This window comes from Streptomyces sp. NPDC046876, assembly GCF_040645035.1.
In the GTDB taxonomy this organism is placed as follows: Bacteria; Actinomycetota; Actinomycetes; order Streptomycetales; family Streptomycetaceae; genus Streptomyces.
The window spans coordinates 1-56,288 of record NZ_JBEYXK010000039.1 but is presented as its reverse complement, the minus strand read 5'-3'; the positions used below and the strand labels follow the sequence as shown (position 1 = coordinate 56,288).

46 protein-coding genes are annotated in these 56,288 nt (G+C 74.9%); 18 read left to right on the top strand and 28 right to left on the bottom strand.

The genetic code is table 11. The features are described 5' to 3' along the window. Positions 1-207: 207 nt before the first annotated feature. Positions 208-756, bottom strand: coding sequence for a hypothetical protein (locus tag ABZ924_RS21275; RefSeq protein ID WP_361911853.1), 549 nt, complete (start codon positions 754-756; stop codon positions 208-210). Positions 757-812: 56 nt separating this feature from the next. Next, positions 813-1,316: an SRPBCC domain-containing protein gene (locus tag ABZ924_RS21270; protein ID WP_361911850.1), complete on the bottom strand. Its 504-nt coding sequence runs from the start codon at positions 1,314-1,316 to the stop codon at positions 813-815. A 476-nt stretch (positions 1,317-1,792) separates the two neighbouring features. Between ABZ924_RS21270 and ABZ924_RS21265 the strand changes: the two genes are divergently transcribed. From ABZ924_RS21265 to ABZ924_RS21250, 4 genes are all read left to right on the top strand, one after another. Further along, positions 1,793-2,239, top strand: coding sequence for a hypothetical protein (locus tag ABZ924_RS21265; RefSeq protein ID WP_361911848.1), 447 nt, complete (start codon positions 1,793-1,795; stop codon positions 2,237-2,239). A gap of 675 nt (positions 2,240-2,914) precedes the next feature. Continuing rightward, a complete protein-coding gene (locus tag ABZ924_RS21260; protein WP_361911845.1) occupies positions 2,915-3,157 on the top strand; it encodes a hypothetical protein in 243 nt (80 codons plus the stop codon). Between the two features lie 215 nt (positions 3,158-3,372). Next, positions 3,373-5,163: an RNA ligase family protein gene (locus ABZ924_RS21255; protein ID WP_361911842.1), complete on the top strand. Its 1,791-nt coding sequence runs from the start codon at positions 3,373-3,375 to the stop codon at positions 5,161-5,163. Further along, positions 5,163-8,096: a poly(A) polymerase gene (locus ABZ924_RS21250; protein ID WP_361911840.1), complete on the top strand. Its 2,934-nt coding sequence runs from the start codon at positions 5,163-5,165 to the stop codon at positions 8,094-8,096. Before ABZ924_RS21255 ends, ABZ924_RS21250 begins: the two co-directional genes overlap by 1 nt. A 113-nt stretch (positions 8,097-8,209) precedes the next feature. Here the strand turns inward: ABZ924_RS21250 and ABZ924_RS21245 are convergent, their stop codons facing one another. Together ABZ924_RS21245 and ABZ924_RS21240 are read right to left on the bottom strand one after the other, a co-directional pair. Next, positions 8,210-9,127 (bottom strand): NADP-dependent oxidoreductase, encoded by a 918-nt coding sequence (locus ABZ924_RS21245; protein ID WP_361911862.1) that lies wholly within the window; start codon positions 9,125-9,127, stop codon positions 8,210-8,212. Between the two features lie 139 nt (positions 9,128-9,266). After that, positions 9,267-10,187 carry a LysR family transcriptional regulator gene (locus ABZ924_RS21240; RefSeq protein WP_361911837.1) on the bottom strand — a complete coding sequence of 307 codons (921 nt, stop codon included), beginning with the start codon at positions 10,185-10,187 and terminating at the stop codon, positions 9,267-9,269. 133 nt (positions 10,188-10,320) lie between these two features. Between ABZ924_RS21240 and ABZ924_RS21235 the strand changes: the two genes are divergently transcribed. Next, complete coding sequence (locus ABZ924_RS21235) at positions 10,321-11,058, top strand: SDR family oxidoreductase (RefSeq protein WP_361911834.1); 738 nt, start codon at positions 10,321-10,323, stop codon at positions 11,056-11,058. A gap of 76 nt (positions 11,059-11,134) precedes the next feature. Here ABZ924_RS21235 and ABZ924_RS21230 read toward each other — a convergent pair whose 3' ends face one another. The 3 genes from ABZ924_RS21230 to ABZ924_RS21220 form a co-directional block, all read right to left on the bottom strand. Further along, complete coding sequence (locus ABZ924_RS21230; protein WP_361911832.1) at positions 11,135-12,211, bottom strand: RNA ligase (ATP); 1,077 nt, start codon at positions 12,209-12,211, stop codon at positions 11,135-11,137. A 138-nt stretch (positions 12,212-12,349) separates the two neighbouring features. After that, positions 12,350-13,102: a peptidoglycan-binding domain-containing protein gene (locus ABZ924_RS21225; RefSeq protein WP_361911829.1), complete on the bottom strand. Its 753-nt coding sequence runs from the start codon at positions 13,100-13,102 to the stop codon at positions 12,350-12,352. A gap of 356 nt (positions 13,103-13,458) precedes the next feature. Beyond that, entirely contained in the window at positions 13,459-14,790 is a 1,332-nt protein-coding gene (locus ABZ924_RS21220; RefSeq protein ID WP_361911826.1) for an MFS transporter, read from the bottom strand. Between the two features lie 220 nt (positions 14,791-15,010). Here ABZ924_RS21220 and ABZ924_RS21215 point away from each other — a divergent pair, with 220 nt between their 5' ends. Continuing rightward, complete coding sequence (locus ABZ924_RS21215) at positions 15,011-15,562, top strand: hypothetical protein (RefSeq protein ID WP_361911823.1); 552 nt, start codon at positions 15,011-15,013, stop codon at positions 15,560-15,562. Positions 15,563-15,568: 6 nt separating this feature from the next. Here ABZ924_RS21215 and ABZ924_RS21210 read toward each other — a convergent pair whose 3' ends face one another. Continuing rightward, positions 15,569-15,892: a hypothetical protein gene (locus ABZ924_RS21210; protein WP_361911820.1), complete on the bottom strand. Its 324-nt coding sequence runs from the start codon at positions 15,890-15,892 to the stop codon at positions 15,569-15,571. A 106-nt stretch (positions 15,893-15,998) separates the two neighbouring features. Here ABZ924_RS21210 and ABZ924_RS21205 point away from each other — a divergent pair, with 106 nt between their 5' ends. Then, positions 15,999-16,460: a hypothetical protein gene (locus tag ABZ924_RS21205; protein ID WP_361911818.1), complete on the top strand. Its 462-nt coding sequence runs from the start codon at positions 15,999-16,001 to the stop codon at positions 16,458-16,460. A 15-nt stretch (positions 16,461-16,475) separates the two neighbouring features. Here the strand turns inward: ABZ924_RS21205 and ABZ924_RS21200 are convergent, their stop codons facing one another. After that, positions 16,476-17,573: a M20 family metallopeptidase gene (locus tag ABZ924_RS21200; protein WP_361911815.1), complete on the bottom strand. Its 1,098-nt coding sequence runs from the start codon at positions 17,571-17,573 to the stop codon at positions 16,476-16,478. Between the two features lie 21 nt (positions 17,574-17,594). Further along, on the bottom strand, positions 17,595-18,650 hold the full coding sequence (locus ABZ924_RS21195) for a transcriptional regulator (RefSeq protein ID WP_361911813.1): 1,056 nt from the start codon (positions 18,648-18,650) through the stop codon (positions 17,595-17,597). A 125-nt stretch (positions 18,651-18,775) separates the two neighbouring features. Between ABZ924_RS21195 and ABZ924_RS21190 the strand changes: the two genes are divergently transcribed. Then, entirely contained in the window at positions 18,776-19,180 is a 405-nt protein-coding gene (locus ABZ924_RS21190; RefSeq protein WP_361911810.1) for a DUF3224 domain-containing protein, read from the top strand. A gap of 54 nt (positions 19,181-19,234) precedes the next feature. Here ABZ924_RS21190 and ABZ924_RS21185 read toward each other — a convergent pair whose 3' ends face one another. Both ABZ924_RS21185 and ABZ924_RS21180 read right to left on the bottom strand, forming a co-directional pair. Further along, on the bottom strand, positions 19,235-21,979 hold the full coding sequence (locus ABZ924_RS21185; RefSeq protein WP_361911807.1) for a LamG-like jellyroll fold domain-containing protein: 2,745 nt from the start codon (positions 21,977-21,979) through the stop codon (positions 19,235-19,237). Positions 21,980-22,132: 153 nt separating this feature from the next. After that, positions 22,133-24,091: a cellulase family glycosylhydrolase gene (locus ABZ924_RS21180; protein WP_361911804.1), complete on the bottom strand. Its 1,959-nt coding sequence runs from the start codon at positions 24,089-24,091 to the stop codon at positions 22,133-22,135. Positions 24,092-24,281: 190 nt separating this feature from the next. Between ABZ924_RS21180 and ABZ924_RS21175 the strand changes: the two genes are divergently transcribed. The 3 genes from ABZ924_RS21175 to ABZ924_RS21165 all read left to right on the top strand — a co-directional run bounded on the left by ABZ924_RS21175 (position 24,282) and on the right by ABZ924_RS21165 (position 25,835). Next, on the top strand, positions 24,282-24,584 hold the full coding sequence (locus ABZ924_RS21175) for a hypothetical protein (RefSeq protein ID WP_361911801.1): 303 nt from the start codon (positions 24,282-24,284) through the stop codon (positions 24,582-24,584). A gap of 106 nt (positions 24,585-24,690) precedes the next feature. Continuing rightward, positions 24,691-25,155: a cyclic nucleotide-binding domain-containing protein gene (locus tag ABZ924_RS21170; RefSeq protein ID WP_361911798.1), complete on the top strand. Its 465-nt coding sequence runs from the start codon at positions 24,691-24,693 to the stop codon at positions 25,153-25,155. Positions 25,156-25,391: 236 nt separating this feature from the next. Further along, positions 25,392-25,835, top strand: coding sequence for an SSI family serine proteinase inhibitor (locus tag ABZ924_RS21165; protein WP_361911795.1), 444 nt, complete (start codon positions 25,392-25,394; stop codon positions 25,833-25,835). An 84-nt stretch (positions 25,836-25,919) separates the two neighbouring features. Here ABZ924_RS21165 and ABZ924_RS21160 read toward each other — a convergent pair whose 3' ends face one another. Together ABZ924_RS21160 and ABZ924_RS21155 are read right to left on the bottom strand one after the other, a co-directional pair. Beyond that, entirely contained in the window at positions 25,920-26,771 is an 852-nt protein-coding gene (locus tag ABZ924_RS21160; protein WP_361911792.1) for a GNAT family N-acetyltransferase, read from the bottom strand. Between the two features lie 114 nt (positions 26,772-26,885). Further along, complete coding sequence (locus ABZ924_RS21155; protein WP_361911789.1) at positions 26,886-27,335, bottom strand: hypothetical protein; 450 nt, start codon at positions 27,333-27,335, stop codon at positions 26,886-26,888. A gap of 160 nt (positions 27,336-27,495) precedes the next feature. Between ABZ924_RS21155 and ABZ924_RS21150 the strand changes: the two genes are divergently transcribed. Further along, a complete protein-coding gene (locus ABZ924_RS21150) occupies positions 27,496-28,221 on the top strand; it encodes a Sir2 family NAD-dependent protein deacetylase (RefSeq protein WP_361911786.1) in 726 nt (241 codons plus the stop codon). 97 nt (positions 28,222-28,318) lie between these two features. Here the strand turns inward: ABZ924_RS21150 and ABZ924_RS21145 are convergent, their stop codons facing one another. The 6 genes from ABZ924_RS21145 to ABZ924_RS21120 form a co-directional block, all read right to left on the bottom strand. Next, positions 28,319-28,804, bottom strand: coding sequence for a VOC family protein (locus ABZ924_RS21145; RefSeq protein WP_361911783.1), 486 nt, complete (start codon positions 28,802-28,804; stop codon positions 28,319-28,321). A gap of 153 nt (positions 28,805-28,957) precedes the next feature. After that, the gene (locus ABZ924_RS21140; RefSeq protein WP_361911780.1) at positions 28,958-32,536 is read right to left on the bottom strand and encodes a bifunctional glycosyltransferase family 2 protein/CDP-glycerol:glycerophosphate glycerophosphotransferase; all 3,579 of its coding nucleotides are present in this window, start codon (positions 32,534-32,536) and stop codon (positions 28,958-28,960) included. A 177-nt stretch (positions 32,537-32,713) separates the two neighbouring features. Beyond that, a complete protein-coding gene (locus ABZ924_RS21135; protein WP_361911777.1) occupies positions 32,714-33,088 on the bottom strand; it encodes a hypothetical protein in 375 nt (124 codons plus the stop codon). Between the two features lie 104 nt (positions 33,089-33,192). Beyond that, on the bottom strand, positions 33,193-33,612 hold the full coding sequence (locus ABZ924_RS21130) for a roadblock/LC7 domain-containing protein (protein ID WP_361911859.1): 420 nt from the start codon (positions 33,610-33,612) through the stop codon (positions 33,193-33,195). 92 nt (positions 33,613-33,704) lie between these two features. After that, positions 33,705-34,484 (bottom strand): transcriptional regulator, encoded by a 780-nt coding sequence (locus tag ABZ924_RS21125; RefSeq protein ID WP_361911774.1) that lies wholly within the window; start codon positions 34,482-34,484, stop codon positions 33,705-33,707. After that, positions 34,481-34,885, bottom strand: a complete 405-nt coding sequence (locus tag ABZ924_RS21120) for a hypothetical protein (protein WP_361911772.1) — start codon at positions 34,883-34,885, stop codon at positions 34,481-34,483. The genes ABZ924_RS21125 and ABZ924_RS21120 overlap by 4 nt, the downstream gene beginning before the upstream one ends. A 256-nt stretch (positions 34,886-35,141) precedes the next feature. Between ABZ924_RS21120 and ABZ924_RS21115 the strand changes: the two genes are divergently transcribed. Then, positions 35,142-36,485, top strand: coding sequence for a M48 family metallopeptidase (locus tag ABZ924_RS21115; protein WP_361911769.1), 1,344 nt, complete (start codon positions 35,142-35,144; stop codon positions 36,483-36,485). 73 nt (positions 36,486-36,558) lie between these two features. Here ABZ924_RS21115 and ABZ924_RS21110 read toward each other — a convergent pair whose 3' ends face one another. Next, positions 36,559-37,122: a TetR family transcriptional regulator gene (locus ABZ924_RS21110; protein WP_361911767.1), complete on the bottom strand. Its 564-nt coding sequence runs from the start codon at positions 37,120-37,122 to the stop codon at positions 36,559-36,561. 147 nt (positions 37,123-37,269) lie between these two features. On the opposite strand from ABZ924_RS21110, the gene ABZ924_RS21105 reads away from it, so the two are divergent. Next, a complete protein-coding gene (locus ABZ924_RS21105) occupies positions 37,270-38,529 on the top strand; it encodes a helix-turn-helix domain-containing protein (RefSeq protein ID WP_361911765.1) in 1,260 nt (419 codons plus the stop codon). On the opposite strand, the gene ABZ924_RS21100 is transcribed toward ABZ924_RS21105, so the two are convergent. The 4 genes from ABZ924_RS21100 to ABZ924_RS21085 form a co-directional block, all read right to left on the bottom strand. Continuing rightward, the gene (locus tag ABZ924_RS21100; protein ID WP_361911762.1) at positions 38,490-40,418 is read right to left on the bottom strand and encodes an APC family permease; all 1,929 of its coding nucleotides are present in this window, start codon (positions 40,416-40,418) and stop codon (positions 38,490-38,492) included. The genes ABZ924_RS21105 and ABZ924_RS21100 overlap by 40 nt on opposite strands. A 14-nt stretch (positions 40,419-40,432) precedes the next feature. Next, on the bottom strand, positions 40,433-41,989 hold the full coding sequence (locus ABZ924_RS21095; RefSeq protein ID WP_361911759.1) for a helix-turn-helix domain-containing protein: 1,557 nt from the start codon (positions 41,987-41,989) through the stop codon (positions 40,433-40,435). A gap of 247 nt (positions 41,990-42,236) precedes the next feature. Beyond that, positions 42,237-42,692, bottom strand: a complete 456-nt coding sequence (locus tag ABZ924_RS21090; protein ID WP_361911756.1) for a (2Fe-2S)-binding protein — start codon at positions 42,690-42,692, stop codon at positions 42,237-42,239. A 34-nt stretch (positions 42,693-42,726) separates the two neighbouring features. Next, a complete protein-coding gene (locus tag ABZ924_RS21085) occupies positions 42,727-45,045 on the bottom strand; it encodes a molybdopterin cofactor-binding domain-containing protein (RefSeq protein WP_361911753.1) in 2,319 nt (772 codons plus the stop codon). Positions 45,046-45,368: 323 nt separating this feature from the next. Between ABZ924_RS21085 and ABZ924_RS21080 the strand changes: the two genes are divergently transcribed. Next, on the top strand, positions 45,369-45,617 hold the full coding sequence (locus ABZ924_RS21080) for an SCO4226 family nickel-binding protein (protein ID WP_361911750.1): 249 nt from the start codon (positions 45,369-45,371) through the stop codon (positions 45,615-45,617). 220 nt (positions 45,618-45,837) lie between these two features. Further along, positions 45,838-47,274, top strand: a complete 1,437-nt coding sequence (locus ABZ924_RS21075; protein ID WP_361911747.1) for a SpoIIE family protein phosphatase — start codon at positions 45,838-45,840, stop codon at positions 47,272-47,274. Between the two features lie 149 nt (positions 47,275-47,423). Here the strand turns inward: ABZ924_RS21075 and ABZ924_RS21070 are convergent, their stop codons facing one another. Beyond that, the gene (locus ABZ924_RS21070; RefSeq protein ID WP_361911744.1) at positions 47,424-48,905 is read right to left on the bottom strand and encodes a hypothetical protein; all 1,482 of its coding nucleotides are present in this window, start codon (positions 48,903-48,905) and stop codon (positions 47,424-47,426) included. A gap of 227 nt (positions 48,906-49,132) precedes the next feature. On the opposite strand from ABZ924_RS21070, the gene ABZ924_RS21065 reads away from it, so the two are divergent. Both ABZ924_RS21065 and kstD read left to right on the top strand, forming a co-directional pair. Next, entirely contained in the window at positions 49,133-50,260 is a 1,128-nt protein-coding gene (locus ABZ924_RS21065) for an aminoglycoside phosphotransferase family protein (RefSeq protein WP_361911741.1), read from the top strand. 211 nt (positions 50,261-50,471) lie between these two features. Beyond that, positions 50,472-52,319, top strand: coding sequence for a 3-oxosteroid 1-dehydrogenase (gene kstD, locus ABZ924_RS21060; RefSeq protein WP_361911738.1), 1,848 nt, complete (start codon positions 50,472-50,474; stop codon positions 52,317-52,319). 107 nt (positions 52,320-52,426) lie between these two features. Here kstD and ABZ924_RS21055 read toward each other — a convergent pair whose 3' ends face one another. Both ABZ924_RS21055 and ABZ924_RS21050 read right to left on the bottom strand, forming a co-directional pair. Next, entirely contained in the window at positions 52,427-52,927 is a 501-nt protein-coding gene (locus tag ABZ924_RS21055; protein ID WP_361911735.1) for a hypothetical protein, read from the bottom strand. Positions 52,928-53,272: 345 nt separating this feature from the next. After that, the gene (locus ABZ924_RS21050; protein ID WP_361911732.1) at positions 53,273-56,014 is read right to left on the bottom strand and encodes an AAA family ATPase; all 2,742 of its coding nucleotides are present in this window, start codon (positions 56,012-56,014) and stop codon (positions 53,273-53,275) included. Positions 56,015-56,288 lie beyond the last annotated feature (274 nt).

Genomic DNA, 56,288 nt, shown 5'->3' with positions numbered 1-56,288 from the left:
CGAGCCCGCCGAACGAGCGGCCGGACCACGCCTGCACCCGCGAGGGCTCCACAACTCGCCGCGGTCGACCGGCAGTCCGAGCGGGAGCGCCACAACACGGGGCCGGGAACCGGGCGATGACCCGGGGTGCATTCCGCATGTCGAGGGGATGAGCCGACGGCTGAACAGCGGTCGGTGCGCGCGGGCTTCGCAGCCCCGCGCGGCGGCTCAGGCCGTGAGGGTACGGCGGCGCAGACGCCCCGCGGCGGCGTTGCGGACGCGGCGGGTGCGGGCCGAGGCGGCGAGCAGGCTGAGGGCCTCGTACGAGGTGAGCAGCCCGACGGCAGTGCGCTGGCACCAGTCGGAGGCGCCGGTGAGGTCCTCGGCCGACCACGGCTCGCCGCGGCCGATCGTCTTGAGCAGGGTCCACTCGCGCAGCCGGCGGGCCGGGAAGGCGCGGCCGCCGAGGGCGGCGCCCAGGGCGCGGGCCCAGCCGGGGAAGCGGGGGTCGTCCAGCAGCTGGGCGGCGCGGCGGTCGAGGTGGGTGACCACCGCGCTCTCGGCCATCACCGGGTCGGGATCGCGCAGCACGGCGGCCACGGCGTCGGCCTCGGCCCGGTCCGCGGCCTCGGCGCCGGCGCCGGTCCCGTCGGCGGCCGCCACGGCGGCCAGTGCCTCGAGGTGCCGGGCGTAGCGCCAGTGCTCGGGCGGGGCCGTCCCCTCGGCGCCCTCCGCCGGGCCGGCCCCCTGGCGTATCAGGTTCTCTGCTGTCCCCATGCCGCCCATTCCACACGACCGCCGCGGGCGGCCGGCGGGCAGGGGGGCTCACCCCGTCACGTCGGGGCGGGGCCGGCGGCCGGCTCGGGCAGCGGCGCCCCCGTTTCGAGCAGGGTCTTCAGGCTGGAGGCGAGCATCGGCCAGGCCCGGCCGCACATGTCCATCAGGGTGCCGCCCGGCTCGAAGCCCTCGTGCAGGATCGTCAGCCGCGCCAGGGTGTCGCCGACCGGCTCGATCTCGTACGTCACCTTCGTGCGCGGCTGCCCCGCCAGCTCCGCCCGCAGCTCCTCGGCGACCCCGACCGAGGCCGCCCACTCCGGGGTGAACGTGTGCCAGGTGTACGACAGCTTGCGGTCCGGGATGCAGTCGAGCACGACCTGCTCGGGGTCGCGGGTCCGGGCTCCGCGCTCCACCCACTCCATCTGCGAGCCCACCGCCCAGTCGGTCTCGAAGGTCAGGCCCCAGTAGCGGCGGGTGTACGCCGGTTCGGTGAGGGCCTGCCAGACCCGGGCGGGATCGGCCTGGATGTAGAGGGTGTAGGTGATCGCGCTGTCGCTCATGCCCCCATGCTGAGGGACCGCGGGCCGCGGAGGCCGGATTTCCCCGGCCGCGGCGACCCGAGTCCCGACGATCCCTTTACCAAACCCACACCTCCCCATTACCTTTTGGCGCGCCGCCCTGGTACCGTCTCCGTGCGGACTGGCGGAATGAACCCCTCCGGTCCGACCACGTGAGGACCACCCCGACCGCGGCATCCGGGGCAGGTCCGGCCGCCCGGGCCACGACCGCCCGGGCAGGGCCCCGCGGGCGGGGCCGAGGGGGCCGGAAGCCGCAGCCGTACCCCCGCGGGCGCGGGGGCCCAGCAGGGCCGTCACCGCCCGCGAGCGGGGCCGCCCATCGGCGCCCCCTCCCTCCCCTTGCCCCTCCTCGTCTCCGGCAGGTCCGAACAGAGCCGACCGCGGCCCGGTCGGAAACGGACTCACTCGTACGCGTGACGGCTTGGGCGGCGGGGGCTCTCGTCGGGCAGGGTGGGCGGATGGAGTTACGTCGGGTCGTCCTGCCCCTGCCGTTCGTTCTTGCCGCCCTGGTGCTGACCGCCGGGTGCGTGACCGTACGGCCGTACGGGCCGGTGGCGCCCGAGGGCGCGGCCCGTGGCGAACGGGTGGTGAGGGCCCTGCCGTTGGGGCCGCTGCCGACGCCGACCTCCTCTCCCTCGCCGCCCCCCTCCGGCGACCCGGATCCGGAACCGGAGCCGGAGCCGCCGCGGCCGCCCGCCGTACGGCACGACGACCGCCGGCCGCCGCCTCGCCGGGCCGCCGACCGACCCGCGCCGCCGCCGGAGCGCCGCGCGAAACCGCCGGCCCCGCCGCGCAAACGGCCCGGGGCGCCGCTCCCGGACCCGGGGCACGGCTACGACATGGCCTCCCTCTGCGAGGCGGCCAAGGGCACGGTGTCCCCGGCCATCGTCGCCCTGTGCCACTGAGTCCCGCGGTGCGCCCGCCGCTGCTCGCACCCAGGTGCCGCCCAGGGGCTTGGACCCACCGGCGCCATGAACGCAAAGCCGAGCACTTCCCGGCCTTCACCAGCATTGCCTGCACCACTCATCTCCTACCGCAGACTCACCAAATGAGACCACGTCCAATTCAGTGGACTGGCCAGGACCCCGAACGGGGCTTTGACTTCGCGGCCTTGGGGACCGGTGGCCGGATTGGGGGCAGGTTGGCGCGGCGATGGATGTCCGTCCGCGGGAACGCCCCGCACCCGTACTACAGGGGTCCGGCAGCACTGCGACCAGGTCTTGACATGCGGCGGCTCATGGACATGGAGCACCTGCTTGACCAACCCGGCTACCGCGTCGTCGTCCGGCTCCACGGCCCGAAAGGCGCGACCCAGATGACGAGTCGCGCGACGTTGACTATCATGGGTGAAAGACGGCCGCAACTGCGGGATCCGCTCTCATACCCGCATCGATCACGAGGTGTGAGAATCTTGCGTTCCTGTGCATAAGGTTCGTGGCCCTAAGAAACCGGGTTGACGGCGTATAGGCGCTATTAATATTCACCCGGTGACCGGAAACCCTCCATCTGCGTTGTGTGAGAGGAGGCAGGTCGATTTCGTGTCGCAATGAGTTGCACAACTGCGAGAAGGGTTGTGAATCATGCGTGCAATCAGAGCGAACCGGCTCTTCGCCGTGTCCGCCATCGGTGTCCTGATGGCGGGTGGCGCCGCGCTCGGCGCCGCGGGTGCTGCCTCCGCAGCCGTGCCCACGCACCCCGTCACCTCCGTCACCTCCGTTGTCCACGGCGGCGGTTGGGACGACGACAACGGCTACGGACACCACGGCGGTGGGTACGACAACGACGATGACTGGGGCGGAGGGTACGACGACGACGACTGCTGACGCACCGAATCACACTGTGTGGTCCGCCGATCCGGCGGTCCGCACAGTCTTGCATTCCCCGGCGCTACCGCGAATTGGACGTGGCCTCATTTTGGTGAGTCTGCGGTAGCAGATGAGGACGCAGGCAAAATGAGGTGGCGTCTTAATGGGTGGAGCGGGGGGCTTGCGGATACCTACAGTGATCAGGTACCGCCTCGTCGAGCAGGAGCCACCCCATGCGCACCCACTACCCCCGCACCCCGCATCTGCCCTGGTCGCCCGGGGCCGCCGCGGACGACGTGCGGGCCGGATCCCTCGCGGGGTTCGCCGGGCGCGAGGTCGTGGTCACCGAGAAGCTCGACGGCGAGAACACCACCCTGTACGCGGACGGCCTGCACGCCCGCTCCCTCGACTCGGGCCACCACCCGTCGCGGGCCTGGGTCAAAGGTCTGCAAAGCCGCATCGGCGCCGGCATACCCGCCGGCCGGCGGATCTGCGGGGAGAACCTGTACGCGCGGCACTCCCTCCCGTACGAGGACCTGGACAGCTGGTTCTACGGGTTCTCGGTGTGGGACGGCGACCGGTGCCTGGACTGGGACGGGACGGTGCGCTACCTCCACGGTCTCGGGATTCCGGTGCCGCGCGTGCTGTGGCGGGGCGTCTTCGACGAGCGCGCGCTGCGCAGGCTGCGGCTCGACACCGCCCGGCAGGAGGGGTACGTCGTGCGCACGGCGGACGGCTTCGCCCGCGCCGACTTCGGCCGGTGCGTGGCCAAGTGGGTCCGGGGCGGCCACGTCCAGACCGGTACGCACTGGATGTACGCCGCGGTGGTGCCGAACGGGCTCGGCCCGCAGGCCGCCCTCTGGGCGGTGCGGTCGGGCTCCGAGCCGGACGCGGCCGCGCTGTCCGCCGCCGTCGGCATGGAGGCCGGCGCTCCGGGCGCGCCCGTTGAGGGTGTCGTTGCCGAAGTGACCGGCCGACTGGACGCGTTGGGGCGTACCGGCGACCCCCGCCTGGCCGGGGTCCTGGCCGCCCTCCTGCACCGCGCACCCCGGGCCCGGATCGCGGCGCGGCTGGCGGCGGGCCCGGCCGGGATGCCGCTGGCCCGGCGCGTCGCCGACCTGGTCGGGCTGTACCCGCGGCTGCGGCGGCCGTTCCCGGACGCCGGGCGCCGGGCGGGGCTGGTCCGGATGGCCGCCGCGGCCGACCTCGGGGTGCTGCACGCGCTCGCCGCGGTCGCGGACGGGCCGGCCGGGGACCCGGCGGATGCCGAGGCGCGGGAGTGCGTGGAGTGGTCGGCGCTGTACGCGCAGGAGGAGGGGCTGTTCGGCCCCGACCCCCTGGGCCCGCTGCGGGCCGGCCTGCGGACGGCCCTCGCCGGGCTGGACGCGGACGCGGCCGACCGGTGCTGGGCCGAGGCCCGCGAGGCCTTCGGCCGGGGCGGGATCTCCACCCCCGAGGAGGCGGTGGCCGCGACCTGGCGCTGGCGGGACGGCGGCTTCCCGCGGCTGGTGCAGCTGTGCGGCCCCTCGGGCAGCGGCAAGAGCACATACGCCCGCAGCCTGCCGGGCGTGGCCGCGTACATCAGCCTGGACGACCTGCGCACCGCCCGGGGCTCCCGCGCCGACCAGCGGGCCAACGCGGACGTGCTGCGCGAGGGGCTGGAGCGGCTGGACGCGGCCCTCGCCGCCGGCGGCACCGTGGTGTGGGACGCCACCTCCCTGACCGGGCAGCAGCGCGGGCTCGCCGGAGCGGTCGCGGCCCGCCGTGACGCGCTGGTCACCCAGGCCGTGGTGCTGGTCGAGGAGGCGGAGCTGGTCCGGCGGGGCGGCGTACGCCCGCACCCGGTGCCGGCGCAGGTGCTGACGTCCCAGCTGCACCGGTTCAGCCCGCCGTATCCGGGCGAGGCGCAGGCGCACCGCATCCACTACATCGGCGCGGGCGGCACCGTGGAGGACACCGCGGGCAGCCTCGGGACCACCGGGGTCCCCGGGGCCACGGACGGCGAGAACGGCGGGGCCCGCTGATGCGCACCAGTGAGCAGCTCTACCACCAGATCCAGTGGGACCCCCGCTTCGACCCGGCCCGGTTCGTGATCGGGCTGCACCAGCGCGGGGCGGCGCCGAAGCGGGTGCCGTTCCACTCGTTCGTGCCCGGCGGTGAGATCCCCTGGCACCGGGTGCTGTTCGTCGAGGCGGACGGCGAGCTCGTCTGGGACCGGGCCACCGGGACCGACCGGATCGACTCCACCACGGCCGGGCGGGTCCGCGACCCGCGCCTGCTGCGGGCCCCGTTCTTCACCCCCCGGACCCCGTACGCGTGGGACCCCGCGGGCGGCGGTGCCTGGCGCCCCGCCGAGGACCCCGGCGGGGCGCCCCGCGCCGGGCGGGCAGGCAGCACGGCCGCCGGCGGGCGGCCCGGCGGGGCCGCGGCGGACGCACCGTCGCGGGTCCGGCTGCTGACCTGGAACACCCTGTGGGACCGGTACGACGCCGCGCACATCGACACCGCCCGGCGCAGGCCCCTGCTGCCGGCCGCGCTGGAGGCCGCCGACGCCGACGTCATCGCGCTCCAGGAGGTCGAACCGGAGCTGCTCGTCCTGCTGCTGGCGCAGCCGTGGGTGCGGGCCCGGTACACGGCGGGCACCGACCCGGGCGGCAAGGACGTCGCCTCCAGCGGGCTGCTCGTGCTGAGCCGGCTGCCGGTGGCGGAGGCGGGCCTGCACGTGCTCGGACCGTACAAGGCCGTCTCCGCCGTGACGGTGCGCACGGCGGCCGGGCCGCTGGTCGTCGCCTCCGTCCACCTGACGAGCGATCACACCGAGAACGGGGCGGACCGGCGCAGCACCGAACTGGCCCGGATCGCCGAGGGGTTCAGCGGCATCGAGGCCGACGTGGTACTGCTCGGCGACTTCAACGACGGCCGCGGCGAGGCCGAGGGGCCGGCGGCGGCACTGGCCATGCGGGACGCCTGGAGCGAGGTGCACGGGGCGCAGGACGACACGCCGACCTTCGACCCGGTGGCCAATCCGCTGGCCGCCGTGGGCTCCCTGTCGGGCCGGCCCGGGCGGCTGGACCGCATCCTGCTGCGCTCGGCCGGCGCCCGGGTGGGGCGGGCCGCCCTGCGGGGCGACTCGCCCGCAGCGGAAGGCCTGTTCATCTCCGACCACTACGGGGTCGAGGCAACGGTGGAGTTCCCCGGTCCGGACGACGGCGCGGAGCCCGCCGCGGTGCTCGACGTGCCGGCGACCGCGCGGACGGCGGTGGCGTGGCTGCCGCCGCACGATCCGGTGGTGGAGGAGCTGCGGCAGGAGCACGACCCGGGGTACCTGCGGTGGCCCGCACACGTGAACCTCCTGTTCGGGTTCGTACCGGAGTCCTCCTTCGAGGAGGCGCTGCCGCTGCTGTCCGAAGTGGCGGCGGGCCGGACGCCGTTCCCGGTGCGGCTGGCCGGGGTGCACAGCTTCGGGCACCGGGAGGACGCCACGGTATGGCTGGACCCGGCGGCGGCCGGCGACGCGCCCTGGCAGGAGCTGCGGGAGGCGCTCGCCGCACGGTTCCCCGGGTGCCGGGGCCGCGGAGACGGGTTCACCCCGCACCTGGCGCTCGGCCGCAGCCGGGATCCGCAGCGGGCGGTGGCGGACTTCGCTGCCCGGCTGGGCGACGGCGGGAGCGCGGCCCGCGTCGGGGAGCTGGCGGTGCTCTCGCGCCGCGGGGACGAGCCGATGCGCGTACGGGCGACGGTGGAACTGGGGACCGGCACGGTCCGGTGGCTCCCGGAGCCGGGCCCCGGGGGCACCGCCGGGCAGGGCGCGGACGCGGACCGCTCGGGGGCTTCCCGGCCCGGGGAGGTCACCGCGCGCATCGCGCAGGCCTTGGGCGAGGGCGTGGTGCACCTCGTCGGATCCCGCCGGATGGGCTGCGCCCTGCCGGGGGCCGACCTGGACCTGGTGGCCGCGCTGCCCGGCTCGGCCGGGATCGCGGAGGTGCGCGAGCGGGTCGCGGCGGCGCTCCCGCACGCCGAGCGGCTGCGGAAGGTGACGGGCGCACGGGTGCCCGGGCTGCGGCTGCGGGCCGAGGGGCTGGACGTGGACCTGGTGGTCGTCGCCACCGGTGCGGTGGATCCGGCGCGGGCGGTGGAGCGGCGGGCGGAGCTCGGCGCGGCGGCGGCGATCGCGCTGAGCGCGGTGAGCGACGCCGAGGCGGTACGGGGCTTCGTGGGCGCCGAGGGCCCGCGGCAGGCGGCGTTCGCCGTGCTGGCCCGGCAGGTGAAGGCCTGGGCCCGGGCCCGTGGCCTGGACTCGGCGCCGTTCGGCGGGCTGCCCGGGCTGGCGTGGGCGGTCCTCGCGGCCCGCACGGTCCGTGGGGCCGCGGACCTCTCCCCCGCCGCCCTGCTGCGGGAGTTCTTCGGCACCTGGGCCGCCTGGGACTGGCACGTCCCGATCACGCTGACCGCCGCACCGGCGCAGCCGCACGTGATGCCGGACCCGCTCACGGTGCTCACGCCGTCCGCCCCGGTCCGCACCTGCACGGCCCAGGTCCTCCCGGGCGTGCGCGACCTCCTCGCCCAGGAGCTGTACGAGGCCTGGGAGCACCTGGAGGCGGATCCCGCGGCCCGGGCCGGGCTGCCCGGCGCCGTGCCAATGCACCGGCGGCATGCGGCGTGGGCCGTGGTGGAGGTGCGGGCAGCGTCCGTCGCGGAGTTCGAGGAGGTGCTCGGGCGGACCCGGGGGCGGGTGCGGGCGCTGCTCGGGGCGCTCGACGAGGCGGGCGTACGGGACGTGCACGCCTGGCCGCGGCCCTTCGAGGCCTCGCCCACCTCGGCCCGCCATGCGATCGGGCTCGGCGCGCACCCGCCGGACGCGGCGCGCCTGGCCGCGATCGCGGCCGGCTGGTGCGCGGACCTGCCAGGGGTCGAGGTGGCCCACGCGGAGTGCGGGGCGGTGCCCACGCTCGGGTGAACCGGTCCACCGGGGCCGCGCGCACCGGCCGCGCGTCCCGGCCGCCCGCACAGGCCGCCCGCACAGGGGGGCCGGGCAGGATCTCCCGGCGCAGGCGGCCGGCCCGGCCGCCGTCAGAGTTCGATGACGATCTTTCCGGCCGTGTGGCCCTCCTGGTTGAGGGCGAAGGCATCGGCCAGTTCCGACAGGGGGAAGGTCTTCGCCACGGTGACCTTGAGCTGCCCGGCGTCCGCCAGGCGGCCCAGCTCGGCCAGGTCGCTGCCCAGCGGCCGCACCCACATCCACTGCCCGCCCGCGCCGAGCACGGTGTGGTCGGCGATGGAGGCGTGGCGGCCCCCCTCGGCCAGGACCTCCCGGGTGACGTCGAGTACCCCGCCGGCGAAGTCCGCGGCGACGGTGACGCCGTCGGGGGCGAGCGTCCGGACCCGGTCCACCAGCCCCTCCCCGTACTGGACGGGCTCGCACCCGAGTTCGCGCAGCCGGTCGTGGTTGCGCGGCGAGGCGGTGCCGATGACGCGCGCGCCCAGCGCACGGGCGATCTGCACCCCGATCGACCCGACGCCGCCCGCCGCGCCGTGGATGAGCACGGTGTCGTCCTTGCCGGTGGCGAGCCGGGTGAGCAGCTGGTACGCGGTGAGCCCGGCCAGCGGCAGCCCGGCGGCCTCCGCCCAGCCCAGCGAGGCCGGCTTGGCCGCGAGGGCGCGTACGGGCACGCTCACGTACTCGGCGAAGGTCCCGCCGTGCACGTAGTCCTTGCGCGCGTACGCCATGACCTCGTCGCCGACGGAGAACTCGGGCACGTCGATCCCGAGCCGCTCGACCGTTCCGGCGACGTCCCAGCCGGGGACCACCGGGTACATGACGTCCATCAGGCCGTCGAGCCCGCCCGCCATGATCTTCCAGTCGACGGGGTTGACCGCGGCGTACCTGACCTTGACGAGGACCTCCCCCGGCGCGACCTTCGGCAGGGGCAGCCTGGTCTCGAAGAGCACTTCCGTCCCGCCGTACCTCTCGTACGCCATCGCCCGCATGGTGTCCTGCTGACGCTCCTGGGACATCGGCCCGACCTCTCGTGAGCTGGTGGAATCGACCTTGCCGACATCCCACCACGAAGGGCCGCGCCGACGACGGCAAGCGCGGCGGGCGTGGCGCGGGCCCGGCCCCCGGCCGTCAGGCTCCGTCCGCCGGGGCGAGGGGGACGGTCTCGGTGAGGGTGTCCAGGAAGGCCGCCGTGAGCGGGTCGGGGTCCGGGCGCGTGTACGCGGCCAGCAGGCGCCGCACCGGCGGCTGCGGGCGCAGCACCCGGCCCGCGAAACCGGGCGGCAGGACGCTCTCGGGCACGAGCGCGGGCCCCAGCCCGGCGGCGGCCAACAGCGGGGCCGCGGCGGTCTGTTCGGTCCGCACGGCGGCCTGCGGCCGGAAGCCGGCGGCGGCGCAGGCCCGGTCCACCACCTCGGCCAGCCCGTTGCCGGGGGCGTAGTGCACCCACGGCCGGTCGGCGAGGTCCCCGAGCCGCACCCGCCCGGGGACCGGGTCCCCGCCGGACGGCTCCGGCACCGCCGGGACCTCCGGCACCGCCGGCACGGCGACGACGAACTCCTCGTGCCCCAACTCCCGTACCGGGCCGTCCCAGGCGCCGGGCGCGGGACCGACGGCGAGGTCCGCCCGGCCGGCCGCCATGGCGGCTGTGAGGGCGTCGGTGTGCGGGAACTCCAGCAGCCGGACGCGGGTCCGCGGGTGGCGCTCGTGCCAGATGCGCAGCACGGGGAGCAGCAGCCCGAGGGTGACCGAGTAGACGGCGGCGACCTGGATCTCGCCGCCGTCCAGGCCCGCGGCCCGGCGCGCGGCGGTGCGGGCCCGTTCGGCGTCGGCGAGGGCTGCGCGGGCGTGCGGGAGCATGGCGCGCCCCATCGGGGTGAGCCGGACGGCCCGCGGGAGCCGCTCCAGCAGCGGGCCGCCGGCGTCCCGCTCCAGCGCGCGGACCTGGTGGGACAGGGCGGGCTGGGAGACGTGCAGCAGCTCGGCGGCCCGGGTGAAGGAGCCGGTGTCCACGACGGTGACCAGGTATTCGAGCTGACGCAGTGTTGCCATGAGCAGAGGTTATGGCAGCGGTAGAAACCAAGTCTTGGACGTATGGCGTCCGGCCGGGCGAAAGTCGTGATCAAGGGCGGCCGCACCGGGCCGCGCCGGGCCACCACCCCTCCGCACACGCAAGGACGTCCCCATGAACACCGCTCTCCTGCAGGACTCGCTCGACGGCCGGCGGATCGTCGTGATCGGCGCCGGCTCGCACATCGGGCGCCGGCTGGCGCAGACCGCGTCGGCGGCCGGCGCCGAGCTGGTGCTGGCCGGGCCGGACGCCGGCCGGCTGGAGGCGACCGCGGCCACGCTGGCCGGACGCCCGGCGCTGGTGCGGCCCACCGACCTGACCGACGAGGACGCGATCGCCGCGCTCGCCGCCGCGGCCGGCCGCGTCGACCACGTGGTCTCGACGGCGGCCGCCCCGGCCAACGGGCCGGTCTGCGGCCTTGACCTCGCCGACGTGCAGCGGGCGTTCGCCGCCAAGGTGTTCGGCCCGCTGCTGCTCGCCAAGCACCTGGCGGCCCGGATGAGCGAGGGCGGCTCGTTCACCTTCTTCTCCGGTGTCGCGGCCTGGCGGCCCGCCCCCGAGCGGGTCGTCATGGCCACGGCCAACGGCGCGCTGGCGTTCCTCGTCGAGGCGCTCGCCGTCGAGCTGGCCCCGCTGCGGGTCAACGCGGTCTCCCCCGGCATCGTCGACTCCGGGGCCTGGGACCGGCTCGGCCCGGACAAGGAGGCCTTCCTGCGCGGCGCGGCCGCCCGCAACCCGGCCCGCCGCACGGGCACCCCCGACGACGTGGTGCGCTCCGTGCTGTACGCGGTCGGCAACCCGTTCGTCACCGGCACGGTCCTGCACGTCGACGGCGGCGCCCGCCTGGTCTGACGGCGCCGGGCGGCACCCGTACGCGGTGCGCCCTCACGCGGGCGGTACCCGCACGCGGCCCGGCCGGGCGCGGCCGTCACTCGTACTCCGTGCCGCCCTTGCGCGTCAGGTACGCCGGGCTGACCGCCTTGGCGATGGCCCGGCCGCCGACCACCGGGCTGTAGCGCTCCGCCGCCGGGCGGATCACGACGCCCTCGCGCAGGTGCACCGCCCGCCCGGAGACCGTCTCCCGGCCGCTCGCCAGCTCCAGCACGGCATCGAGGTCGTACGGGCCCTCGAAGAGCCGCGGTACGAGCGGCAGCTCGCCGGCCGCGAACAGAGCGGCCGGGTCCAGCCAGCGCACCTGCCCGTCGATCTCGGCGGACACGTCGAACACGGCGTAGCCCGGCGCCTCCCCCGCGGCCCGCGCATCGGTCCCGTACGCCAGGTCCTGTACGCCGGCCCCGTACACCTCGCCGAACACGCCGATCCGGCTCGCGCCCAGCCGGTCGGCCAGCTCGGCGGCGACCTCGGCCACGCCGTGGCCCCGGACGGCCCGCCAGTACAGGTTCCGCTCGTCCTCCTTCAGGGCCAGGCCCTTGGAGCCGAAGCCCTTGGAGGAGACCAGGACCCGGCCGTCCTGCGCGCAGTACGTCATCAGGCAGGCGGTGCCGTGGAGCTTCTCCGTGAGGACCACCTCTTCGCCGGCCTCGAAGATGCCGGGATAGCGCTGGAGGTTCTCGATGTCGACCCACGGCAGCAGGTCGGGGGCGGCCTCCACCTCACCGCTCATGGTGGTGGGTACGGGCGGGGCCCACTTGGTGATGCCGAGGAGCTCCGCGAAGTCCGTTCCCTCCCGGGCCGCCTGCGTCAGGTCCACGTCCGCGAGGGCGCTCGGCCGGCACACCAGGCCCTGCGAGAGCTCGCCGCGCAGCCGGACCGCCTTGACCCGGTCGGCGGAGCTGCCGGCCAGGCGTCCGGTCAGGCCGAGTTCCTCGATCAGCGCGGCGGGCAGGACGGACTGCTCGGGTATGTAGAGCGCGAACTCCCCGCTGCGGTACGCGCCCTTGGCGACGACGGCGCGGTAGAGGCCCACCTGGGCCAGCTCCAGCGCGTCGGCGTTCGGGTGCTCGTGGACGGTCAGTTCCTCGACGGTGACCTTCAGGGTGGACATGCGGCGCCTCCTCGGACTGCGGCGATCGTCAATGCCGCTCGGCGCCCACTCTCCGGCCGGGCATTTGCGCTGGTCCAGCCGTTTTCCGGCTGCTAGCCTGCCTCCCTCGGCCGTGCGACGCCGTTCGCCGGCGGTGCCTCAGATGCCGAACGCGGCCCGCGTGGCCGGGCCGTAGACGCCCGTCGGGTCGCCCTTGATGTCCCGGTCCCGCTGGAGCTGCGCCACGCCGCGCTTGGTCTGGCCGTCATAGACGCCGGTGACCGAGACGTACGTGAACCCCTGCCCGTACAGCCGCTGCTGGAGGGCGCTCACCTCGGCCCCGCGGTCGCCCATGCGCAGCGTCCCGGACTTGGCGGCCGCCTGGGCGGGGGCCGGAGCACTGGTCTGCGGCGTCGGCTTCGCGGACGGGCTCGGAGAGGTGCTCGGCGACGCCGGCGCGGACTTGCGTACGGGCGCCTGCGTCGAGGGCTCGGCGTCGATGCTGCGGGCCGGGAGCTGCGGGATGGACAGGTCGGGCCGCCCCGCCGGGGCTTCGGGCTCCGGTTCGGGCCCGCCCAGCAGGAACACCAGCCCGCCGGCCGCGCCGAGGAGGACCAGGACGAGGGCCGCCCACGGGAGCAGGCCGGACCGCTCCCGGCCGCGGGCGTGGCTGCGGCGGCCGTCCCGCGCCGGAGCGGGAGCGGAGCCGGGCACGGGGTCAGCGGCGGGGACAGGGGCAGCGGGCTCCGCCTGGCCGGGTTCCCGGTCGAACGGCCCGTCCTGCGGCCAGAGCGGCGCGGCCGCCTCCGACGGGGCGGTCGCCTCCGTCGGCGCGGCCGTGGGCGCGAGGTACGGGCGTACGAGCGGGGGCTCGACGGGGTCGGGTCCGCTCTCGTCGGGGTGGTGGGACACGGTGCTCTCCCGGGAGGGGGCAAGGGGCCGGCGCGGCGGTGCGGTGCCGGCCCCCGCCCGGCCGGTCGGGCCCTCGGCGGGGTCCGACCGGCGCACTCTTGCCGCCCGGCACGGTCCGGGTCAAGCCTGCTGTCCGAAGTGCCCGATCCGTCCGGGGTGTCGGCCGCCCTGGTGCTGTGACCGGAAAGGTTCACCGGGTCACGACGCTCCCCCGGCTACCGCTGGGAGGTGCCCCAGGCACGGCACCTCGCCGCGTTGTCGGCCCTCGCAAGTACGTCCAGTACGAGCCGAGGCCCTCCGCCTTGCGATGCACCGCACCGGACGCCGCGACCCGGCAAACCTTTCCGGCCACAGCACTAGCCGTCCGCGCGGGAGGTGGCCGCCTCCGCCCCGGACGCCCCGGGCACCCCGGCCCGTACGGTGACGGTGAGCGCGACGGTGACGGCGCCCAGCAGCATCAGGGCCGCACCGGTGAGCGGGGCGGCCGCGGCACCGATGCGGTCGACGGCGACGCCCCCGGCCAGGGCGCCCGCCGCGATGGCCAGGTTGAACATGGCCACCATCAGCGAGGTCGCGGCCTCGGAGGCCGCCGGTGCGGCTTTGAGCATCCAGCGCTGGAGGCTGACGGAGACGCCGCCGTACACCAGGCCCCAGGCGAGCAGCAGTACGGTCCCGGCGACCGCGCCCTGCAGGGTGGCGATCAGCGCGAGGACCACGGTGAGCACGGCGCTGACGGCGAGCAGGGTCCGGTAGGCGTCGCGCGGCCCGGCGAGGAAGTTCCCGGCGACGCCGGCCGCCCCGTAGCCGAGGAGCAGGGTGCTCACGTAGGCGGCGTCGATGCCGGAGACGTCCTGGAGGACGGGCCGGACGAACGTGTAGGCGGAGAACTGCCCGGTCACGACGAGGAAGGTGACGGCCACTCCGGCGCGGACGGCGCGGTTGCCGCGCAGCAGGGCGGGCAGTTCGCGGAAGGCGACGTCCCGGGACGGCGGCAGCGGGGGCAGCAGCAGGAGCAGGGCGGTCAGCGCGACGAGGCCGAGGACGCCGACCGCGCCGAAAGCGGCGCGCCAGCCGCCGAGCCCGTCGAGCCCCCCGAGCAGGGTGCCGGCCGGGACCCCGAGGACGGACGCGGTGGGGACGCCGCCGAAGACGAGGGCGGTGGCCCGGCCGACGTGCCGCTCGGGGACGAGCCGTACCGCGATCCCGCCGGCCAGGGCCCAGAAGCCGCCCACGCTGATCCCGACGAGGAGGCGGGCGGCGAGCACCACGGCGAAGTGCGGGGCGAGGGCGGCGACGAGGTTGGCGGCGGCCGTCAGGGCGATGAGCCCGCACAGCACGAGCCGCCGGTCCCGACGGCCGGCGCCGACGGTGACGAGCGGCGCGCAGCAGCCGGCGACGAGCCCGGGCACCGTGACCATGAGCCCGGCGGTCCCGTCGGACACGCCGAACGCGTCCCCGACGGGGGTGAGCAGTCCGACGGGCAGCAGCTCGGAGGTGATGAGGCAGAAGATCCCCAGGGCCACGGCGAGCACCGCACCCCAGGCCCGCCGGCCCGCGCGGTCGGGCGCCGAGACGGGAACGGAGGGTATGGGGCCGGCGGCGGACGCTGCACCGGAGGAGGAGACCGGGGCGGGGGTGGTCGGGGCGGGGGTGGGCATCGGGTCGTCGGGCGCGGCGGGTCGGGGCATGGGCGGGGCTCCGTGGCTGGGCGGGCAGGAGGGCGGGCAGTGCGGTGTGCCGGGGGTCGCGCCTCCCCCGGAACCGCACTGCCGTTCCCGTTCCCCGGCAGCCTACGGAGATTCCCGTCCGGAGCAATGGCTTCGCCGTTCGGGCGGGACCGGACGCCCCGTCACCCGGACGCGTGAGCGCATGGGCTCCCGCGGCCCGGCGGTCGGGCATCGTGGACGGATGCAGCTACGCCGGGCCCTGCCCCTGTCCCTCGTCGCGCTGCTCGCGAGCACCGGCTGTGTCTCCGTCGACCCGGACCCGGCTCCGGCTCCTGCTCCGGCGCGCACGTCCGGGACACCGCCCCTGCCGCCCGCCGGGGCGACCGTCGCCTCCCGCGGGCCGTCGCCCTGGCCGGCCCCGGCGGCCACCCCCTCGGCGGAGCCGCCGGACCCGCAGGACCCGTCGGCGCCTGCGCCCCGGCCCTCGCCCTCGCCGTCTCCCCCGCCGTCCCCACCCCGGCCGCAGCTGCAGCGGCAGCCGCGGAGTCCGCTGGCCGCGCCGCCGTCGCAGGACGCGCCGGCCGAGGCGGCCGGGCCGCCCGCCGCGCGGACCGTGAAACCGGCCGCCCCGCCCCGGCGGGCCCACGCGCCCCAGTCCTCGCCGCCCCGCAGCAAGCACCGGCAGCCCCCGGTCCAGGCGCCCGAGCCCCGCATGGACGAGCTGTGCTCCGCCGCCGAGGGCTCCGTGCCGCCGTCGATCGTGGACCTGTGCGTGCGCCAGTACGGCCGCTGACCGGGGTCAGGAGGTGCCGGGGCGCCGTCCGCGGACCGCGGCGCAGCGCCGTACGGTGCTGCGCCGGACCGTGCGCAGCCGCCGCAGGGTGGTGTGGCCGCGGCGCCGCCACTCGGCCCGCGGCAGGCCCGCCCGCTGTCCTCCGCCCGTGATGAAGGCGTTCACCGGGGCGTGCGGGTCGGTGGCCATGCCCTTGGCGACCAGGACGCCGACCACGATCGGGAGCAGTGCCACGGCCAGGGCCGAGCCGGCGGTGGCCACGTGCTGGATGCGCGGGCGGTCGTGCAGGGGGCGGCGGCGGTGCGGGCCGTGCGGGGCGTCGGAGGTCATGGCCCCATTCGAGCAGCGGGGGCCCGACCGGGAATGGGGGCGGATACTCAGGCCGTTGGCCGTAACGTACTCAAGTCCCCTGTGGAGCCGAGGAAGGCGGTGGCCGATGACCGCGCCCCGAGGGGGCTTCGAGCCCGCGACCGGCGACGGCCCGGCCGTGCCCGCCACGGCGGAGCGGGCGAAGGAGGTGCGCACGGCGTTCGAGGGGCTGCTGCAGATCCGCCGCCTGGTGAACGGCGGGGTGGGCGAGGGGGTTCCGGCGCCGTGGGAGCTGCGCCAGCTGCCGCGGGCGGTGGCCCTGGCCCTGGAGGCCGCGGGCCTGCCCCCGTCGGCGGTGGACGAGGAGGGCCGGCCCACCCGGACCGGCTACCGGGTCTCGGCCGGACCGGAGCCGGCGGCCCGCCGGGCCGAGGTGGCCTGGCTCGGCCCGCCCGGCAGCGGCGCGGCCCGGGAGGAGCAGGACCGCCTGGCGGCCTGCGCGGCCGCGCTGGAGGCGCTGGGCTGGGTCTGCCTCCTCTACCGGGGCCCGCGCCGGCGCCGCTTCCTGGAGGTGGAACCGCCGCGCTGACCCGCCACCGGCCGGCTACCCGCGGATGGCGGTCACCAGGCCGGCCACCAGGGCGGCGCGCTCCGCCATGGTGTCGACGACCACGTACTCGTGGTCGGCGTGGGCGCCGCCGCCGACCGCGCCGAGGCCGTCCAGCGTGGGCACGCCCAGTGCGGCCGTGAAGTTGCCGTCGCTGCCGCCGCCGACGGCCATGCCCTCCAGGCCGGGCAGCAACTGCTTCGCCACCGCGAACAGCTCGGCCGATGCCGACTCGGGCATCGGGGGCCGGCCGACGGCTCCGTGGACCTCGATCTTCGCGCCCTCCAGATGCGGGGCCAGGGCTGCGAACGCGGCTTCGATGCGGTCCTTCTCCTCGTCCGTCTCGACCCGGACGTCCACGACGACGACCGCCTCCGCGGGGACCACGTTGTCCAGGGTGCCGGCCGACGCGACGGTGGGGGTGACGGTCGTGCCGATCTCGGGCCTGCCGAGCGCCGCGATGTCCAGGACCTGGTGCGCCGCCTCGATCAGTGCGTTGATCCCGGCCGCGGGCTCCAGGCCCGCGTGCGAGGCCAGGCCGGTGATGGAGACCTGGAAGGTCCCGCAGCCCTTGCGGCCGGTCTTCAGCGCACCGCCGTCGGCGGCGCCCTCGAAGACCAGGACGGCGCCGCACGCGAGGGCCCGCTCCTCGATGAGGGCGCGGGAGGAGTGGGAGCCGACCTCCTCGTCGGCGGTCACCAGGATCTCCACGCCCGACCGGTCCTCCAGGGCGGCCACGCCGTGGACGGCCTGGACCAGTCCGCCGAGCATGTCGAAGACGCCGGGGCCGGTCGCATGCCCGTTCTCGACCGCGAACGGGCGGCGTTCGAGGGTGCCGAGCGGGAAGACCGTGTCGTGGTGACCGAGGATCAGCACCTTGGGGTCGCCCCCGCCCGACCAGTGGACGTGCGGCCCGGCCTCGCTGTCGATGAGGACGGCCTGCCCGCCGAGCCGGCTCTCGAGCACCCCGGCCACCACTTTGGCCGATGCCGTCAGCGCGTCGAGGTCACGCGACGGAGACTCGACTTCCACGAGTGTCCTGAGGTCCTCGAGCATCGCCTCAACACTCACATGAACGGTCTTCTGCATCGTCATGGCGCCAGGGTAGTCGGGACGCTACCGAGCGGTTCCCCCGTATCGCTCTGCGAGAAGCGCGACCGTCTCGGCGAGGGCCCGGCGCAACTCGGGCGGGGAGAGCACCTCGGCCTCGGTGCCGAGGCGCAGCAGGTCGCCGACGGCCACGGACTGCACCTCCACGGGCAGGCGGACCGCGGTCCAGCCGTCGGCGTCGGCGGGGCCGGCCTCGGCGAGGGCGCGGCTCCCGGCCGCGCCGAACTGCATCGGCAGGAGCCGCAGGCCGCGCGCGGAGAGGCGTACGACGGCGGTCTGGTGGTGCAGGGCGTCGTCCAGCCGCCGGGCGGACTGCTCCCAGTAGGCGGCGAGTGCGAACCCGTGGGGGCGTACGAAGGTCTCGGGCGCGGTGTCCACGGCCAGGAACCGGGAGACGCGGTAGGTCCGTACGGGAGTCCCTCCGGACCCGCCGGCAGGCGCGCCCGGGGACACCCCGGCGGGCTCGCCGGCGGACGTCCCGCCCGGCGCGTCCGCGGGCCGGGCCACCAGGTACCAGATGCCTCCCTTGAGGACCAGCCCGAGCGGGTGCAGGGTGCGCCCGGTGCGCTCCTCGCCGTTCCAGCGGCGGTAGGCGGCGACGAGGACGCGCTGGTCCCAGACGGCCTGGGCGATCTGTGCGAGGTGCGGGACGGGGTCGGCGTCCCGGAACCAGGCCGTGGCGTCGAGGTGGAAGCGGCCCTGGAGCCGCCGGGCCCGGTCGGCGAGTGCGGCGGGCAGCGCGGCCTGGAGCTTGAGCTGGGCGGCGGCGAGGTCGGCGCCGAGGCCGAGATCGCGTGCGGGGCCCGGCGTACCGGCGAGGAAGAGGGAGTCGGCCTGGGTGTCGGTGAGGCCGGTGAGGCGGGTGCGGTAGCCGTCCATCAGCCGGTAGCCGCCCGCCGGTCCGCGGTCGGCGTGGACCGGGATGCCGGAGGCGCCGAGGGCCTCGATGTCGCGGTAGACGGTGCGGACGGAGACCTCCAGCTCGGCGGCGAGCTCCGGTGCGGTCATCCGGCCGCGGTTCTGCAGCAGCAGGAGCAGGGAGAGGAGGCGGTCGGCACGCATGCCGGCCATTGTTCCCGCCCCGTCCGGGGTACCTGACAGCAGGTGTCAGGTACCCCGGACAGGCTGGTCCCCGTACCGGGGCGGGACAGGCCCGCCGCCGGGCCCTGCCCTCGGGAGGCTTTGCCGTGTCCATCAGCACCACGGGCCGTTTCACGTTCGCCGACTGGGAGGAGCAGCCGGTCGGCCCGGCCGACTCCACCCCGCGGCTCGCCCGCTCCACGGTGGTGAACTCCTTCACCGGCGGGATCGAGGCCCCCTCGACCTCCTGCGCCTACACCATCACCTACACCGGGGAGAGCGTCGGCTCGTACACCGGTGTGGAGCTGCTGTCGGGTGCCGTCGACGGCCGTACGGGCTCGTTCGCGCTGGAGCAGCGTGGCACGTTCGACGCCGGGGGCACCCGGTGCACCTTCGAGGTCGTCCCCGGCTCGGGGACGGGCGAGCTGGCCGGGCTCTCCGGCTCCGGCGGCTTCGAGTACCGCCACGGTGACACGTCCGTCGCCTACGTCCTGACGTACGCGCTGCCGTGACGGCGGACCGCCGGCGGCGGACTGCTCCCGGCCCCGGAGCGGCTACGGGGCCGGCTACGGCGGGCCGAAGGTGAGGGTGAGCTGCGGCGTGCCCTCGTTCGCCTGCGCCTCGGAGGACCACAGCCACAGGGCGTCCGTCCCGCTCCCGGTGAGGGCGAGCCCGTAGCCGGTGCCGAGGGCGGCCGCGACGGCGGGCGTGGACAGCGCGGTGGTGTGGACCGCCGAGCCCTCCGGGACGCCCGGGTAGCTGCCGATCGCGGAAGGGCCGAGCGCCGGCCGGTTGTCGTAGGTGACGGCCCCTTCCGTCCAGGCACCGGTGACGGGGACGACCGAGACCGTGTCGGCCGTGCCGGCGCCGCTCATGGTGCTGGTCTTCACGCTGAGCGCGGCCGACTTCAGTACGGTGCCCGCGGGCGCGGCGGGCAGGTCGAAGCGCAGGTAGCTCGTGTACAGCGGGGTGCCGCGCACGGCGAGGGAGCCCGAGGCGCCGAAGTTGCCGGCGGGGGCGCCCGCGTTGGCGTAGGTGTCCTCGGCGGCCGTGACCCGGACGACCGAGTCGGCGGGGGCGGTGGCGAGGGCGTAGTGGTGCTGGACCTGCGCCGCGCTCAAGGCGGTGGGGTAGACGGCGGTCTCGTCGAGCCGGCCCGCCCAGTACTCGCTGGTCGGGCGGTCCGGCCAGCCGCCGAGGCTGTCGCCGCCCGCGTGCCAGTAGCCGGAGTAGTTCTCGTGCGCGGTGACGTCGAGGGTGCCCTTGCGGACGCCGTCGACGTACAGGGCCATGCCGCCCGGGCCCTGGGTGGCGACGACGTGGTGCCACCTGTTGTCGTTGTACCTGGAGGCGGTGGTGACGGTGCGGGTGGCGCCGGTGTAGACGCCGAAGACCAGCCGCCCGTCGTTGGTCATGTAGAGGTGCTTGTCGTACTGGTTGCTGCCGCGGGACTGGTTGCTGCCGAAGCCGAAGAGCTTGCCGCCGCGGGTGGTGTCGGTCCTGAACCAGGTCTCGAGGGAGTAGCTGCTCCCGACCGTCTGGCGCCGGTCCCCGTACACCTGGGTGTCGGTGCCGTTGAAGCCGATGGCCGTGCCCGGCCCGGTGACCGCGGCGGGCGTCTGGCGCAGGGCCGGGGCGTTCAGGTGGACGCCGTTCTGGTTGCCGCCGGCCGAGGAGTCGGCGGCGTACGGCAGGACGGTGTCGTCGTAGCGCCAGTACAGCTGGGCGCCGTCGGCGCGGACCTGGCCGGCGTAGGCCTCGGCCGTGCTCGGGACGGTGACGCTCACGGGCGCCGAGGGGGCGCTGGTGTTGCCGGCCGCGTCGGTCGCGGTCACCCGGTACGTGTACGTCTGGCCGGCCGTGACGGCGGTGTCGGTCCAGGAGGCCTGCGGGCGCCGGAAGAACAGCGAGTCGGCGGTGACCGTGGCCACGGGCGCGGCCGCGCCGCCCCGGTAGACGCGGTAGGTCAGCGTGCTGTCGTCCAGGTCGAGGCCGGTGCGCCAGCGGACCTGGACCTCGCCGGGCCGGAAGCTCGCCGCGCTCGCGAGCGGGGCGGTGGGCGCGCCGGTGTCACCGGTGGACGCGAAGCGGGTCAGGCTCTGCTGCGCGGCGCCGTTGACGGTGGTGAACTCTCCGCCGACCCACAGGTACGGCACGCCGCCGCCGGAGCCGACCGTCATCACGCGCGGGCCGATGCCCTCGCCGATGCCGTCGTTCGTGTCGGGGGCCCAGCCGAGCTTGCCGGTGCCGGAGGTCGGCTGGGCGAGCAGGTGGTGGCGCTGGCCGTCGGGGAACTCGCCGACGCTGGAGCAGTCGTGGGCGTGCGAGGCGCTGTAGAGCACGTCGTGGTACGGCAGGACGGCCTGGGTGGCGCCGAGGCAGGTGTCGCGCCAGCGCTGGGTGAAGTCGGTGGGGTGCAGGGCGATCCGGCCGTCGAAGACGCCGCCGCCGGTGCCCTCGTTGGCGGTGTAGATGCCGTTCGCGTCGGCTGCGAGGTCCTTCACGACGGAGCTGGTCTGGATGAAGCCCGGGTAGGCCTTGGCGACCGCGCCGGTGGCGGCGTCGACCACGGCCAGGGCGTGGGTGTCGGTGCCGTTGACGGTGAAGAAATCGCCGCCGAGGGCGAGGTGGGTGCCGTCGGGGGTGAGCTCGACGGCGCGGCCGGGCTCGTCGGCGTCGGCCCGGAAGGGCTTCAGGGCGCCGTCGGACGCGGCGACGGCGGCGAAGCGCCCGCGGGGCTGGCCGGCGACGGTCAGGAAGTCGCCGCCCGCGTAGACGGTGTCGCCGGTGACGGCCAGGGCCCGGACGGTGGCGGCGAACGCCGGCCGGAAGGACGGCTTCACGGTGCAGGTCGCGACGTCGACGGCGGCGAGGCTGGAGACCGGGGTGCCGTTGACCGCGCCGAAGTAGCCGCCCGCGTAGAGGGTCTTCTTGTCGGGCGAGACGGCGAGGGCCCGGACGGTGGCGGTGCCGCTGCCGACGGTGAAGGAGAGCGTGCAGGTGGTCGGGGCGCCGGTCGCGGCGTCCAGCGCGGCGAAGTTCACGGCGGTCCGCTCGGCGCCGCCGGAGCCCTCGGGGGGCCGCACGGAGGAGAAGGTGCCGCCGGCGAAGACGGTGCCGCCCGCCTCGGCCAGCGCCCAGACGACCCCGTTGGGCTGCCAGGTCGCCAGCGGGTCGGCGGTGAAGGCCACCGGCGGCGTGACGGCCGCCGCCGGCCCTGCGAGCCCGAGGCCGAGCCCCGCGCCGACCGCGGCCAGGGCCAGGGACGAGGTCAGGGCGAGCGTGGCCGCGGCCCCCGTGGATCTGCGCATGAACCCCCCAGTGTGCGCGGTGCACCGGTGGCCGGAACCGGGCGTACGCCGCCCCCGGCCCTGCGTAGGGGCACCCTAGGCCGATTCACGCACCCGTTCACCGCACTTGGCCTATTGGATGCGAAATCCGCCGCGCACTCAGGGGCCCGCGGCTCACTCGGCGGGCAGGGGCCGGCACAGGAGGGCTGCCGGGGACGGGCGGGTGGCGAAGCGGGTGGTGAAGGCGATGCCCGCCGCGTACTCGGCCGCCGTGCACTGGCCCTTGTAGTGGCCGTACGCGAAGTCGCCGCCGGTGGCGCCCTGCGGGCGGTCGTCCCCGCGGTCGAACCAGACGGTCCGGCCTCCGGCCGCGGGCAGGGCCGTACGGGCCGGGGCGCACAGGGCCGCCGAGACCCGCTCGCCGCGCAGGCTGTAGCCGATCAAAAACTGGCCGTGTGGGCACTGGAGCTTGGTGTACCCGGTGGCCCAGTCGCCGCCGGGCGGGACGTACGCCTCGTCGCGGACCACGGTGGGGCCGCCGGCCGCGGCACGCAGGTCCGCGTCGGTGCACAGGCCGCGGCCGCCGGTGTGCGAGAGGCCGGCCAGGCGGGCGCCGTCGGGGCAGACCGCCTTGCGGGCGCCGCCGTCCCAGTCGCCGCCGGCCCGGGTGAGCAGCGAGGCGTTGTGGTCGCGGTGGTCGGTGCTCAGCTGGTACGAGGACGGGGTGGCGGGCACGGGCCCGGTGCGCCCGGCGGCTGCGGCGAGGCCGGTCCACTGCGGGGTGCGCCAGTCGGCCGCGTCGAGTACGCCGGAGCGGCGCCCGGCGGCGTCGTAGCGGAGCAGGGCCCAGGTGTCGCCGCCGGGGGCGCCCTGGGCGGTGGTGCTCCAGCCGACGAGCGGCCAGTACGCGAAGTCGGCGTCGGCGGCGGCCAGGAGGGCGGTGGTGTTCTCGAACCAGGCCCGCGGAGGGGCGGCTCCCTCGTCCGCGCCGATGCCGAACTCGCTGACCCAGACGGGCGCGGTGAAGTGCGTACCCGGCTCGGCCGCGACGAAGAGGGCCTGGTCGTACAGGACCTGCTCGAGCTCGGCGCGCGTCAGGTCCTGGTAGCGCGGGTCGTGGGTCTCGCCGATGCCGGTGGCGCCGCTGTGCCGGGGGCCGGTGTACCCGTAGAAGTGGGCCGAGTAGACGAGCTTGTGCGAGACCACGAGGGTGTGGGAGAGGGTGCGGACCGGGGTGAGGACGGGGCGGCCGTGCGGGAGGCCGTCCGCCGGGATGCCGGTCCAGTTGATGCCCTCGACGACGATCAGCAGGTCCGGGTTGGCCTCGGTGAGGATGCGGTCGGCGGCCTCCTGGGCGGCGGCCTGCCAGTCGTGTGCGTCCCCGAGGCCCCAGTTGGGGTCGTCGAAGGTGTCGCGGCGGACCTCGTTGTACAGGTCGGCGCCGACCACGCGCGGGTTGCCGCGGTAGCGGCGGGCCAGGAACACCCAGTCGTCGGCCCATTGGGCGGTGGAGCGGCCGCTGTTCCACCGTTCGTTGCCGTCGAGCCCGCAGCACCAGCGGGTGGTGACGGTGTGGTTGTTGAGGATGACGGCGAAGCCGCCCTCGGTGAGCGCGGCGACGACCGCGTCGTAGACCTGGAGCGGGGTCCTGCCGCGCAGCTGCGGGTTGGCGGCGACGGCCGCGTCCGGGACGGGGGCGGCGCTGCGGAGCATCTCGTTGGAGAAGGGCAGCCGGATGCTGTTGAGGCCGAGGGCCCGGAAGTCGGCGAGGAGGGTGGGCAGCGCCACCCGGTCCAGGCCGAGCGGGATGCCGTGGGAGTCCTGGCCGGCATGGTGGGCGGCCGGGTCGGTGCGGTCGCCGGAGCCGGTCCAGGAGCCCTGGGCGCCGTCCCAGTTGCCGGAGCGCAGGCGGAACCGGTTGCCGTTCGCGTCGACGATCCAGCGGCCCCGGGTGGACAGCGGCGGGGTCCAGCTCTCCACCGCGGCGGCGGGGGCGCCGGAGACTGCGGCCCGGGCCCCGGAGGCGGCGGCCGGGGCGGTCGGCTGCACGGTCGGCTGCGCCGCTGCCGCCGGCAGGGCGCCCGCCAGCAGCACGAGGGCGGCCGACACCGCCGCGTGCACGAGGCTCTTCATCGGTCTCCCGCCGGGTCGGGCCGCCCGTCCCGGGCGACTGCCGCGCCAAGTTACCGGCCGGTCGGCCGACAGGGAACCCACCGGTACGGTCGCTTTGCGCGGAGCCGGCGCGGCGAAACGGCCCCGCGCGGGTCCGCCGGCCTCTACCGTGCCCTCAGGGGACGGGCGAGGGATCGAAAGGGCGGGGCGGATGGACGAAGAAGAAGACCTGCGGCTGGCGAGGATGACGCCGGAGATCTCCCGCCGCACCCTCGTCATGCTGCGGGGCCTCGCCGGCCTGGAGCCGCCGGAGCGGGTGCCCGAGGACGCGATGCTCGTCGCCGACGCGATCCTGGCCGAGCACGGCACGGACGGACTGCGGGTGCTGGTGATGACGCTGGCCGCCTGGGCCACGGCCCAGATCGAGAACGTGGCCGAGCTGACCCGGCGCAGCCACGAGGCGGTCCTCGACGCGATGGAGCTGGCCTGCCTGGAGGCCAATGCCGAGGACTGACCGGCGGTGGTTGCCGACGCGGCCGGGCCGGCGCGCGCGGCCCCGCCCGGATCGGCGCCGGGTCGGCCACACTGGGGGTAGCGGGGGGCCGTGATCGGAGGCCGTCGTGAGCACACCTTCCCCCGTCCGCATCGCCGCCGTCCTGTCCGCGGAGCACCGCGCCCGGCTGATGGACCGGGCCCGCGAGGTCAACTTCCCCGAGGGGGCCCGCATCTTCGACGAGGGCTCCCCGGCGGAGTCCTTCTGGATCGTCCGCTCCGGGACGGTGACCCTCCAGCTCCCGGTGCCGGGCCGGCGGCTGCCGGCTCCCGTCGAGAACCTCGGCACGGGTGAGCTGGTGGGCTGGTCCTGGCTGTTCCCGCCGTACGTGTGGCAGCTGAGCGCGGAGGCCATGACCCCGGTGCGCAGCTACGAGTTCGATGCGAGCGCCGTACGGATGCTGATGGACGCCGACCCGGCCTTCGGCTCGGCCATCGGGCACTGGGTCGGGCGCGTCCTCGCGCTGCGTCTGCAGCAGACCCGCACCCGGCTGCTCGACCTGTACGCCCCGCACGCCCACGCCACCCAGTAGGAGCCCGTCAGCGGCCGGCGGCCGGCCCCCTGCGCCGCCGCGCAAAGGTTTCAGCGCGCGTGTTCGGCCGATTCGCGGCAGCGCTCCGGCACAGGTCAGCTGCACCCACCCCACTGCGGACTGCATACATCCGCTCACGAACGGTGACGGAAAACCATGGTCCGAACGGGCGTTCACGGCTTCGTTCGGCAAGACTCCTGTCCGCTATCCGAAGCAACCACCCAAGGGAGTTCGAAATGCGGTCCATCGCACGGAGTCTCGGTCTCGGTTCCGCCGCCATGACGCTCACCGCGCTCAGCGCGCTGGCCTGGCCGGGAGCCGCCGACGCCGCGCCGACCGGCACGGAAAGCCTGTACGCGCCCTCCGCGATCGTCCTGAGCATCACCGCCGGGGAGAACCCCGCGCAGGACCGGGTGCTGCGCGCGGTCACCCTGGTCTGTGCGCCCGCTCCGGGCGGCACGCACCCGTCCCCGGCGGCGGCCTGCGCCGACCTGCGGGCGCACGCGACGCGGCTGGACGCGAGCGCCGAACCCGGGCCGGGCGTCGACTGCACCCGGGAGTGGAACCCGATGACGGTGACCGCCGACGGCGTCTGGCAGGGCCGCCGCCTCAGCTACTCCTACACCTTCGCCAACCCGTGCGGCCTGCGGCACGCGAGCGGCGCCCTCTTCCGGTTCTGACCGGGCTGGAGGGCCGGGGGCCGGGGGGACCGGGCGGCGCCGTGCGACCGCCGTCCGGACCCCGGGCGCCATCGGCCGCGCCCGTCAGCCCAGTTCGAGACTGGTGACCCCGTACAGCCCGGACAGCTCCACCTGCGGCGCCGGGCCGGTGTACATGCGGGCCGCCTCGAAGGTCGGGACCAGCCCCAGGTCGGACAGCAGGGCGGTGGCCACCGGATTGGCGTCGGGCACGTCCACCGCGACCACGCCGTCCGGGGTGTGCTCGGCGAGCCGGTGCAGCAGGGCGGCGGCGATCTGCGGGCCGTCCGCGTACAGGGGGCCGATCCGGGACGCCCCGCTGCACGGCCGAACCACCCCGAGCCCCTCGATCCGCCCGTCGCGCACGGCAGCGAGCGCGGTACGGCCGGGCAGGGCGGTCCAGGCCGACAGGAAGGCGTCGCGGGCCTCGGGGAAGAACCGGCGGTCGTACGCGGCCAGCAGCGCGAAGGGCAGTGTGGCGGCATCCACCACCTCCACCCCGCCGTCCTCCACCCCGCCTCCGCGCCGCGGGCGGCCCTCGTGGCGGACGTTGTTCCACGCCGAACGGAACCCCGACTTGCGGTAGTTGTCCTGCTGGTCGACGACGCCGTCGAGGCCGACCAGCCGCCCGTCGAGGCGCTTCATCCCCGCGTGCCAGAGCTGGATCCCGTACCCCTGGCCGCGGAAGGCGGGGCGGGCGATGTAGAAGCCGATGAACCCGAAGCCGGAGCCGTACCGGACGGCGGAGATGCAGGCCACCGGCTCGCCGTCGATCCGGCCGACGAGGAAGCCGGCCGGATCGGCGACCGCGAACGCGAACCGGTCGGAGTCGCCCGGGTTCCAGCCCTCCTCGTCGGCCCAGGTGCGGATCAGTTCCATGTCCGCGGCGCTCGCACCGCCGATCTCGAATCCCGTCATGTCCCGTGTTGTACCAGACGTGCCGGGGGAACCGCAGGCGCCCTGGTAACGCACCGGTGAAGCCCCGACACGGGCGCGCGGGCAGCCGAGTCGGGGGATCCTCCGCTCCTGGTCTCAGCCGGCGCAGATCACGTCGTCGATCTTGATCGGGCGGGAGTCGAGGCGGACGTAGACCGTGAAGGTGTCCGTCTCCTCCGGGCTCCAGTGGGTGGTGACGGTGGCCCAGCCCACCTTGGCGGACTGGGCCACCGTCACCGGGCCGATGACGATGTCCTGCGGCTCGCTGCGGGCGCCGTCCCGCGACTCGCTGCGGACGCAGAGCAGCACGTCCATGTACCGGCTCTGCCCCTGCCTGTCCTTGAGCTGCTGCGACACCTTCTGCTCGCGGTCGCGCTCGGAGGGGCCGTGGTGGCCGTAGAAGGAGGTGAGGAAGTCGCTGATCTCGGCGGCGCTGTGCCGGTGACGGGCGGGCACCGGGGCCGGATCGGCGAGTGCGGTGGTCGGAGCCGGCAGCACGAGCAGGGTCAGCAGCACGGCGCCGAGGCGGTACGGCGTGATGTCCATGCGGGATGTGTAACCGCCGGGCGGGGTCGCGGACAGGGGTGGGGGCCGGATCTCACTCCTGTGGAGGGCGGGATTCACCGCAGGAACGACTCTCCGCCCCCGCCCGCGGGCGCCGCAAATCCGGTCGCGGTCCCCCGCCGGCGCTCCGTAGGGTCGGGGCATGGGTAAGCCGCTTGTCGCAGTGTTCAGTGGGGCCGGGATGTCCACCGACTCCGGGATTCCGGACTACCGGGGGCCGCAGGGGCTGTGGCGCCGGGAGCCCGACGCCGAGAAGCTCGTCACGTACGAGTACTACATGGCCGATCCGGAGATCCGGCGCCGCTCCTGGCGGATGCGTGCCGAGCTCGGGGCGCTTCGGGCGCGGCCGAATGCCGCGCATCTGGCCGTGGCCGAGCTGGAGCGCAGCGGGGTTCCGGTGCGGGTGATCACGCAGAACGTGGACGGGCTGCACCAGCTCGCCGGGGTGCCCGAGCGCAAGGTTCTGGAGCTGCACGGCACCGCGCGGGCCGTGGTGTGCACGGCGTGCGGGGCGCGGACGGACATGGACGAGGCCCTGGACCGGATCGCGGCCGGGGAGCCGGATCCCGCCTGCCTGTCCTGCGGCGGGATCCTGAAGTCGGCGACCGTGATGTTCGGCCAGCACCTCGACCCCGAGGTGCTGGCCCAGGCCGTGGCCATCGCCAAGGGCTGCCACGTCTTCATCGCCGTCGGATCGACGCTGCAGGTGCAGCCCGCCGCCGCGCTGGCCGGGATGGCGGCCGAAGCGGGGGCCCGGCTGATCATCGTGAACGCGGAGGAGACCCCGTACGACGCCCTCGCCGAAGAGGTGATCCGCGAGCCGATCGGCACGGCGCTGCCGAAGCTGCTGGCCCGGATCGCCGACTGAGCCGGGAGCCCGGGTGCCCGGAGCCGGGCCGTCCGCCTGACCGGCCCTCCGTCTGACGGGCCCTCCGCCTGACCGGCCGGGCGGACCGCTCGGCCGGTCAGGCCGTCGCGTCGGCGGCCCGGCGCATCTCGGCCACGTCCAGCTTCTTCATCTTCATCATCGCCGCGGTGGCCCGGGCGGCCCGCCCGGGGTCGGGGTCGGTGACCAGGTCGATCGCGCCGGGCGGGACGACCTGCCAGGACACCCCGAACCTGTCCTTCACCCAGCCGCAGGCGGACTCCTCGCCGCCGTCCTTGGTCAATGCGTCGTAGTAGTAGTCGGCCTCGGCCTCGTCCTCGCAGTGGATCTGGAAGGAGATCGACTCGTTGAAGGTGAACTGGGGGCCGCCGTTGAGGCCGACGAACTTCTGCCCGTTGATCTCGAACTCGACGACCATCACCTCGCCGGCCGGGCCGGGCCCCGCCTCGGTGTAGCGGGCGGTCCGGCCGATCCGGCCGTCCTTGAACACGGACACGTAGTACGCGGCGGCGTCCTCCGCGACGCCGTCGAACCACAGGCACGTGGTGAAACCGGTGCTGCTCATGACTGCCCTCCAGGCGGGTGGCTCGCGCGCGGCCCCGGCGGGTGGCCGCATCGCTTTCCACTACAGACCGGCCCCGGGCCCGAAATTCATCGGTGGGCCCGGGGCCGGTCTCAGGTGCGCCTGGAATGCACTCCGATGGCTTACGCCTTTGGCTTACGCCTTCGGCTTGGCACCCTGCTCCAGCATCCGGTCGACGACGCGCTCGGCGGCGCGGCCGTCGTCCAGGTCGCAGAACTCGGCACGGAACGCGGCCCGCGCGTCCTTGTACTGCTCCCCGAGCGCGTCGGCGTTGCGGACGGCCTCGATCAGGCTCGCCGAGTCCGCCAGCAGCGGGCCGGGCGCCTTCTCCTCCAGGTCGATGTTGAGGGCGCGCAGCGTGGTCCGGTAGTGCTTCAGGTCGTACGTGAAGAGCAGGATCGGCCGGTCGGTGAGCGCGAAGTCGAACATCACGGCCGAGTAGTCCGAGATCAGCACGTCGGCGACGAGCAGCAGGTCCGTCGGGTCGGGCCAGCGGGACACGTCGACGACGAAGCCGTCGCGGACGCCGTCGCGGACCTGCTCGGTCACCTTGTGGTGGCCGCGGACGAGCAGCACGTGGTCCTCGCCGAGCTCGCGGCGGGCGGCGTCCAGGTCGATCTGCAGGTCGAGCTTGTAGCCGCCGGACCAGCCCTCGCGGTTCTCCCGCCAGGTCGGCATGTACAGGACGACCTTCTTGTCCTCGGGCAGGCCGAGCCGCCGCTTGACCTCGGCGATCCGCTTGGCGTCGGGCCGCACGAGGGCGTCGGCCCGCGGGGCGCCGGACTCGATGACCTCGCCGCTGTAGCCGAGGGCGCGCTTGAGGATCGGGGTGGCGTACGAGCTCGGGGAGGCCAGCAGCGTCCACTGGGCGCTGTCGTGCTCCAGCCCGTCGAGGACGTCCGGGCTCGTGTAGTAGTCGTGGATGAAGTCGTGGCCGATCTCCTTGATCGGCGTACCGTGCCAGGTCTGGACGACGACCTGGCCGGAGCGGCGCAGGAAGTGCCGCGGCACGCTGTCGTTCACGACGTAGTAGCGGGCGCGGGCCAGGACGTCCCAGCACTCGGCGCTGTCGTACTGCACGGCGCGGGCCGTCGAGGGAACCTCGGTGCGGCCGTCGCGGACGAGCCAGACGTGGTCGAGCTTCTCGCCGCGGCGCACCAGCTCCTCGTGGATGGCGCGCGGCGAGTCGCCGCCGCCCTGGCCCTGGTGCACGTCGTAGACGGCGATGTCCTTGACCGGCAGGGCACGGCGCGCCGGGTACGTCTCGAAGCGCAGGACGCGCTGGGCGTACCGGGAGCGGTCGTGGAGGCTGACCATCGAGTCCGCGACGAGCGCCATGCGGTCGTAGAAGCGGGCCTCGACCCGCATCCGGCGGCCGAGCACGGTGAGGGCGGCGGGACCGGCGTGCAGGGCGCCGGGGGCGAACTGGACGGGGGCGCCGCGCTCGACCCCGAGCAGGCCGGCGGTGGTGCCGGACTGGGAGACGGGGCGCAGGGTGGGCCACCAGCGGCCGCTCGGGATGGCGGTGCGGCCGGCGTAGGACTCGGGCCACACGGGCTCGAAGGAGGCCTCGAAGCCGTCGCCGTCCCGGGTGACGGGGTAGCTGAACTCCACGCCGTTGGCGTCGTGGAAGACCAGCTCGTACGGCTCGTCGGTGGGGGCGCTGAAGCGGCCGCGCAGGGTCACGGTGCCGTCCTGCGCCGTGACGGAGTCGACCAGCGGCGGCGAGGGCTGCACGGACAGGGTCAGGTGACCGGTGTTGCCCCGCTTGACGTAGACGGTGCGGCCGGGGGTGTCGCCCGGCAGCGGCACGACCAGGCCGGTGAAGCCGCCGCGCTCGTCGTAGGCCAGGCGGTGCTCGGTGCCGTCGGCGGCGGTGACGCTGACGCTCCACGGCTCGGGGGCCCAGGCGCCGGGCGCGATCTCGGCGTCGGGCACGGCGGCCAGGTCGGCGAGCGGCACGCGGGCGGTGAAGGGGATCCGGTCGGCGCCGCCGGCGGCGGTCTCGACGGGGAGGGTGAGCACGGTGCCGGTGGAGACGTGCTCCAGGCGCAGGGTGGCGCCGACGCCGAGGGCTGCGGCGAGCTCGCCGCTGATCTCGACGGCGTCGTCGCCGGCCGGGCGGGCGTCCAGGGCGCGGGCGCGGACGACCTCGACCTGGATGGTGAGGGCGCCCTGGGCGTTCGGCAGGATGCGGACGTCGGGGGCGACCCAGTGGGCCGGCGGGTTCTGGCCGCTGTCGGACTCGCCGCCCTTGAGGCGGGCGCGGTGCAGGCCGCCGGCGCCGGTGACGGCGACCGAGGTGGTCCATATGCCGTCGCGCCAGGTGCCGCCGGACTGGAAGACGGTGGGGTCGACGACGGCGGTGAAGCCGGCCCAGTCGGCGTGGCGCAGGGCCAGGTGCGCGACGTTCGCGGTGGCCGTCGGCGAGGCGACCGTACGGGTGCTGACGACCGTGCGGCGGCGCTTGCCGCCCTCGCGGAAGATCAGCATCTTGCGGGAGGCGAGACGGCTCTCCGCGCCGAGGTGGCCGGGGATGGCGTAGCCGCGCAGCAGCAGCTTGCCGTCGCTCCAGACCGCCTGCTCGAGGCGGCTGACGACGCGGCGCTCGCGGTTGCCGAGGGTGAGGAGCTTGGCGGGGACCGGCGGGCGGCCGTGCAGGAAGGGGTAGTCCGCCTGCGGGCGGGCCAGTCCCTTGACCGGGACGCTGTAGGAGTAGTCGCGCTGGTGGTTGTTGAGCGCGATGAACTCCTCGACGCGGCCCTCGCTCGCGAGGAACGCCTTGAGGCGGTCGGCGACGGTCAGGCCGGACCAGGGCTCGGTGCCGATCTCACGGATCAGGCCGCCGACCTCCTTGACGAACGCGGCGCGGAACTCGGGGCCGCCTTCCTCGACGTACTTGTAGATGAGCGGGAGCTCCTCGCTCAGCACGTTGTGGTCGTAGTCGCGCAGGTAGCGGACGTACTTGGCGCCCTGCTTGCCCTTGAGCGCCTCGCGGACCAGGCGGATGGAGGTGACGCGGTCGATGACGGAGACCGGGTCGGTGGAGCGCTGGGTGATCGAGCGCTCGCCGGTCTCGCGGACGCGCCAGTGGTAGACGCACTCGCTGAGGATGTCGACGCTGGAGGCGAAGTAGTGCGCCGGGATGCTGACGGGGGCGTCCTCGTAGAGGATGCCCTCGGGGTACTGGAAGCCGTGCTCGTCCCAGAAGCTGCGGCGGTAGACCTTGTTCCAGGCGGTGCGGTCGGTGACCAGCGCGGGGAACTTCGAGATGTGGGTCTTCAGCTGCGTCTTGGCGAAGGCGGCGCGGTGGCCCCAGGACTGCTGCATGCCGACGGAGCGGAAGCGCTGGACGTTGCCGCCCGCGAAGTCGGAGCCGGTCTCGTCGAGGGCGGCGATCAGGCGCTCGTAGGCGTAGTCGGGCATGGTGTCGTCGCTGTCGACGAACGCCAGGTACTCGGTGCCTTCGGAGAGGTGGCGGGCGCCGACGTTGCGGGCGGCGCCGAGGCCGGCGTTCTCCTGCATGACCACCCGGAACCGCTTGTCGCGCGCGGCGAAGGCCTTGGCGATGGCGGCGCTGTTGTCCGTGGAACCGTCGTCGACCAGGATGCACTCGAAGTCGGCGAACGTCTGGGCGGCAATGGACTCCAGGCACTCGTCGAGATAGAGCTCGACGTTGTAGACGGGGACGACGATGCTCAGGCGCGGGGGCATGGGGTGCGGGTTCTCCAGCGTGCAAACTCTTTGGATGATCAGTAGGTGAGAGCATCCTACTCGGTTACGGGATGATAAAGTCCCCCCATCCTGGACATATGCGGCGGTCGGCCGGGACGGACGGCAAAGATTTAAGCCGCCCGCCACCTCGGCGTCGATGACCGACCGAACGTTCGATCACACTTCGAGCTCGTTCTCGATCTTCTTGAGCTGGTGCCGGGCCATGGCCAGGTTGGCCCGGCCGCGGTCCAGCGCGAGGTAGAGGAAGAACCCCTTGCTCCCCCGGCCCTTCAGCAGCCGGATCAGGTGGTACTGGCCGCCGAGGGTGATCAGGATGTCCTCGATCTCGTCCTTCAGGCCGAGCATCTCCATGGTGCGGACCTTGGCGCGGACCACGTCCGTGTTGCCGGCCGCGGCCACGGAGAGGTCGAGGTCCTTGCCGCCGCCGATGGTGCCGAGGGCCATGCCGCTGTCGTAGTCGACGAGGGCGGCACCCAGGGCGCCGTCGATGACGGTGGTCGCTTCCTTGAGGGCGGTTTCCACACTGGCCATGACGGTTCCTCTTTTCTATACGGGTTTGTACAGGCTTTTGCCGGTCTGTACGGGTCTGTACGGGTTTGTCCGTGGGATGGAGTGGTGGAGCGGTGTGGGGGGGCTCAGGCCTGCGGGACGGCGGGACCGGGGCCGCGGCGCCCGAGGGTGTGGTCGATGAGTTCGGCTATGCGCAGGCTGGAGCGGCGGGCCTCCAGGTGGAGCCGGCCCACGTTGACGCGGGGTTCCGCGATGAGCGTGAGGACGGCGGCGTCGCCCGCGGCGTACGTGGCCACGTAGCCGTGCTCGCCCCGGACGAGCAGTTCGCGGAACCCGCCCTGGCCGGTACTGTCGCTCAGCCGCTGCGCCACCCCGAGGGCGGCCGCGGTCAGGGCCGCGACGGCCTCGACCTCGGTGGCGGCGCTGTCCTGGGCCAGGACCAGGCCGTCGGAGCTGCCGGCCAGCGCGCCGCTGAGCTGGGGGACTCGAGCCCGCAGCCGGCGGAGCTCGGCGAGTATCTCGGCTTCGGCCTCGGCGGGCACCATCGCCGTGATCATGTCGGCTTTTCTCCTTTCGGGCTGCCTCCGCTCGGAGCGGTCGGCGCGCTCGGAGCGCAGTGCCGGTCGCAGCGGGAGCCTCACAGGCTTGCCTCCAGTGCGTCGCGTAACCGGCGGAGCAGCGCCACGTCCGGGGATTGGGTCTCGGTCATCCAGTCGGGCAGGGGGGTGACCGCGTGCGCCGGTACGGGCGCGTGCGGAGTCTCGACCAGCCCGGCCGCGGCCAGGCGCCGGACGTCGAGCAGGGTGTGGAAGGCGGGCCGGCCCAGCAGCCAGGCCAGGTCCGCGGGGGTCCGCAGGCCGTCGGCGTGGGCCAGCAGCATCCGCTGGCGGGCGGTGACGGTCTGGCCGGGGGCTGCCGCGCGGGGCACCACGGGGACCGTGTCCAGCTGCGGGTAGGGCCAGACGGCGTCGAGCAGCTCCCGGCGGCGCGCGGTCTCGCGCTCGACGGCGGCGGCCGGGACCGAGCGCACGGAGCCGATCCAGTGGGTGGCGCCGCGGCGGAAGCGGGAGGGGCCGCTGCCCGGGGAGAGGGCGAAGAAGGCGGCGTCGAAGATGGCGGCGAGGTGGCAGATCTCCAGTTCGCCGCCGGCCAGGCCCCCGCTGTCCACAAGGAAGCGCGCGACCTGGCGGCGGGCCCCGGCCCGGTCCACGGCCTCGCGCCAACGCTCGGGGGCGAGGCCGCCGCCGGTGGTGAGCAGGACGTCGAGGCCGGGGGTGGCGGGGCTCTCGGCGTGGACGATGCGGCCGTCCTCGAGGAAGAGGGTGCCGCGGTCGCGCAGCAGGGCTCCGGTGGCTCGCTCGGCGGCGAGCCGGGTCAGCAGGGGCGAGACAGCGGCAGCGGCGGCGGTGGTGTTCATCTGAGTACCAGCCCCTCGGCGAGGGCGCGGAGTCGGTGGCGGGCGAGGGCGAGGTTGCCGTCGGTGCGGTCGAGCCAGAGGTGGAGGAAGACGCTGCTGTCGAAGCTGGTCTCGACGAAGCGCAGGACGTGGTAGCCGGTCCGGGTGGTGACGATCACGTCCTCCACCGGCGGGCCGCCCGGGTCGTCCGCGGGCAGCTCGGCGGTCGGCTGGGCGAAGGACTCGTACTCGGCGGCGGCCCTGGCGAGCTCCGCGGTCTCGGCGGCGGTGGTCTCGTGGTCCCCGACCGGCGAGTCCCCGGCGGTGCCGAGGGCCAGTCCGCTGCTCCAGTCGACCAGCGCGGCTCCGCGCGCCCCGGGCAGGGCCATGGCTTCGAGCAGGCATTCGTCGATCCCGGGCACGCGGGCTCCCCTCCCGGCCGGACGTGCGAGGTGCACGGTCTACGGCGCGACAGGAGGGAACCTACTCAAGTTCAGCACTCCGGAAGGGCCTTCTGGCATTTTCCGCGGGAACATGCACAGAACCGCACGGCTCAGTGGCCGGAACCCGTCGACTTTTGATCACGAATGTTGATCACCCGCCGACCCGGGCGCCGGACCGGCCCCCTATCCTGCCCGGACCGCGGATCTCGGCGGTCCGCGGCGGGGAGGACCATTCATGGAGTGCGAAGCCGACATGGCGCAGGGCACGGCACAGCGCGCGGTGCGGTCGTGTCCGGAGTGCGGCGAGCCGGTCCCGGTCGACGAGCGGTACACCGACTGGTGTGCCGCGTGCGACTGGAACGTGGATCCCGGTGCACCGGATCCGGCCCCGGGCCGGATCGCCGCGGTGCGGCGGCGGATCGGCCGTGCGTACGGGGAGCAGCTCGCCGCCGAGATGGAGCAGGGCTCCGCCGCGGCCCGGCCCGCGGGGCGGGATGCGGCGACGCTGCTGGCGTTCGGGGTCTCGCTGCTGGTGCACGGGGTGACGGTGCTTCTCGTGGCGGCGGGGATCCTGCTGATCGTGCTGGGCTGGAGCACCGGCGTCCAACCGGCGTTGGGCGCGCTGCTGCTGGGGCTCGCCTGGCTGCTGCGCCCGCGGCGGCCGCGACTGCCGAAGGACGCGCCGGTGCTGTACCGGGCGGACGCGCCCCGGCTCTTCGAGCTGATCGACGAGGTCGCCGGCGCGGTCGGCACGTCCGGGGTGCACGCGGTGGTGGTCACCGCCGAGGCGAACGCGGCGGTGACCGCGTACGGCCTGCGGGCGCGGCGGATGCTCCTCCTCGGCCTGGGGCTGTGGGAGATCCTCCCTCCGCAGGAGCGGATCGCCCTGCTGGGGCACGAGCTGGGGCACTTCACGAACGGCGACACCCGGCGCGGCGTCGTCACCGACGGCGCGGTGCGGGCCCTGGCCACCTGGTTCTCCGTGCTGGCGCCGACGCCGCCGACCGGACTGCTGGACCATTTCGTCAACGCGGTGACGTTCCTGCCCCGGTGGACCGCCTTCGGGCTGCTCGTGGTCCTGGACCACCTGACGCTGCGCGCCTCGCAGCGGGCCGAGTACCTGGCCGACGCGAGCGCGGTCCGCGCCGGCTCCGCGCAGGCGGCCGCGGGGTTGCTGGACCGCATCCTGCTCGCCCCCGCGGTCCACGACCGGCTGCGGCGGGAGTCGGTGGCGGCGCAGATGCAGGGCGGCGCGGGCGGCCGCGCGGCCCGCGACCGGGCGGAGGACGGGCTGTGGGAGCGGCTGGCCGCGCACTTCGGCGAGGTGCCGGAGCACGAGTACGAGCGGCTGCGCCGGGTCTCGGCGCGGCGCGCGCACAGCGTGGACAGCACGCACCCGCCGACGCACCTGAGGCGGCGGTGCGCGGCGGCGCCCGGCTCCGCCGGGTCGGCCGGCCCGGCGGACTCCGCACCAGGCCTGGTCCGCTACGGGGACAGCCGCGCGAAGGCGGTCGCGGCCGAACTCGCCCCGGCCCGGGCCGTGCTGGCCCGCCGGGTCATCCGCGACCTGGCGGGCTAGTGCGGTGAGCCTTTCCGGTCGCAGCACTAGCGGCCGGGCAGGCAGGCGGGGGCCGGACGGCCCGCGGGAGGCCTCACGGCCGCCCGGTGCGCGGGAGCAGGCGTTCGACCATGGTGTCGATGAGGTGTTCGGGCGGGTAGGCGTCCAGCATGGCCGGGGCCGTCAGGTCGTCCACGATCAGGCCGAGCATCGCCAGGTAGAGCAGGACCACGCCCTGCCGGTCGCCGGGCAGGCCCGTCTCCAGGTGCCAGGCGATGTTCGCCTCCAGTTCCTCGCGCTGGAACTCGGCCAGCTCCGACTGGAGTTCGGGGCGGCGGATGCCCTCCAGCCGCAGCTCCAGCATCGCGATGTGCACGTTGCGCTCGCGCCGCATCCGCTCCAGGAGCCGGACCAGCAGCTCCTTGGTGTCCGGCTCGCCTGACAGGTCGGCGGGGTCGGGGGTCAGCCGCTCCCGGGTGCGGTGGAGGATCTGCACGAGCAGCTGCGCCCGGTTGGCGAAGTAGTTCGAGGCCGTACCGGTCGGCACGCCCGCCTCCGCGTCCACCGCCCGCAGCGTCAGCCCCCGGGAGCCCTCGCGCGCGAGCACGTCGATGGCGGCGTCGAGCAGCGCGGCGCGGCGCTCCGGGTTCTGGCGCATGCGAGGATTCCTGACGGTGTGGGGGGCTGTGGGTGCAGGAGTGCACTGCGTGAGGGCACTCCACTTGCAGTGATTCGGACACGCTAGCGGACGCGGCACGGTCCGGGACCTCCCCACCGGTCCCCCTTCCGTGTCACTCTGCCCCTCATGGAGCGGATCATCGAGGAGATACGAGAGGACCTGTCCCGCCGCATCGCCGTGACGGCGGATCGGCTCGCCGACCGGACGCTGGCCGAGGACCCCGCGTACGCCGCCCTGCTCGGCCGGGCGGAGCTGCGCGAGCGGATCCACCTCAACCTCGGCCAGTCCGTCGAGGGGCTGCTGCGCAGCGCGCGCGGGCTGCCGGTGGAGCTCGCCGACGCCCGGGCCACCGGCACCCTCCGCGCCGAGCAGGGGCTGCCGCTCGCCTCGCTGCTGCGGACGTACCGGCGCGGCGGCCGGCTGCTGTGGCACACCCTCACCGAGGCCGTGACCGCGTACGATCCGGCGCGGCTGCCCCGGCTGCTGCCGCTGGCGGCGGTGCTGTGGGACGTACTGGACCAGCAGACGGACGCGGTGGCCGAGGCCTACCGCTCCACCGAGGCGGCGCGCTGCGACCGCGACCGGGAGCGGCGGGCGGCCCTGCTCGACACGCTGCTGGACGGGGCCGGGTCGACCGACGGCCCGGCGGTGTCCGAGGCGGCGGCCCAGCTGGGGCTGCCGGAGCGGGGCCGGTTCGCGGTGGTGGTGCTGGGTGCGGGCAGCGCCGGCGGGCAGGGCGGTGAGCCCTCCGCGGCCGGCCCGCGCGTGCTGTGGCGGATCCGGGCGGACGGCGAGACGGGGCTGGTGGAGCTCGGCCGCGCGCCGCTGGAGTCGGTACGGGGCCTGCTGGCCCCGCTCGGTGTGAGGGCGGGGGTCAGCCCGGTCGTGGAGAGCCCGGGCGATCTGGCGCGGGCGCGGTGGCTGGCGGCCCTCGCGCTGCGCACGGCTCCGGTGCCCGGCGGCCGCCCGTACACGGCGCTGCTGGACGAGCGGCTGCCGATGGCGCTGGTCGCCTCCCAGGCCGAACTCGCGGGCCGGCTGCGGCAGGTGGTGCTCGGGCCGGTGCTGGCGCTGCCGGCCGAGGACTGCCGGGTGCTGCTGACCACGCTGGGCACGTGGCTGTCCTGCCAGGGCTCGACGACGCAGGCCGCGCAGCGGCTGTACTGCCACCGCAACACCGTCTCGAACCGGCTGCGCCGGCTGGAGCAGCTCACCGGCCGGTCGCTGTCCGACCCGGCGCACGTGGTGGAGCTGGCGCTCGCCCACGCGGCGGTCCTGCAGCGCACCCCGGGCGAGGCGGACCGCACCCCGAAGGCCGCGGTCCCGCGTCCGGCGGCGCTCGCCCGTCAGTCCGGGGCGGCGGACCGGGCCGATTCCAGCAGGTAGGGCACGTCGATCACCGCGACCCCGGGGGTGAACAGCAGCCGCGCCTTCAGGCGCAGGGCGATCTGGTTGTGCAGGGGCTGCTCCCACCAGTGGCCCACCACGTACTCGGGGATGACCACGGAGAGCACGTCGGTGCCCTCGGCGGCGGCCAGTTCCTGGACGTGGGCGAGCACCGGCCCGACCACCTCGCGGTACGGGGAGTGGATGACCTTCAGCGGTACGCCGGGGTCGTGCTCCGCCCAGGCCTCGCGCAGCCGGCGCGCGTCCGCCTCGTCGGCGGCGACGGTGACGGCCGTGAGGGTGTCGGGGTGGAGTGCCTGGGCGTAGCCGAGGGCCTGCAGCGTCGGTGCCTGGACGGCGGAGACCAGGACCAGGACGTGGTGGCGGGAGGGCTTGCGGGGCCTGGCGCCGGCCGGGACGGCGACCTGGGCGGCGACCCTGTCGTAGTGCCGGCGGACCGCCTTCATGCCGAGGAAGAGCAGCGGCATCGCGATGACGACGAGCCAGGCGCCGTGCGTGAACTTGGTGACCAGGACGATGACCAGGACCAGGGCGGTGAGCGTCGCGCCGACGGCGTTGATGGCGAGCCGGCGGTGGATGTGGATCCGGTCCCCGCGCGGGGTCGCCGGCGAGGCGAGCTCGCGCCGCCAGTGCCGGACCATGCCCGCCTGGGAGAGGGTGAAGGAGACGAAGACGCCGATGATGTAGAGCTGGATGAGGCGGGTCAGCTGGGCGTCGAAGGCGACGATGAGGGCGACGGCGGCGAGGGCGAGCAGGACGATGCCGTTGGAGTAGACGAGCCGGTCGCCGCGGTTGAAGAGCTGGCGGGGCGCGTAGCGGTCCCGGGCGAGGATCGAGGCCAGCATCGGGAAGCCGTTGAAGGCGGTGTTGGCGGCGAGCACGAGGACGCCCGCGGTGGCCGCCTGGAGCAGGTAGAACAGGACGTGCCAGTCGCCGAAGGTGGCGCGGCCGATCTGCGCGAGGGCGGTGGACATCGGGGTGCCGGGGGCGAGCCCCAGTTCGGTCGGATCGGCGGCGACGTGCACCTCGTACACCATGGCGAGGACGGTGATGCCGAAGAACATGGTGACCGACAGGGCGCCCATGGCGGCGAGGGTGTTGGCGGCGTTGCGGCTCTTGGGCCGGCGGAAGGCGGGTACGCCGTTGCTGATCGCCTCGACACCGGTGAGGGCGGTGCAGCCGGAGGCGAAGGCGCGCATCGCAAGGAGGACCAGCCCGAGGCCGGCGAAGGTGCCGGTGGCCGTCAGCGGCAGGTCGGCGGACTCGGCGCGGATGGTCTCGCCGGACGCGAGGCGGACCGCCGCGACGATGAACATGAGGTAGATGACGGCGGCGAACCCGTAGGTGGGGACGGCGAAGATCCGGCCCGATTCGCGCACGCCGCGCAGGTTCATCAGCATCAGCAGCACCACGAATGCCACCGAGAGGCCGACCTGGTGGTCACTGAGCGCGGGGATCGCGGAGGTGATGGCGGCCACGCCGGAGACCACGGAGACGGCGACGGTCAGCACGTAGTCGACGAGGAGGGCGCTGGCGGCGGTCAGTGCGGCGCTCTGCCCGAGGTTCTCGGAGCTGACGACGTACGCGCCGCCGCCGCCCGGATAGGCGTAGCAGGTCTGCCGGTACGAGGCGACGACCACGATGAGCAGGAAGACGATGGCGGCGGCCGCGTACCAGGCGAGGTGGAGCAGGGCGGTCCCGCCGAGGGCGAGGATCAGCAGGATCTCCTCGGTGGCGTACGCGACGGAGGAGAGCGGGTCGCTGCAGAAGATCGGCAGGGCGAGCCGTTTGGGCAGGAGGGTCTCGCCCAGCCGGGCGGTGTCCAGCGGCTCGCCTACCAGGACGCGCTTGAGATTGATACGCCTCATTCAGGCATGGTCATTCACTTTTCGCGCGGTACGACCGTTTTGAGGGCTGTGTCCCCGGGTGAAACGGCGATGTCCCCGGCCGGACCGGCGAGCTCCTCGGCCCGGTGGGCGAGCCACAGGTCGTACCGGGCGCTCGGCGACTGCAGCAGCGAGCGCTGGAGCAGGGCCTCGATCCGGACCAGCCGCTTGCGCGCGCCCGGCACCGAGATGCCGAGGGCGGCTGCCGTCGGGAGCAGGTGGGCGTCGTGCCGCAGCCAGGCCCGTACGGTCTGCGCCGCCCCCGGCGGGGCATCGGGCCCGCTCAGCGGTTCCAGGTGGGCGCGCGCCCAGGCCGCCAGGTCGGGGTGGCTCAGGACGCCGTCCAGGCCCGCCCGCAGGCCGGCGGCGCAGTTCCCGGTGGACCGCGGGGCGGCCTCGGCCCCCCGGACGCCGCCGCCGGGGGTCAGGCGGAGCGCCAGGGAGAGGGCGGCCTGGTCGGGCAGGCGGGCGAGGTCCGCGCCGAGCACCGACTCGATCAGGCGCAGCCGGGTCGCCAGGGTGTTGCGGTGGATCTTCAGCAGCCGCGTCGCGTGCGCCGAGAAGTCCAGCCAGGCATGGGCGGTGGCCCGCAGCTCCTGCGCGCCGGGGTCCTGGGGCCTTCGCGGCTCGTACGCGTGCAGTGGCGCGAGCACCGTCGCGGCCCAGCCGGCCCCGGCCGTGTGCGCGGCCAGCTCGGCTTCGGGCCCGGGGCCGAAGCGGGCGTGCCGCTCGCGTCGACCGCGGGCCACGGCCAGCGCATGGAAGGCCTGGGTGTACGCGGCGGGGGCCTCGCGCAGCCGCAGCTCCCCGCTCACCCCGACCACGCAGTCCCCGACCGCCCCCGTCAGCGCTTCGGCCAGCGGGTCGTGGGAGGCCGAGGTGGCCGCCAGGTCGGCGGGGACGAGGGCGATGAGGTGGCGGACGTACACCGGGCAGCGCACCACCCAGGCCCGGCCGCCGGTCAGCTCCTCGCACAGCCGGGTCACCGCGGTCCGCTCCCCGGCCCGGCATTCGACGACGTACATCCGCATCGGCTCGGGCAGCGAGGGGCACAGCGCCTCGGCGATCTGGTGGGCCGTGGAGAGCCGACCGTTCATCAGCAGGTGCAGGACGGCCTCGCGGGCCCGGGACTCGGCGAGCTCGGCCCGCTCCTCGCGCCGCTCGGCCTCCTCCGCCCGCAGGGCGAGGGCGAGGGCCGGCGCCGCGTCCGCGAGAAGCGCGGGCGCGCCGGGGTCGTGCGGCAGGTCCAGTACGGCGGCCAGGGCGCGGTGGTCGTCCAGCGCGAACAGCAGCGCGGCGGAGCCGTCGCCGTGCAGGACGGCCGACCGCACCCGGCGGGCGGCCAGTTCCGCCGCTCCCCGGACGGCGAGTTCGGGGCCTGCGGGGGCGTCGAGCGGGAGCACGCCCGTCCAGCCGCCGAGCCGGCCGCCGAGCCACTGGAGCAGTGCGGCGGAACCGCCGGAGTGGGCGAGCCGGTGCACCTTGAGGACGTCCTCCGCCCGGGAGCGGGAGCGCTCCCCCGAAGGCGTCGGCGCGGGCGCCGTGAGGGGCACCGTAGCCGGCGCCGTCGCAGGCTGCGTGGCGGGAGGATTCGGAATCTGAGGGTTCGGAATCTGAGGGTCCCTTCGATCCGGGTCGCGCCGCCGCATTCAACCACCCGCGCCACACTGTGCGCAGTGATACCCGTCTCCCCCGGTCACTGTGCAGGCCGGACCCTGCGAACCGGCCACCGTCCGCCTAGGTTTGGCCATGAGCGGTCGGCCCCGGGAACGACGGGGGAGTCGCCGGGGCCCACCACGCTCACATGCGCGCCGCCGCGCTGCGGATGGCCTCCCGGATCCGGAAGTAGGTCCCGCAGCGGCAGATGTTGGCGATGGCGTCGATGTCCTCGTCGGTGGGCGACGGCGTCCGCTTGAGCAGGGCCACGGCCGCCATGATCTGGCCGGGCTGGCAGAAACCGCACTGGGAGACGTCCTGTTCCAGCCAGGCCTCCTGCACGGGGTGCAGCTCGTCCCCGTTCGCCAGCCCCTCGATGGTCGTCACCGACTTCCCCGCGCAGGCGGAGACGGGCACCACGCAGGGGCGGATGTCCTGGCCGTCGAGATGGCTCGTACAGGCCTTGCAGACGTCCACCCCGCAGCCGTACTTGGGGCCGCGGACGCCCAGCATGTCGCGGAGCACCCACAGCAGGGGCAGATCGTCGGGCGCGTCCACGGTGACGCTCTGCCCGTTGACGGTGAAGGTGTGCGAGGGCACGGCGGGGCTCCTGAACTGCCGCTGGGTCGACCGCCTAGCGGGGGTAGGGGGTGAAGTCGACGTCGAAGTCGAGGGGGAAGCTGCGCGGCTTGTTCCCGGTGGCCCGGGCCCAGGCGTTGGCGATGGCGCCCACGGCGGCCGGCACGCCGAGCTCGCCCGCGCCGCCGGGCTCCTCCCCGGTGGCGGGCAGGACGAAGACCCGCACGTCGCGCGGGGTGTCGCGCTGCCGGGCCCAGTGGAACTGGCTGTAGCTGCCCTCCAGCGGCAGGCCCCGCTCCAGGTGCAGCCCGGCCTTCAGGGTGGTCGAGATGGCGTCGGTGAGGCCGCCGATCATCTGGGCCTCCAGGCCACGCGGGTTGACGGGCAGGCCCACGTCGACGGCGATGACCGCCTTGGTCACGCGGACGTGCTCCGGGTCGCGGGCGTCGATCTCGACCAGGCACGCGGTACGCGACTTGTACTCCTCGTGGAAGGCGATGCCCTGCGCACAGCCCGCCGGCATCGGCCGGCCCCACTCCCCTTCCGTCGCGGCCTTGTCGAGGACCGCGCGCTGGGCGTCGTTCTTCAGGAACGCGCGCCGGAACCGGTACGGGTCCTTGCCGGTCCGGGCCGCGAGCTCGTCGACGACGATCTCCTCGGCGCCGCGGGTGTTGGCGGAGTACACCGAGCGCCAGGAGCCGGTCGGGATGCCGGTGGGCACCTCGGTGAGCCCGTGGGTGGTGAGTCCGAAGTGGTAGGGCGTCTTCACGGTGGTGTGGAACAGGGTCTGCGCCAGGGTGGCGTTGCCGATGCCGGCGGGCAGGCTCGCGGCGGTGGCGGTGATGATCTCGCCGAGCCCGTGCCGGAAGTCGGTCTCGGCGGCGGCGACCCGGTGCTCGAAGCTCAGCACCTCGCCGAGCGCGTACGTGGCGCGGATCCGGTGGTGGGTGGCGGGCCGCATCCGGCCGTGCCGGGTGTCGTCGACGCGGGTCCACATCAGCCGGACGGGGCGACGGCAGGCCTTCGAGACGCGGGCGGCCTCGAGGGCGGCGTCGAAGAAGAGGCGCCGCCCGAAGGAGCCGCCGGCCTGGACCACGTGGACGGTGACCTTGTCGACGGGCAGGCCGAGTTCGGCGGCGATGGTCTGGCGGGCCACGATGGGGGACTTCAGCCCGGACCAGATCTCGGCCCGGTCCTCGCGGACGTCGGCCACGGCGGAGTTGGTCTCCATCGGCGCGTGGCTGACGAAGGCGAAGTCGAACTCGGCGTCGACGTACGGGGTGAGCAGCGGCGGCAGCAGCGGCGCCGGGGCGGCCGCGCGCAGCCGGTCCCGGACCTCCGGATCGGACAGCCCGTCGGCGGGACCGGGGCCCCAGGCGACCTGCAGGGCGGCCTTGGCGTCGAGGGCCTGGCCGAAGGTCTCGGCGACGACCGCGACACCGGTCGGGACGGTGACCACGTGCAGGACGCCGGGCATGGCGCGGACGGCGGCGAGGTTGGCCACGGACCGGACGGTGCCGCCGAGGGTGGGCGGGCGGCGCACCACGCAGGGCTTGGCGCCGGGCACGTCGAGGTCGAGGGTGTAGCGCTGGGCGCCGGTGACCATGGCCCGGGCGTCGATCCGGCCGGTGGGCCGGCCGACCAGGGTGTGCCGGTCGGTGTCCTTGGGGTGCGCGCCGAGGACGGCCAGGGTGGGTTCGGCGGCGGCCGCGGCGAGGCTGCCGTAGCCGGCGGTGCGCCCGTCGGGGGCGCGTACGGCGCCGCCTGCGGTGGTCAGGGTGGAGGCGGGCACGTTCCAGCGGCGCGCGGCAGCCGCGACGAGCCGGGCGCGGGCGGTGGCGGCGGTCTGGCGGACCGGCCCGTACAGCGAGCGGATGGAGTTGGAGCTGCCGGTGAGCTGGTTGAACAGCAGCTCGGGCCGGGCGTCGTCCAGTTCGACGCGTACGGAGGCGAGCGGCGCGTCGAGCTCCTCCGCAACGAGCATGGCGACGGCGGTGGTGAGCCCCTGGCCGACCTCCTCGCGCGGCAGCCGGAAGCGGATGCTCCCGTCCGCTTCGACGGTCAGCACCAGCAGGGTGGCGGTGGGGGCCCCGGCCAGGATGAACAGGTCGCCGAGGTCGACCAGGTCCGCGGGGGCGGGCAGGGAGGGGACGACGGCGTGGGCGGGCTGCGGGGCGAGGGCATCGGCCCCGGCGCGGGTGACGAGCGCGAGGGTGGGCGCGGCCACGAGGTAGGTGAGGAAGGAACGGCGGCTGTGCCCCTCCGCGGGACTGTGCCCCTCGGCAGGACTGCGCCCTTCCGCGCGGCTCCGCTCCCCCGCCGGACGGTGTCCGTCCGCCCGGCTCTGCCCGTCGCGCAGGCCCTGCCCGGTCATGTCGCTGTGCCCCCACCCCGCGCGGGACCCGCTGACACGGGCCGCTCCTGGCTCATTACCGACACGTAGGGTAGCGATCTGCGGTACACCTGGGAAGCGGAACGGCGTCCGGCGCCCCCGGAACGCGCAGGAGAGGGTCCTTCGTTCGGGGGTAACCCGGTGGGGCGGTTGATCGACGCTCCGTACGAGCCCGGCGCCCCGAAGGGGGTGACGGCTCGCTCAGGTGAGCTATCCGGCCCGCCCGGAAGGCCGGTTTCCAGCCACGGGCGGACGATGGAAGTACCAGAACCGTTCGACCGGAGCACGCGAGGAGGTGTTCGACGGTGGCGAAGTACATGGATGTCCACCACGGCATGAAGGGCATCACGAAAGAGCAGTTGATGGCCGCCCACAAGGCGGACCTGGCGATCGAGGGCGACGAGAAGGTGCACTTCGAGCAGGCATGGGCCGACCCCTCGTCCGGGACCGTCTACTGCCTGTCCGAGGCGCCCTCGGCGGACGCCGTCATGCGGATCCACGAGCGCACGGGCCACCCGGCCGACGAGATCCACCCGGTGCCGCTCATGGTGTGACGGGCGGCGCTCTCCGTGGCGGCGCTCTCCGCAGGTCCCGGCAGGGCTGACCGGAATCATTCGCACAGTCAGGAGGAGGTCCGGCAGGCCCTAGGCATATGCCCGAAGCAAGAACGTTACGGATGTTGCCAAACGCCTTACAGGCCGTCGCAGCCTGTGCAACAGTCGTAATCGGTCCTTCCTTCAGACTTGGCCGTGCCGCGCCTGTATCGGAGTTCTCATGCCGCCCCACCTGTTCGCGGACCGTCCCGCGCAGCCGCCCCAGCCGGGGTCGGTGGACGCACTGATCTCGCAGACCCGGCGGTTGCGCGGCGACGTGGACGCAGTGCGCCGGGACACCGTCGTCGACGACGACGACGCCCAGGGCCGCTGGCAGCGCGCGCTGTGCGACCTCGCCGTGCACCACCTCGACGACCTGCGTGAGCACTTGGGCCAGCTCAAGGAGGGCCTGCCCCCCGCGCCCGTGCTCGAGGAGCTCCCGGAGGCCGGGCCCGACGCCGTCGCGGAGGCCGAGACCGAGGCCCAGCAGACCCGCGTCGGCAGCGCCGAGTGGAACCTGCTGACCGACGAGGTCAGCTGGTCCGAGGAGCTCTTCCAGATCTTCGGCCGCTCGCCCGAGTCGGGCCCCCTCCCCCTCGACGAACTCGGCTCCACCCTGTTCAGCGAGGACCAGCCGCTGCTCACCGCGATGGTGACGGCCTGTCTGGTCGACGGCAAGCCGATAGACGGCGAGTTCCGCATCGTCCGGGCCGACGGCCGAGTCCGGACCCTGCACATGCGGGGCGAGCCGGTCCTCGACTCCGACGGCTGCACCGCCTCCATGTGGGCCGTGCTCCGGGACGTGAGCGAGCTGCGCCGGAGCCAACGCGCCGTGCGCGAGTCCCGCGACTCGCTCCAGCGTCGGCGGGAGATCGCGCAGACCGAGCACCGGCTGGCGGTCGAGCTCCAGGAGGCCGTGCTGCCCCCGTGGCGCGGCTCCCTGCGCTTCCCGCACGACACCACCGGCGCCCTCGACGTGGCCGGGCACTACCTGCCCGCCGCGACCAGCGCCCTGATCGGCGGCGACTGGTACGACGCCCTCGAACTCCCCGACGGCCGCTCGATGCTGACCGTCGGAGACCTCACCGGCCACGGGGTGACCGCCACCTCGGGCATGGCGATGATGCTCGGCGCGCTGCGCGGCATGGCCATGGCCGGAATCGAACCGGGCCCGCTGATGGGCTGGCTCAACCAGCTGCTGGAGACCTCCGTGCAGCCCGCCCTCGGATCGGCCCTCTGCTGCCACTACGACCCCGAGCGCCGGCTGCTGTCCTGGGCGCAGGCCGGCCACCGGGCACCGCTGCTGTTCCGCGGCGGCAGCGGCCGCGCCCTCGTACCGCCCGAGGGCGTGCTGCTGGGCGCGACCTCCGGGGCGGCGTACGGCCAGGCCGAGGAGCGGCTCGAGGCCGGCGACGTGCTCGTCCTGCACACGGACGGGCTGACCCCGCGCAGGGTCGACTTCAGTCGGGCCGACGGCACCGAGCGGCTGCTGGGACTCGCCCCGCAGCTGACGGCGGCGCGGTCCGCCCAGGAATGCCTGCGGATGGTCGTCGAGGAGTTCGGCGAGGGCCGGCGCGAGGACGACGCCTGCGTCCTGGTAGCCCGGATCGGCGACTGATCCGCCACCGGGTCGGGCCGCACCGATCAGGCCCTGTCGATCAGTAGCCCAAGGCCCTCAAGGGGTTCGAGGCCGCGCCGGACGGCGCGGCCTCGCTCTCGTGTGCCCCGTTGTGGCCCCGTTTCGCTCGCACGGTTCTCCCGCACGCCCTAGACGGTCTGCTGCACCGGGCTGTCGGGAAGGGCGAGCTTGATCTCCGCCCGCAGGTCCTCGATGCGCCCGTAGCCCGCGTACTGGCCGGTGAGCCGGTACATCTCGCGCAGCCGGTGCCAAGTCCGGTGCGAGGAAGTCTCGTTCATGGAGACCAGGGCGAGACGGGCGTAGCGGTCGGCCTGCTCCGGGTCGTCGGCGATGAAGCACGCCGAGGCCATGGAGATGTAGTCGAAGATCTGCGACCGCTGGTAGCCGTTGCCCCGCAGCCGCAGGGCCTCCCGGGCGTGCCGCTGCGCGATCGGTGCGGCGGAGGGGTCGTGGTCGGCGAGGGTGCGGAAGGCCAGCGCCTGCATGCCGTGCAGGTCCGCCTCGTCGAAGTGCTGCATCCACGAGGGCGGGGGCACGTCCCCCTTGTCGGAGACAAACAGCTCCTCGGCCTCCCCGAGGGTGCGGCGCATGGCCTGCCCCTTGCCCATGGCGGCCTGCGCCCAGGCCTCGATGGTGTGCAGCATGGCGCGGGTGCGCGGCAGGGTCTGCTCACCGGAGCCGGACTGGGCGAGCTTCATCAGGTCCAGGGCCTCGCCCGGCCGGCCCAGGTGGACCATCTGGCGGGCGGCCCGGGAGAGCGCCTCCCCGGCGCGCGGCCGGTCGCCGCCCTCGCGGGCCGCGTGCGCCGCGATGACGAAGTACTTCTGCGCGGTGGGTTCGAGGCCCACGTCGTGGGACATCCAGCCCGCCAGCACCGCCAGGTTGGCCGCCACGCCCCACAGCCGCCGCTGCAGGTGGTCGGGGTGGTGGTACGCCAGCATCCCGCCGACCTCGTTGAGCTGGCCGACCACGGCCTTGCGTTGCAGTCCGCCGCCTCTCGAGGCGTCCCAGGCCCGGAACACCTCCACCGAGCGCTCCAGTGCTTCGATCTCCTGGGAGCCGATGGGGGCGGCCTCGTAGCGGTCGAAGCCCGCCGGGTCGGCCTGGAAGGAGTCGCCGAAGCGCTGCGCGCCCCCGGCAGTGCCTGCGTCGGTGTGCAGCCAGTCGTGCATGGCGTTGCTGAGGGCGGAGCCGGCGGTGAGCGCCATTCCCGCGCCCATCAGACCGCGACGGTTGAGCATGAGGTCCATTCCCGTGAATTCGGTGAGGACCGCGGCTGTGCGTTCGGGCGCCCAGGGCATTCCGTCGGGGTTCTCCTTCGCCCCGTCCGGCTGCCGTTTGGTGGTGCGCCGCTGCCGTACGAACCCGAGGTCCTCGATGGTCACGACACGACCGAGCCGCTCGGTGAACAGGGCTGCCAGTACGGTGGGCACCGGTTCGCGGGGGGTCTCCCCCATGTCGATCCAGCGCCGCACCCGCGAGGTGTCGGTGGCCAGCTGGTGGTGGCCCATGGCCGCCGCCTGCCGGTTGACCATCCTCGCCAGCTCGCCCTTCGACCAGCCGGCGAGGCCGAACAGGTCGTTGAGGCGGGTGTTTGGTCCTTTGCTCACGTCAAGCCCCCAGGTTCTCGGCTGATTTGACAGTAGCCCGCCGTCAGATGCCCTGTGACTATTCGCCAGGCTTCGCCAGGGCACGCAACATGGTCCGCCACCCACCGCCTGGTGTCAGGTAGGAATGCGCCTCCCCGACCCGGTCACCGGCGGAACTCCCCAGGGTGAAGTACGGGATCGGCGGGGCGGCGTACGAACTCGTCGGCGCACGAAGGGAACAGCAAGCCATGTACGCAGCAACGTCCTCCGTGTCAGCCCCGGTCCGGCCGCACCGCACGCTCCAGGCGGGCGGCGGCCCCTACCTCGATCCCGGTCGGCCCGCGGCAGCAGCGGCGCAGGGCGCCGTGCGGGCGCGGCGGATGCCGGGTGCCGGAGCTCAGCCGCTCAGCGGAAGAATCGACCTCTCGGGGCCGCAGGGTGCGCAGCTGCGCACGGCGCTCGCCTCGGTGCAGCGGATCTGTCCGGAGTTCGCGCCGGTGCAGGTGCTGCGCCGCAGCGGACGGTCGGTCCTCCTGGTCGGGACGACGGGGCGGATGACCGCCGTCGCCAAGGTTTTACTGGACCACTCGCCGGAGTGGCGCGAGCGGTACCGGCACGAAATAGCGTCGTACCGGGCGTTCGTCCGTCACCGCCCGCCGGTCCGGGTGCCGCGGCTGATCGCCGCGGATCCCGAGAACTGCACGCTGGTGGTCGAACGGATGGCGGGCCGGGTCGCGGCTTTGCAGCGCCACCCCGTGGAGGCCCCGCCGCGGGCCGACGTACGGGCGGCGCTGGGCGCGGTGTGCCGGGTGAACCAGTGGCGGCCGCCGACGGACCTGTTCGGGGATCCGCTGAACTACGCGCAGCGGATCGCGCGGTACCACGAGCTGGGACTGCTGACCGACCGGGACCTGGGTGACCTGCAGAAGCTGCTGCACGGGCTGAAGCTGGCCGGCGTACAGCGGCAGTTCAACCACGGTGACGCGCTCCTGTCGAACCTGCTCCTGTCCCCTGCGGGGCCGGTGCTGCTCGACTGGGAGCACGCGGGCTGGTACCTGCCCGGCTACGACCTGGCCACGCTGTGGACGGTGCTGGGCGACGCCCCGGCCGCACGGAGCCAGATCAGCCGGCTCGCCCAGGCGGCCGGTCCGGCCGCGCGGGACGCCTTCCTGGTCAACCTGATGCTGGTGCTGACCCGGGAGATCCGGATGTCCGAGACGGCGGTGCAGCGCTCCATGGCTGCGGCCGGCCCGACCCAGCCCCTCCCTGCGGGCGCCCTGTCCTCCGGCGAGGAGCAGCGGCTGCTGCTGCGCCGCCTGCACGACGACTGCGGCATGGCCCGCAGGGCGGTCCGCGCGGCGGTGGGGACCCGCTGACCCCTGCGGTCCCGCGCCCCGTCACGAAAATCCCGTGTACGCACCCCGTGTGCGTACCACGGGATTTCGTGCGTTCGGGGCCGGGTGCCTGCCGTGGGGGGCGGCGGGCGGTGCCGTCGCTGCGCGTGCCTTGACTTCACATGATCCCCCGAACACCTTTTTGTGACTCGGCATCAGGTAGCCGTTCTCCCCCTCCCGCTGGAGCCCGCCCATGACCGCGAGCCATGCCTCCGTCGCCGCCTCAGCCTCTGTCACCGCCTCAGCCTCAGCCTCCGTCGCCGCCCCCGCCCCCGCCCCCGCGGCCCTCCCCTCCCGCCGGACCGTCCTCGCCGGGGCCGGGGCCGGCGTGCTCGCCGCCGGGGCCGGCGTGCTGCCGTCCGCCGTGGCGCGGGCGGCCGAGGGGGCTCCGCTCGGGGAGTACGACGTCGTCGTGGTCGGGTCGGGGGCCGCGGGGATGACCTCCGCGCTCACGGCCGCGCGGCGCGGGTTGAGCGTCCTGGTGGTCGAGAAGGCCCCGACCTTCGGCGGCTCGGCGGCACGCTCGGGGGCCGGTATCTGGCTGCCGAACAACTCGGTGATCCTGCGGGCGGGCGTGCCCGACACCCCGCAGAAGGCGGCGGCGTACCTGGCGGCGGTCGTCGGTCCCGAGGTGCCCGCGGACCGGCAGGCCGCCTTCCTCGCCAACGGCCCCCGGATGCTGGACTTCGTGATGGCCAACAGCCCGCTGCGCTTCCGGTACATGGACGGCTACAGCGACTACTACCCGAACCTGCCGGGCGGCCTCCCGAACGGCCGCTCGATCGAGCCCGACCAGCTCGACGGCAATGTGCTGGGCCCCGAGCTCGCCCGGCTGAACCCGGCGTACATGCCGGTGCCGGCCGGGATGGTGGTGTTCAGCCAGGACTACAAGTGGCTCACCCTGGCCGCGGTCAGCGCCAAGGGCCTGGCGGTCTCCACCGAGTGCCTGGCGCGCGGTGCGAAGGCGGCGCTGTACGGGGAGAAGCCGCTGACCATGGGACAGGCGCTGGCGGCCGGACTGCGGGCCGGGCTGATGCGGGCCGGGGTGCCGGTGTGGCTGAACAGCCCGCTGGTGGACCTGGTGCAGGAGGGCGGGGCCGTCACCGGGGTCGTCGTGGAGAAGGAGGGCCTACGGGGCGTCGTCCGCGCCCGCAAGGGCGTGGTCGTCGGCTCGGGCGGCTTCGAGCACAACGCGCAGATGCGGGACCAGTACCAGCAGCAGCCGATCGGCACGCAGTGGTCGGTGGGCGCCAAGGAGAACACGGGCGACGGGATCCGGGCCGGGCAGCGGGCCGGGGCGGCGCTGGCCCTGATGGAGGACGCGTGGTGGGGTCCGACGATCCCGCTGCCCGGGGAGCCGTACTTCTGCCTCGCCGAACGCACCCTGCCGGGCGGGCTGATCGTGAACGGGGCGGGGGCGCGCTTCGTCAACGAGGCGGCCCCGTACAGCGACGTGGTGCACGTGATGTACGACCGGGACCGGGGCGCGCCCGGCTCCCACGTTCCCGCCTGGCTGATCGTGGATCAGAGCTACCGCAGCAAGTACCTGTTCAAGGACGTGCTGCCGACCATCGTGTTCCCGGACGCCTGGTACGAGGCGGGTGCGGTGAAGAAGGCGTGGACGTGGGACGGGCTCGCCGGGCAGATCGGGGTGTCGGCCGCCGCCCTGCGGGCAACGCTGAGCCGGTTCAACGCACAGGCGCTCGCCGGATCCGACCCGGACTTCCACCGGGGCGACACGGCGTACGACCACTACTACACGGACCCCGGGGTGCTGCCGAACTCGTGTCTGGCCCCGGTGTGGGCGCCGCCGTTCTACGCGTTCCGGATCGTGCCGGGCGATCTGGGCACGAAGGGCGGGATCGTCACGGACGCGCGGGCCCGGGCGCTGCGCCCGGACGGCTCGGTGATCCGGGGGCTGTGGGCGGCGGGGAACGCGAGTGCGGCGGTGATGGGGCACAGCTATGCGGGGGCGGGGTCGACGATCGGCCCCGCGATGACCTTCGGCTACGTGGCGGCGAACGACATCGCGGACGCCTGAGCCCCGAGCCGGCGGCCCTGAGCCCTGCGCCGGGACGCGGCGGCCGAGGGTCGTCCCGCCTGCCGCGGCCGGCTCCGGCGCCGGCCCCGCCGGAGGCGCCGGCCGGGCTATCCCTGCTGGAAGAGCTCGGCGGGGAGCGGCTTCAGCAGCGCGTACAGGTCGTCGGTGATGGGCCGGTCCCAGCTGGCGATGGTGACCAGCACGTTGTCGCTGCGGTCGAACTGGACGCAGCTGATCCGGCTCTCGGAGAGCTTGACCTTGCGGACGATGAGGAGGTTGTCGCCCTGCATGACGGGGCAGTCCTCGATGCCTGTGACCTCGACGTCCTCGTCGTTCTCGAGGGCGTCGAGGAGCTGGGCCACCTCGAAGGGGACCTGGCCCTCGCCGAGGTCGCGGGCCGGGGAGCCCTCGGGGAGGTTGCCGATGATCATTGCGGGGCCGCGTCCGCCGAACAGGTCGTAGCGGAGAAAGACGCCCTGGCAGCTGCCGTCGGGCGCGGGGAGCAGCCCGGCACCGAGATTGCCCGGCCAGTCCCCCGGGTCCATGGCCAGGACGTCGAAGTCCGGGCCGGCGGGTGTGGCGGCGCGGTTGCGGCGGAGGAAGGACATGCGGCCATGGTACGTGGCCGGGCGGGATTTACGGCCCCGGGGGCCCGTCCCCCGCCGGAGCGCCGGGCCGGCGGGTCCGGCGGGGCCGCGGCGGGCCGGACCGGCGGGGCGGGGGTGGACCGGTGGCCCGTCCGGTGCGCGTCGCCGGTGGTGCGCGCATCGGTGGCCGGGATCCGCTTCCGGAGGAAGAGCAGCAGGTCGGAGGCGGTGCGGGCGGTCCGGTCGGGTCCTCGCCGGAGGTCCCTCGGACCGCCTTTCCCCGGGGCCGGGGCCTCGGCCCGGGCGCTGCCGAGCCGCCGGTGGCGGTCCGTGGCCGGATCTTCCCCTCGGGGCCGGCCGGTCCGATCAGGCCGTGCCGCGCGCGAACGCCGTCGGCGCGTCCGGCTGCCGTACGGGCTCCGGGCCGCCCGCCGTGTCGCGGGGTGCCGGGTCGTCGAGTGCGGCCAGGGCGAGCTGCGTGTCCCGTACGAGGCCGTCGGCGCCGCATTCCCGGGCCGTGGCGGCGGCCCGGGCCAGGAGCTGCGCGTCGCCGCGCTCGGTGCCGAGGGCGGCCAGGGCGAGTGCCAGCTCGTATCGGGCCGGGGAGGCCGACAGCAGGGCCACCGCCTCCGTCAGCAGGGCCGGCCGGTCCTGCGGTACGGCGACCTGCGCGGCGACCCGCAGGGCCTGCCCGACGCCGGAGGGCGCCCCGAAGGCGCGGGCGCGGCGCACGGCGTCGGCCGCGAGGGCGCGGGCCCGCTCGGGGTCCTCTCCGTGCACGGCCTGCGCGAGGAGCAGCTGCCAGGGGCACCAGGAGGGGTTCTGGATGCCGCGCGGGCTCAGTCGGCGGTCCACGGCCTCCAGTTCGGCGGCGGCTTTCTTCGGCCGTCCCTTGGCGAGGAGGAGTTCGGCGTACACGGTCTGGGAGTCGGGGAAGACCACGGCGGCCGGGAAGGGCCGGTCGTACGCGTGTTCCTGCGCCAGCTCCCAGGCCTCGTCGGTGCGGCCGCGGGCGAGCAGCGTGGTGAGGAGGATGGCGACGGCGTACCAGTGCACGGGGGTGCGGCGGCCGACGCGCTCGGCGAGCCGGAGGCCGGAGCGGGCCAGCTCCTCGGCGTCCGCGAGCCGGCCGCGCCGGTAGCGGATGTAGGCGCGCAGGCTGTACGCGAAGGACAGGTGGGCGCCGCGCCAGCCCTGCCGTTCGAACTCGGCGGTGCCCGCTTCGAACAGCTCCTCGGCGCGGTCCGGCCGGTCGGCGTACATGTGGACGAGGGCGGCGAGGACGGGGACCTCGAAGCCGCGGTCCTCGTGCGCCCAGCTGAAGCCGTTGCCTAGTGCCCGGTCGGCGTGGTGCACGGCCGTCTCGACGGGTTCGCCGCGCAGGCAGGCGTCCCAGGCGCGCAGGGCGATGATGTACCGCTCGGTGAGGTCGCGGCCGGTGAGCCGGTCGGCGAGCCGGGCCAGGCGGCGGGAGCGGGCCGGGGAGTCCGTTTCGGCGGCGTCGAAGGCGTCCCACATGAACTGCTCGGACTGCAGGCGCAGTCGGGCCCGGACGTCGGCGGTGGCGGCGATCTCCCGGGCGAGGGTGCGGGAGGCCTCGGCGAGGCGGTCGCTGTGGGCGAGGACCTGGGCGAGGCGGATGACGATGCCCTGGCGCAGGGCCGGGTCGTCGACGGGTTCGGCGAGGGCGGCCCGCAGGTGGTTGACGGTGTGGGCGGGTTCGGTGAGCAGGGAGGCGCAGCCGAGCTCGTACAGCACGGCGGCCCGTTCGTCGAAGGCGGGCGGCTCGGTCAGGGCGCGGGCGAGCTGGCGGCGGGCGGCGTCGGGGGCGCCGGCCCGGAGGTTCTCGGCGGCGGCCTCGCGCAGGATCCGCACCACCCAGGGGTCGTTGTCGGGGTGGGTCTCCAGCAGGTGGCGGGCGGCCGCTCCGGCGCCGAGCCCGGCGTCGACGACGGCGGCGGCCGCCTGGCCGTGGAGGGCGGTGCGCAGGGCGTCGGGGATGGCCCGGTACAGGGCGGTGGCGATGAGCGGGTGGACGAACTCCAGCCCGGTGTCGGGGTCTTCGGCCGCGGCGGCCAGGATGCGGGCCTCGCGCAGCCGGCCGGTGGCGGCCGCGGCCTCCTCGGCGCCGAGCCCCGCGACGCGGGCGGCGAGGTCCCGGGGGATGGCGGTGCCGAGGACCGCGCAGGCCCAGGCGAAGCGGACGGTGGAGGGCCCCAGGCGCTCCAGCCGGGCGACGAGGCCGCTGCCGCGCTGGGCGGCGGCGAGGTCGCGCAGCTGCGGGGCGCCGGCCGCGGTGGGGGGCAGGCCCTTCTCGCGGACCTTGGCGGTGAGTTCGACGGCCTCGAAGGGGTTGCCGGCCGTGACGGCCCACACCTCGTGGCAGAAGGCGTCGTCGGCGTGGCCGCCGACGGTGTCGCGGACCAGGCCGGCAACGGCCTCTGCGGTGAGCGGGGCGAGGGCGAGCGGGCGGTGTCCGGCCCGGCCGGGCAGCGTACGGAACGCGTCGGCGTGCGCGGGGAGTTCGTCGGGCCGGTAGGCGACGGCGAGGAGGAGCGGGAGGTGTTCGGCGCGCGGGGCGAACGCGGCGAGCCAGGAGAGGGATTCGGGGTCGGCCCAGTGGGCGTCGTCGAGGACGAGGACGACGGGGGCCCGCTGGACGGCGAGGTGGGTCAGGACCCAGTCGAGGCCGTCGCACAGGCCCTGGGGGTCGGGCGGGGCGCCCTGTTCGGCGGCGCACAGGCCGAGGGCGGGGCCGACGATGGCGTACCAGCTGCCCAGGGTTTCCTTCAGTTCGGCCTCGGTGCGGCCGGCGAGCTGGGGCTGGATGAGCTGACGGGCGACGTGGAAGGGCTGGCGCTGTTCCTGTTCGCCGCCGCGGGCCGACAGGAGGGTGTACGAGCGGGCGAGGGCGCGGCGGCGGACCTCGGCGAGGAGGGTGGTCTTGCCGAGTCCGGCGGGGCCGGAGAAGGCGAGCAGGCCGCCGCCCGTGCCGGGGCGGCCGTCGGGGCCGGGACCGGAGAGCCGGTCCAGGGCCTCGTCGGCGGTGGCGAGTTCCGTCTCGCGTTCGAACATGGTGCGCCGTCCGTGGGTCCGGCGGTCCGTCATGGCTGGTACCCCCCAGGCCGGTTCGGGGGGTTCAGCGTACGCCCGCGCACGCGCGGGGGGAGGCATGCTGCCCGGGAAAGATCGGAATCTTTGGTATCGGCCCGATCCCGCCGCCCTCGCCGACCTCGCCGACCAAAGCCAGTCCCGGCAAAGCCGGATCCCGCGACATCAGCCCCGCCGGCGATTGAGGCGCGGGTCCGGGCAGAGCCCGGTGCCCGGCGGAGCCGGGATCCTTGGGGGGGCGCGCCCCGCCGCCCGCCGCCCTGGCCCGGCG

Coding starts and splice junctions, on each gene's coding strand:
- ABZ924_RS21275 (WP_361911853.1), bottom strand. CDS start 756: ATGGGGACAGCAGAGAACCTGATACGCCAGGGGGCCGGCCCGGCGGAG.
- ABZ924_RS21270 (WP_361911850.1), bottom strand. CDS start 1,316: ATGAGCGACAGCGCGATCACCTACACCCTCTACATCCAGGCCGATCCC.
- ABZ924_RS21265 (WP_361911848.1), top strand. CDS start 1,793: ATGGAGTTACGTCGGGTCGTCCTGCCCCTGCCGTTCGTTCTTGCCGCC.
- ABZ924_RS21260 (WP_361911845.1), top strand. CDS start 2,915: ATGCGTGCAATCAGAGCGAACCGGCTCTTCGCCGTGTCCGCCATCGGT.
- ABZ924_RS21255 (WP_361911842.1), top strand. CDS start 3,373: ATGCGCACCCACTACCCCCGCACCCCGCATCTGCCCTGGTCGCCCGGG.
- ABZ924_RS21250 (WP_361911840.1), top strand. CDS start 5,163: ATGCGCACCAGTGAGCAGCTCTACCACCAGATCCAGTGGGACCCCCGC.
- ABZ924_RS21245 (WP_361911862.1), bottom strand. CDS start 9,127: ATGCGGGCGATGGCGTACGAGAGGTACGGCGGGACGGAAGTGCTCTTC.
- ABZ924_RS21240 (WP_361911837.1), bottom strand. CDS start 10,187: ATGGCAACACTGCGTCAGCTCGAATACCTGGTCACCGTCGTGGACACC.
- ABZ924_RS21235 (WP_361911834.1), top strand. CDS start 10,321: ATGAACACCGCTCTCCTGCAGGACTCGCTCGACGGCCGGCGGATCGTC.
- ABZ924_RS21230 (WP_361911832.1), bottom strand. CDS start 12,211: ATGTCCACCCTGAAGGTCACCGTCGAGGAACTGACCGTCCACGAGCAC.
- ABZ924_RS21220 (WP_361911826.1), bottom strand. CDS start 14,790: ATGCCCCGACCCGCCGCGCCCGACGACCCGATGCCCACCCCCGCCCCG.
- ABZ924_RS21215 (WP_361911823.1), top strand. CDS start 15,011: ATGCAGCTACGCCGGGCCCTGCCCCTGTCCCTCGTCGCGCTGCTCGCG.
- ABZ924_RS21210 (WP_361911820.1), bottom strand. CDS start 15,892: ATGACCTCCGACGCCCCGCACGGCCCGCACCGCCGCCGCCCCCTGCAC.
- ABZ924_RS21205 (WP_361911818.1), top strand. CDS start 15,999: ATGACCGCGCCCCGAGGGGGCTTCGAGCCCGCGACCGGCGACGGCCCG.
- ABZ924_RS21200 (WP_361911815.1), bottom strand. CDS start 17,573: ATGACGATGCAGAAGACCGTTCATGTGAGTGTTGAGGCGATGCTCGAG.
- ABZ924_RS21195 (WP_361911813.1), bottom strand. CDS start 18,650: ATGCGTGCCGACCGCCTCCTCTCCCTGCTCCTGCTGCTGCAGAACCGC.
- ABZ924_RS21185 (WP_361911807.1), bottom strand. CDS start 21,979: ATGCGCAGATCCACGGGGGCCGCGGCCACGCTCGCCCTGACCTCGTCC.
- ABZ924_RS21180 (WP_361911804.1), bottom strand. CDS start 24,091: ATGAAGAGCCTCGTGCACGCGGCGGTGTCGGCCGCCCTCGTGCTGCTG.
- ABZ924_RS21175 (WP_361911801.1), top strand. CDS start 24,282: ATGGACGAAGAAGAAGACCTGCGGCTGGCGAGGATGACGCCGGAGATC.
- ABZ924_RS21165 (WP_361911795.1), top strand. CDS start 25,392: ATGCGGTCCATCGCACGGAGTCTCGGTCTCGGTTCCGCCGCCATGACG.
- ABZ924_RS21160 (WP_361911792.1), bottom strand. CDS start 26,771: ATGACGGGATTCGAGATCGGCGGTGCGAGCGCCGCGGACATGGAACTG.
- ABZ924_RS21155 (WP_361911789.1), bottom strand. CDS start 27,335: ATGGACATCACGCCGTACCGCCTCGGCGCCGTGCTGCTGACCCTGCTC.
- ABZ924_RS21150 (WP_361911786.1), top strand. CDS start 27,496: ATGGGTAAGCCGCTTGTCGCAGTGTTCAGTGGGGCCGGGATGTCCACC.
- ABZ924_RS21145 (WP_361911783.1), bottom strand. CDS start 28,804: ATGAGCAGCACCGGTTTCACCACGTGCCTGTGGTTCGACGGCGTCGCG.
- ABZ924_RS21140 (WP_361911780.1), bottom strand. CDS start 32,536: ATGCCCCCGCGCCTGAGCATCGTCGTCCCCGTCTACAACGTCGAGCTC.
- ABZ924_RS21135 (WP_361911777.1), bottom strand. CDS start 33,088: ATGGCCAGTGTGGAAACCGCCCTCAAGGAAGCGACCACCGTCATCGAC.
- ABZ924_RS21130 (WP_361911859.1), bottom strand. CDS start 33,612: ATGGTGCCCGCCGAGGCCGAAGCCGAGATACTCGCCGAGCTCCGCCGG.
- ABZ924_RS21125 (WP_361911774.1), bottom strand. CDS start 34,484: ATGAACACCACCGCCGCCGCTGCCGCTGTCTCGCCCCTGCTGACCCGG.
- ABZ924_RS21115 (WP_361911769.1), top strand. CDS start 35,142: ATGGAGTGCGAAGCCGACATGGCGCAGGGCACGGCACAGCGCGCGGTG.
- ABZ924_RS21110 (WP_361911767.1), bottom strand. CDS start 37,122: ATGCGCCAGAACCCGGAGCGCCGCGCCGCGCTGCTCGACGCCGCCATC.
- ABZ924_RS21105 (WP_361911765.1), top strand. CDS start 37,270: ATGGAGCGGATCATCGAGGAGATACGAGAGGACCTGTCCCGCCGCATC.
- ABZ924_RS21100 (WP_361911762.1), bottom strand. CDS start 40,418: ATGAGGCGTATCAATCTCAAGCGCGTCCTGGTAGGCGAGCCGCTGGAC.
- ABZ924_RS21085 (WP_361911753.1), bottom strand. CDS start 45,045: ATGACCGGGCAGGGCCTGCGCGACGGGCAGAGCCGGGCGGACGGACAC.
- ABZ924_RS21075 (WP_361911747.1), top strand. CDS start 45,838: ATGCCGCCCCACCTGTTCGCGGACCGTCCCGCGCAGCCGCCCCAGCCG.
- ABZ924_RS21065 (WP_361911741.1), top strand. CDS start 49,133: ATGTACGCAGCAACGTCCTCCGTGTCAGCCCCGGTCCGGCCGCACCGC.
- kstD (WP_361911738.1), top strand. CDS start 50,472: ATGACCGCGAGCCATGCCTCCGTCGCCGCCTCAGCCTCTGTCACCGCC.
- ABZ924_RS21055 (WP_361911735.1), bottom strand. CDS start 52,927: ATGTCCTTCCTCCGCCGCAACCGCGCCGCCACACCCGCCGGCCCGGAC.
- ABZ924_RS21050 (WP_361911732.1), bottom strand. CDS start 56,014: ATGACGGACCGCCGGACCCACGGACGGCGCACCATGTTCGAACGCGAG.